A 57,671-nucleotide genomic window follows, 5' to 3' on the forward strand; every position below is an offset into this window, starting at 1 on the left:
GATTCCGCCGATCGCGGCCACGAGCATGTGGACGACGGGAGGCAGCGGCAGCGCGTAGCCGAGGAATCCGGCGATGGTCGCGCCGAGAATGACCTGGCCCTGTCCGCCGATGTTGAACAGGCCGCAGCGGAAGGCCAGAGCGATGCCGAGACCGGTGAGGATGAGCGGGGTGCCCGAGACCATCGATTCGGTCAGGGGGCGGATGGCGCGTTCGGTAGTGCGTGCGTCCCAATCGAAGACCGCTCCGCGGAACAGCGCCGAATAGGCGTTGCCGACGGTCTGGAAGAGCGTGGCGAAGAACTCGCCGGGAGCGGCGAAGAAGTTCTCGGCCGCCGCGACGACCTCCGCGTTCGACACGGCGATGAGGACACCGCCGAACAGAAGTGCGAGAACGATCGCCAGCAGCGAGACCAGCCAGGAACCCGACATGATCTGCTGCAGCAGAGTCTGATCCTTGCCGTCCTCGGTCTCGGATTCCGGCGGCGGTGCCGCCGAAGGAGCGGCCGGTGAGATATCAGTCGTCATTTGGTCTCCTCCGCCGAGGCGGTGGCTGAGTCGTCGGCAGTTGCTTCGAGGGCTTCGTCGGCGGGAACGCCTGCCATCATCAAGCCCAATGCTTCACGGGAGGTCTCGGGTCCCACGATGCCGACGATGCGTCCGGCGTACATCACGGCGATGCGATCGGCGAGGCCGTAGACCTCGTCGAGTTCGGTCGAGACGATGATGCAGGGGGTGCCGGAATCGCGTTCGGCGATGACGCGCTTGTGCACGAATTCGATCGATCCGACGTCGAGTCCGCGCGTGGGCTGGCTGGCGATGAACAGTCGCAGATCGCGCCCGAGTTCGCGGGAGAGCACCACTTTCTGCTGGTTTCCGCCGGAGAGAGTCGAGATCGGGTCGGAGACGCTGCCGAGGCGGATATCGAACTCCTCAACCTTCTTCTTCGCCTCTTCGCTGATGACCTTCGACCGCATGTTCAGGCCCTTGGCGTAGGGCTCGCGGTCGTAGACGTCGAGAATCATGTTTTCGCGGATCGCGAATTCCGCGATGATGCCGTCGGTCGACCGATCCTCGGGAACGAATCCGATTCCGGCACCGAGGCGGTCCTTGACCGAGCTGCCGACGAGCTTCTTCCCGTCGAGAGTGATCGTGCCCAGACGCGGTTCGGTGAGTCCGATGATCGTCTCGGCCAGTTCCGTCTGTCCGTTGCCCTGGACACCGGCGACGGCGAGAATCTCACCACGCCGGACGTCGAAGGACACATCATCGACGACGACGTTCTCGGCCTTGTCGACGACGGTGAGTCCCCGGACCTGGAAGGTCGCATCGCCCGGATCGGCGGCTTCCTTCTCGGTCGTCAGCGACACGGCGCGGCCGACCATCTGGCTGGCCAGTTCGGCCTCGGTCGACTCGGGCGAGGCCTCGCCGACGATCTTGCCGCGGCGGATGACCGTGATCGCGTCGGCGATCGCGCGGACCTCACGGAGTTTGTGGGTGATGAAGACGATCGACGTGCCCTGCTCCTTGAGCTGGCGCATGATCGAGATCAGCTCATCGGTCTCCTGCGGGGTCAGCACGGCCGTGGGCTCGTCGAGGATGAGGATCTCGGCATCGCGCGACAGGGCCTTGATGATCTCCACCCGCTGCTGGGCACCGACCGGCAGATCCTCGATGAGGGCGTCGGGGTCGATGTTGAAGTTGAAGCGCGAGGAGATCTCTCTGACCTTCTTGCGCGCCTCGTTGATGTCAAGGAGTCCGAGGCTCTTCGTCGGTTCGTAGCCCAGCGCCACGGATTCGGCGACGGTGAACACGGGCACGAGCATGAAGTGCTGGTGGACCATGCCGATGCCGGCGGCGACGGCATCGCCCGGGCCGGCGAACTTCACCGGCTCGTCGTCGATGAGGATTTCTCCCCCATCGGCGTCGTAGAGTCCGTAGAGGACGTTCATCATGGTGGATTTGCCGGCGCCGTTCTCACCGAGCAGAGCGTGGATCTCGCCCGGCTGGATGGTGAGATCGATGTGGTCATTGGCCACGAACGATCCGAACACCTTGGTCATCCCGCGAAGCTCGAGTTTCACTGCTTCCGGTTCTCCTCACAAACTTGAAAACTGCAGGGCCGAAAGAACTCGGCCCTGCAGTTTAACCGACGAGCTTACTTCGGTGTGCTCTCCGACTCGACGACGAGGCTGCCGTCGATGATCTGCTTCTTCAGATCCTCGACCTTCTTCTTCACGTCTTCGGGAACCTTGTCCTCGAAGTCGTGGTACGGGGCGAGACCCACACCTTCGTTCTCGAGCGTCCCGACGTAGGGCTCATTGGAGAAGTTGTCCTCGGTGCCTTCCTTGATGGTGTCTTCGACGGCCTGCGAGATCTGCTTGACCACCGAGGTGAGGATGATGTCTCCGTATTCGGTCGACTCGTAGCCGTCGGAGTCGACCCACACGAGGTTGACGTCGCCGGCTTCCTTCGCCGCCGCTGCGGCACCGAGGCCGACGGGTCCGGCCACGGGCATGATCACGTCGGCGCCCTGCGAGATGAGCTGCTTGGTCAGCTCCTGGCCCTGGCCCTGGTTCTCGAAGTCACCGGAGAACGATCCGTCCTGCTTCTCCTTGTTCCAGCCCAGCAGCTTGACGTCCTTCTTGTTGTCCTCGTTGAACTTCTTCACACCATCGGCGAAGCCGTCCATGAAGATCGTCACCGACGGAATCTGGATGCCGCCGAAGGTGCCGACCTTGCCCGACTCCGAGGTCGCGGCCGCAACATAGCCGGCCAGGTACGCGGCCTCGGCGGTGTTGAAGACGACTGCCTTGGCGTTGTCGATCGTCACTGGCTTGCCGTCGGCGTCGGAGAATGTGGAGTCGATGAGCGCGAAGTTGAGGTCGGGGTTGGCCTCGGCGGCTTCCTGGATCGTGTCCTCGAGGAGGAATCCGACGCCGAAGGTGAGGTTGCAGCCCTGCTGGACCATGTTGTCGACGTTCGGCCCGAAGTCCGCGTCGCCCTGCGATTCGGCGAGCTTCTCTTCGATTCCCAGGTTCTTCTTCGCGTTCTCCATGCCCTCCCGACCGGACTGGTTGAAGGACTGATCGTCCCAACCGCCGGAGTCGGAGACCATGCAGGCGAGGTAGTCCGAACCGGATTCGCCTCCTTCGCCTGAACCGCAGGCGGAGAGGACGAGGGCGGATGCGGCGATCATCGACACCGCTGAAGCGAGCTTCTTCACGTTTTCTCTTTTCTGATACAGACAGTGCACACGGATGAGGGCCCTGTCTGCCCCTACCGAAGATGTGAAACCACTGGACGAACTGTCATATTTTGATGAGTTTCGGTCAGTCTAATGCACTCAACTCGTTTCAGCGGGGCTGCCAGCACTTCAATCACGGACACCGATATGAAAAAGAAATATTCCGTCATGCATGACCCTTTTCGGTCCGCGATGCGAACGCGGAGGCCTCTGACTTTGAGACAGAAAGACGACGAACGAAGTAGGTGGACCGCCGGACCGACGGCGAAGAAGACGAACCGCGGTGAACTAGGCTAGAGACTGCTATGGCACATCTCCTCGGGGCAGAAGCCCTCCACCTCGAATACCCCACACGCGTCGTCTTCGACTCGGTAACTCTCGGCGTCGAGTCCGGCGACATGATCGGCATCGTCGGCCGCAACGGCGACGGCAAGTCGAGCCTGCTCGGCATGCTCGCCGGCACCATCGAACCCGATTCCGGACGCGTGACATATCGCGGCGGGCTGCGACTGGGCATGCTCGGCCAGCGCGATGACCTCGATGACGAGGCGACCGTGGGCTTCTCCGTCGTCGGTGATGCCGCCGATCACGAATGGGCAGCCGATCCGCAGGCCCGTGACATCATCTCCGGCCTCATCGCCGATCTCGATTGGGATGCGCAGATCTCTTCGCTCTCCGGCGGTCAGCGCCGCCGGGTGGCCCTGGCGGCTCTGCTCATCGGCGACTGGGACATGCTCATCCTCGACGAGCCGACGAACCACCTCGATGTCGACGGCATCGCGTGGCTGGCGAAGCATATGCGCACCCGGTGGCCGAAGAACTCCGGCGCCCTGCTGCTGGTCACCCACGACCGGTGGTTCCTCGACGAGGTGTGCACGAAGACCTGGGAGGTCCACGACCGCATCGTCGAGCCCTTCGAAGGCGGTTATGCCGCCTACGTCCTCCAACGCGTCGAACGCGACCGGATAGCTGCCGCCACCGAGGCGAAGCGACAGAACCTCATGCGCAAGGAACTCGCGTGGCTGCGACGCGGCGCTCCCGCCCGGACGTCGAAGCCGAAGTTCCGCATCGAGGCGGCCAACCAGCTCATCGCAGACGTGCCTGAGGTCCGTAATCCGATCGAGCTGAAGAAGATGGCCACGGCCCGCCTGGGCAAGGACGTCGTCGATCTGCTCGACGTGTCCAAGCACTTCGGTGAGACCACGATCCTCGACGATGTCACCTGGCGCATCGGTCCCGGCGAACGCACCGGAATCCTCGGCCCCAACGGCGCCGGGAAGTCGACCCTGCTGGGTCTGATCTCGGGAGAGCTCGACCCCGATGCCGGACGGGTCAAGCGCGGCAAGACCGTGCAGATCGGTGTACTCGATCAGCAGTTCAAGAATCTGGCCCGCATCGCCGACTCCCGTGTCCGCGAAGTCCTCGCCGAGTCGAAGACCTCGTTCACCATCGAAGGTAAGGACTTCACTCCGGCCCAGCTGCTCGAACGGCTCGGCTTCGCGAAGGAACATCTGTCCGCACGGGTCAAGGAGCTCTCCGGCGGACAGAAGCGCCGCCTCCAGCTTCTGCTGCTGCTCATGGCCGAACCCAATGTCATCATCCTCGATGAGCCGACCAACGACGTCGATTCGGACATGCTCGCGGCTATGGAGGATCTCCTCGATTCCTGGCCGGGCACCCTCATCGTCGTCTCCCACGACCGGTACCTGCTGGAGCGCGTGACCGATCAGCAGTACGCGATCCTCGATCACGGAATGCGCCATGTTCCCGGCGGCGTCGAAGAGTACCTGCGACTGCGCGCCGAACAGGAACGCCGGGGTGCCGCCGGTGCGAACAAGGCGTCCGGCGATTCGAACGGGGCCGCGACGCGATCCGGCGGGGACGGTTCCGGTGGGGCCGCCTCGGCGAGCGAGGGATCCTCGTCGGCTCCGAGACTGTCGGGTGCGGAAGCCCGGGCGGCGAAGAAGGAAGTGTCCGCGATCGAACGGCGGATGGACAAGCTGAACACTCAGATCGCGCAGAAGCACGAGGAGATGGCCGCCCACGACCAGACCGACTTCGAAGGACTGGCCAAGCTCACGGCAGCGATCCGCGAGTCCCAGGACGAACTCGACGAGCTCGAGATGCGCTGGCTCGAAGCGTCCGAGGCGCTGGAAGCCTGAGGGTTCGAGGCGACGAACGACGATAACGCAGGACGACGGACCAGTCGAAGCTGAGGAGACGACGATGATCGATGAAGCGACGATGCGGCAGCGGCTAGAGGATGAGCGGGCGGAGACGCAGGCGCTCATCAGCCGCCTGACTCAGGGAATCGATGAGGTCTCGGCCGCTCGCGAGGGCGACAACAGCGACGACGAACACGATCCGGAAGGGGCGACGCTCGCCTTCGAACGGTCGCAGGCCGCGACGCTGCTCGAACAGTCCGAGGACCGTCTCGAGGAGATCGCCGAGGCGGTTGACCGCCTGAACGCTGGCACGTTCGGGACCTGCATCGGCTGCGGCAGACCCATCGCCGAGGCGCGGCTGGAGGCCCGCCCCTACGCGGCGAAATGCGTGAATTGCGCCGCCCGCGACTAGTCGTTTCCATCCCTGGTCGCATACGCGAGGCCAGCGTCCCACATGACCGGGCGACCACCTCGGCGATGGTGTGATCTTTCCCCAAAGCCTGCCGGGTGCGGTAGTGTATCGGCGTGTCAACACGGGACTATCGCATCGACCGCGCCAAGGGAATACTGATCTTCCTGGTGGTTTTGGGCCACCTTCTCGCTCGAACCTCTCCGTGGGAGTCGCCGATCCTGGGCGCACCGATGTACTTCATCTACATGTTCCACATGCCGGCGTTCGTCTTCCTTGCCGGAATCACCGCGAAGTCGAACAAGCTGGCCGAGCGGGTGCTCACCTACTTCGTTCTCCTCGCCACAGTGCTGCCGCTCATGTGGGGGTGGATGTGGCTCTTCGGGCTCAATCCCGACTACGACTTCCTCAGACCGTTCTGGTACACGTGGTTCTTGCTGTCGATGGCGTGGTGGATGATCACGGTCCCCTTCATCGAGCGCTTCCCGCGCACGATGCTCGTCGCCTCGCTCGTCGTCGGTCTCTTCGGCGGACTGCTGCCGATCCTCGACACCGAACTCTCCGCGGCTCGGACGATGGCGTTCTGGCCGTTCTTCGTCATCGGCAAGCTCTACGGCAAGCAGATCATCGACTGGGCGGGCAGCCTCGCAATCTGGCAGAAACTCTGCCTCAGTGCCGCAGCCCTCGCGGCCGTCGGATATTTCTTCCTCGACCAAGTCGACTACAACTGGCTCTACGGCAGCCTCAACTTCGCCCACTTCGACGTCAGCGTTCCCGAAGGCGTGGGACTGCGACTCATCGTCGACATCGGAGCGGTGCTGCTGACACTGGCCCTGTTGTCGTGGCTGAGCAATACCAAGGACACGATCGCGACGATCGGCAAGAACAGCCTCGCTGTCTACATCCTCCACGGATTCGTCGTCCGCGGTCTTCAGCCGGTCCTCGACGACAGCCGCAACGTCCTCCACGACGCCGTCGTCCTCCTCATCTGTGTGGCCCTGGCCGTGGCGTGGACTGGTCTGCTGGCTTGGTCGCCCTTCGAACGCGCTCTGCGCTGGTGGTCCTCGACCGTCACGGGGCTGCTGCTCAAACCGTTCCCCTTCCTGTGGCGTGAAGAGTCCGACCGGCGCAGCGAGCGTGGCCGCGGCGAGCGAGGTCGCCGTGGAAATGCCGTCAATCCCGGCGACACCTATCACCCCGGGGACGCCTACAGCGAGGGCGACGGACCGGACCGGCAGGGACTCGGCCTGCAGCCCATGCCCGGAGTCGGCTACCAGCACTCCCCCGGCTACGAACAGCACCCGGGTCAGCAGCAGTCCTTCGCCTCCCCCGCGCCGGTTGCGGGCGAGCCGTACCCGCTGCCCGGTTCGCACGAGGTTCCGCAGAACAACGCCACCTACGAAACCACCCAGGAAGTTCCCGCCGGCGCCGCCCAGCGAGCAGTGCGCTACCGTCGGCTGCCGGTCTATCTCAGCGGCGACGAGGACCGCTGACGATCGGACCGCCTCGGCGGTCGCTTCTCCTACCGTGCCGCGGCGGAACCCAGCTATGCAGGCTTTCGGTCGGACCTCCTCGGCGTAGATCGTGTCCTTTCGTGGCGATCAGCGTCGATTTATGTCGATGTGACGGACCTCGTTGCGCCGCTTGATGGTGTGATACCCAGGTTCGGGCCGCTCGCCCGGGCTCGACTACATCATCGAATCGGAGAGCATCCATGACCGCGACCAACGCCCTGACCCAACGCCTCGACGCCGGCCCCGTGATCTGCGCGGAAGGCTTCCTGTTCGAGCTCGAGAAGCGCGGATATCTGTCCGCCGGCGAGTTCGTCCCCGAGGTGGCCCTCGAATTCCCCGACGCCCTGCGCTCCCTCCACGTCGACTTCCAGCGAGCCGGCTCCGACATCGTCGAGGCCTTCACCTACAACGGGCACCGCGAGAAGATGCGCGTGATCGGCAAGGAAGATCTGCTCGAACCGCTCAACCGCGCCGCCCTCCAGATCGCCCGGTCCGTCGCCGACGCCAAGCCCGGGAACTTCATGGCCGGCAACATCTCGAACTCGAACATCTGGGACCCCGCCGACGAGTCCAAGCAGGCCGAGGTGCGGGCGATGTTCGCCGAAACGGTCGCCTGGGCGGTCGAGGAAGGTGCCGACCTCATCATCGGCGAGACCTTCTACTTCGCCGGTGAGGCCATCGCGGCCGCCGAGATCGCCAGGGTCAGCGGCCTGCCCGTCGTCCTCACCCTCGCCCCGATGGCCTTCCAGGAGATGGCCGACGGGGTCGGGATCGTCGAGACCGCGCAGCGCCTCGAGCAGCTCGGCGTCGACGTCGTCGGCCTCAACTGCTTCCGCGGTCCCGCGACGATGCTGCCGTGGCTCAAGGAGATCCGCGCGTCCGTGTCCTGTCACGTCGGCGCCCTGCCGATCCCCTACCGCACCACGGAGGAGGAGCCGACGTTCTTCAACCTCTCCGACCCCCGCGCCGAGGTGGCCTCCCCGCACGGACGCACGTTCCCCACCGCTCTTGATCCCCTGCAGACCAACCGCTACGAGATCGGCGCGTTCGCCAAGGAAGCCTTTGACCTGGGCGTCAACTACATCGGAGTGTGCTGCGGAGCGACCCCGATGCACATCCGCGAGGTTGCCGAGGCGGTCGGACTGACCACCGATGCCAGCCGCTTCTCCGAGAACATGGCCAACCACTTCATGTACGGCAGCAACGAACGGCTCGCCGACAACGTCGTCGCCCTGGGAGACACTGCCTGAGGCGCGCCGAGGAGGCGTTGCACGCGGCTGTCCACGCATGCCGTGGGAAGGGCGCCGCGGGCCACAGAGCACCGGCCATCTGCATTGTTGGGTCGATCCGCGGTGTTCTGAAGTCGGAAACCACCGTGGATCGACCCGACACTTCAGGCACAAGAGCCGCGCGAGACCGTTCAGTACCCGCGGCGACTGCTTCCGAAATGTGACCTCAACCGATTTCCGTGTCCGGAGACGAGTGAGCATTGCTCACCGCTCGGCGGACGAGGGTTCTGAGCACCCCTCACCGTCAGGGCCACCACATACAGTCAGCGCCATAACCCCTCGCAGGAACGGGAGGTTATGGCGCTGATTGTATGTGTTGCGACTACCGGTAGGCAGTGGCACTGTCGGTGCGTGATGCTTCCCAGCGTTCTGCCTGTAGGCAGTGCCGGTTACGGTGCGTGATGCTCAGGCTTCGGCGGTCACGCCGATCGAGTCGAGAGCAGCCTCGAGGCGCGAGATCGTGCCGTCGATGTCGCCGAGCTTGTCGAGTCCGAACAGGCCGATGCGGAAGCTCGAGAAGTCCTCGGGTTCATCGCACTGCAGCGGCACGCCGGCAGCGATCTGCACGCCGACTTCCTTGAAGCCGGCGCCGGTGGCGAGCTTCGGGTTGTCGGTGTGGACGACGACCACGCTCGGCGAGGCGAACTCGTCCGAAGCCACCGAGGGCAGTCCGCGTTCGGCGAAGACCGCGCGCACGCGCTGTCCGAGTTCGGCCTGCGCAGCGGCGAGCTTGTCCAAGCCGCGCTCCTCACTCTCGGCCATGAGCTTGGCATTGTGCGCGAGAGCATCGGTGGGCATCGTCGCGTGGTACGGCGCACGGCCTTCTTCGTATTCGTCGGCGATGAACAGCCACTTCTTCAGGTCCATCGCGAAGCTCGTCGAGGTCGATGCCTCCACGGCGGCGCGGCCGGCCTTGCTGAGCATGACGTAGCCGGCGCACGGCGATCCGCTCCAGCCCTTCTGCGGAGCGGAGATGAGCACATCGACCCCGAGGTCGCTCATCGACGCCCACACCGCGCCCGAGGCGATGCAGTCGAGAACGAAGATTCCGCCGACCGCGTGCACGGCCTCGGAAACCTGGCGGACGTAGTCACCGGGCAGGATCATCCCCGAGGCGGTTTCGACGTGGGGAGCGAACACGACAGCGGGCTTCTCGCGCTCGATGGCGGCGACCACCTCGGCGATGGGGGCCGGTGACCACGGCGACTGGTGCTCGGCGCTGTCCGGGGAGGCCTTGAGCACGGTCGTCTCCGAGGCGATGGCTCCGGCGTCGAGGATCTGCGACCAGCGGAAGGAGAACAGACCGTTGCGCACGATCAGCGCCTTCTTGCCGGTGGCGACCTGACGGGCAACGGATTCCATGGCGTAGCTGCCGCCGCCGGGGACGATGGCAGCGGAATCGGCATCGTAGGCCGAGCGCAGGATCCGGTTGATCTCCTGCATCACGGACACGAACCGCTGCGACATGTGGTTGAGCGATCGGTCGGTGAAGACCACCGAGTATTCGAGCAGTCCGTCCGGGTCAACATCTTCGTGTGGCAAAGTCATGGCTCTAACATATCGACAGTCCGCCATCCGGGCCACCGGAGCCGATCAGTGAGACCGCAGTGACCCTCGCCGAGGCGGCCCATTCGGTCAGGTGCCCCGTCACCGAGGCGGCCCGACGATCAGACTTCGACTTCGATGCGATCCCCCGACCACAACGTATGGAAGGTCCCGGGACGCTCAGTGCGCACTCAGGTGTGCGAACCCAAGCGATCATGCTCGGCCAGGATGATACACCCGGCCCGCCAGATTCCTGCGAGCGCCCCGAGGTCGATGCCCCAACCGGGTTCGACCGCCCCCACCGCGATCGCATGGAAGCCCTGGACATAGGCCATCCCCTTGCCCGGCAGCAGAGCCTTGCCGCTCTCCTCGGTGATGAGCGGGTCGCGCAGCGTTTCATCGGGCCTGCCGCGATTCTCCGGGCCCGATTTGGACGGTCAGCGTTCGTCCACGATATGCGCTCCGGGGGCGGGCCCGGTGGTGCGCAGCGCTTCGTTGACGCCTCTCGTGGCCTGCAGGAGCACGGCGAGGTCGAGGGCGTGGTGGGCGTCACGGGCGAGGAATCCGATGGTCGGCCCCGATCCGCTGAGCAGGGGCAGGACGGCTCCGGCGTCCCGGCCGGCCTCCATCACCTCGGCGATTTCGGGCATGAAGGACACGGCCGCCTCGGTGAGGTCGTTCGCCGCGAATTCCGCCAGCGAGTCCGGTTCGCCGGCGGCGAGCGCCGTGAGCACCTGATCGGGGACCGTCGCGGGCGCCGGTTCGGGATTGAGTTCGTCGAAACGAGCATAGACATCCGGGGTGGGCAGGGGCGACGCCGAGGTGGCCATCACCCAGTGGAAGGTTCCGCGGGTGAGCACGGGGCTCAGCTTCTCCCCGCGACCGTGGCCGATGGCCGTGCCCCCGAGCAGGAGGAATGCGACATCGGCTCCGACGGCGACCGCGCATTCGTGGAGGATCGTCTCATCGACTCCGCCGACGAGGTGGGCTGCTCCGACGAGGGCGGCGGCCGCGTCGGACGATCCCCCGCCCATTCCGCCGGCCACGGGCACCTGCTTGTCGATGACGATGTCGAGGTCGCGCAGCACGCCGACGTCACGGTCGCCTTCGAGCGCGGTGATGAGGAGGTCGACGGCACGTCTGGCGAAGTTCGAGTCATCGCGTGGAACCGCGGCATCCGCGTAGCGGCCCTGGACGATGATCGTTCGTGTCCCGCCCGGAATGAGGGTGAGGGTCTCGCCGAGGTTGAGCGCTTGGAATACGGTCGCGAGCTCGTGATATCCGTCGTTCGCCGCCCCCACACCGAGGTGAATGTTGATCTTTCCCGGCGCCTGCACTTTCACTGGGGCCGGGATCGTCATGCGCGGATGCAGCGGGACGGTCATGGTGAGGGATCCTCGGCGGGCGCGGCCGGTGCGGAGGCGTCGCTGACGGAGGAGTCACCGGCTCCGTTTCCGTCGACGGCAACGGCGGCGAGTCGTTGGAAGTCGGCGACGGTGAGCGCCTCGCCGCGGGTCTTCGGGTCGATTCCGGCAGCTGTCAGCAGATCTTCGGACTGCTGGGGACTGCCGGCCCACCCGGACAGGGCTGCGCGCAGGGTCTTGCGGCGCTGGGCGAAGGCGGCGTCGATGAGGGTGAAGAGGCGGCTGCGCACGGCCGGGTCGCGGTCGGTGCGGGTGACGTCGATGCGGACTAGTCCGGAGTCGATGTTCGGTGCCGGCCAGAACACGTTCTTCCCGATCTTGCCCGCCAGCTGCACGTCCCCGTACCACTGGGCCTTGACGCTGGGGACGCCGTAGGTGCGGGAGCCGGGTGCGGCGGCGAGGCGTTCGGCGACTTCGAGCTGGACCATGACGAGGACAGTGGTCAGGCTCGGGAAGGTCTCGAGAAAGTGCAGCAGCACGGGCACGGCCACGTTGTAGGGCAGGTTCGCCACGAGGGCGTCGGGTCGATTCTCGCCGGCATCGGGCTTGTCGGTCGCGGGTTCGGTGGTGTGCTGCGGCGTGGTCAGCGTCGTGACGCGGAGTGCATCGGCGTTGACCAGCTGGAACGGGGCTTCACTGCCGGCGAACCTGTCGACGGTGCTCGGCAGCTTCTGCGCGAGCAGTTCGTCGATCTCGACCGCGGTGACCCTGTGACCTGCTTCGAGCAGGCCGAGGGTGAGCGAACCGAGTCCCGGACCGATTTCGACGACGTTCGAGTTCTCTTCGAGACCTGCGGCGGTGACGATCGAGCGCACGGTATTGGGGTCGATGACGAAGTTCTGGCCCTTCTGCTTCGTTGGGCGCAGATCGATGTCAGCGGCTAATTCGCGGATATCGCGGGCGGTCAATAACGTCACAGCCAACAACTTACCGCACCACCCAGCCGTCACAATCACCTCAGCGGCGCGGCGGTTCGGGTGGACCGCCTCGGCGAGGGGTATGCCTCACCGTGCAGACGATAGGGTGAAGCCTATGGATCCGCAGACACTGACCGAACTGCTCGACGTCGCCGTCCTCGAACGTCTCGACCGCATCGACGACCTCGCAGGCGATGAGCTCGCCCGATCCACGGCTCTGCGCAAGGAGGGCTACTCCGCCGAGGTGACCGCGGCCCTGCTCACTCAGGCTCGGCTGCGCCAGGAGGCGGCAGCGAAGCTCGGTCCCTTCGCCGAGGATATGCTCTTCACCCGTGACGGGCTGGCCCAGGCCACGCGGCTGCCGGTCGCCGCTCATCATGCGCGTCGCCTCATCGGCGACGTGGCCGAGGGCGAGTCGTTCCGCATCGCCGATCTCGGATGCGGGATCGGCGCGGATTCGGTCGCCTTCGCCGGAATGGGCGCGCAGGTCTCGGCCGTCGATGCCGACGAGGTCACCGCCGCCATCGCTGCCTTCAACCTCCGTCATCTGCCCGATGCCGCCGTCGAACACGCACGCGCCGAGGAGGTCGACCTCGGCGGATTCGATGCCCTCTGGTTCGATCCGGCCCGGCGGACCGTCGGCAAGGCCGACAAGCGCGGATCGACCGCCCGCATCACCGACCCCGAGGCGTTCTCCCCCTCTCTGTCATGGGTGATCGAGCAGGCGGGTGCGGCGAAGGCGGCCGGGGTGAAACTCGGCCCGGCGCTCGACCACGACCTCGTTCCCGACGATGCCGAAGCTCAGTGGGTCTCCCATAACGGCGAGGTCGTCGAGGTCTGCCTCTACTTCGGTACGGCCCGGCAGCGACCCGGCCGCGGGGCCCTCGTCATGGGCGAACGCGCCCTCCTCGTCCATGAGGACAACCTGCCGCACGAGGACGAGCCGGGCATCGGGGATCTCGGGAAATATCTGCTCGAACCCGACGGCGCGATCGTGCGTGCCGGACTCGTCGCGGCCCTGTGCGCGCCGCTGCAGGCCCGCCGACTCCACCCGAAGATCGCGTATCTGACCACCGATGTCGAACCGAACGGCCCGGCCGCCGCAGGTGTCACCGCCTACGAGGTCGTCGACGTTCTGCCCGCGAAGATCCCGAGCCTGCGCAAGGAGCTCATCTCTCGCGGAATCGGCTCGGTCGTGATCAAGAAACGCGGTGCCGACATCGTGCCCGACCAGGTCCGACGCCAACTCAAACTGCCCACGGGCGACAAAGCCACACTCGTATTCACCCGGCTCGGCGATAAGCACGTCGTGCTGCTCACCCAACCGATGTGAGGCTTTCAACCTGCCCGTGAAGATATCTGCCCCAAAGGAGATCGAATTGTCCCGCTCCGACGTTCTCATCAGTGCCGATGAACTGCTCACCCGAATGGCCGACTCCCCAGCGCCGAGGCTGCTCGACGTCCGCTGGACCCTGCCGAAACCCGATGGCCGCGACGACTTCGCCGCCGGACACATCCCCGGTGCCCTCTATGTCGATCTCGACACGGAGCTCGCCGACCACGGCACCACCGATCCGACCGCCGGTCGCCACCCGCTGCCGAGCCCCGACGCCTTCCGAGAGACGGTGCGTTCCTGGGGCATCGACGAAGGCACCGAGGTCGTGGTCTATGACGACAACTCCTCCCTCGGCGCGGCCCGGGCCTGGTGGCTGCTGCGCTGGGCCGGACTGAGCGCACGGGTCCTCGACGGCGGGCTCGCCGCGTTCCGTGACGCCGGCGGGACGCTCGAGACCGGCGACTCCCCCGAGGTCGCACCGAGTGCCGTGGAGATCAGCCCGGGACAGCTGCCAGTCATCGACGCCGAGGCGGCCGCTGGATTCGATGGAGTCCTGCTCGACGCCCGCGCCGGTGAGCGCTTCCGCGGAGAGACCGAACCGCTCGATCCGCAGGCCGGTCACATTCCCGGGGCGAAGAGCGCCCCGGCCACGGACAACGTCCCGCGGGGACGTTCCTGCCCGAGGCGCTGCTGCGCGAACGTTTCGACGACCTGGGTGCCCTCGATGGTCCCGTCGGCGTGTACTGCGGTTCGGGGGTGACCGCCTGCCACAACGCTCTGGCGCTGGCGACCCTGGGCGTCGAGGCCAGCCTCTACCCCGCGAGCTGGTCCGGTTGGTCATCCGATCCGGACGACCGGTCGAAACCGGGGCCTGACACACAGTCTCCACCAGGGCCTGACGTACAGTCACCACCGCAACCGCGCACACCACCGCATCCGTACGTGATCCCGCGCCGTCAGCATTATCCGGCATTCTTGGGTCGATCCACGGTGGTTCGAGCGTGGAAAACGCCGCGGATCGACCCAAGAATCACACTTCGCGAATGTCACGAAACGTTATTCAAGGCTGAGACTGCGCACTGAATCACAGTCGCAATCAGGCGGAGCTGTGGCCCTCCACCAGCCATTCCCGTCAGACCCAGCCCTCTGACCAGCAATTTTGCTCTCGAATCTGCTTGCGAATCCTTTTGTAACAAAAACGTGACAGAAGATCACGAATTCGTTACAGTGGAGGACATCGTCACACTCAGACAGGCAACGAGAGGAAATCGTGGCATCTAAGCAGCATGGCCGCCGCGCCGCGAACGCCAAGGCCAAGAAACCACTGACCGAACTGAGCGAACTGCTCGCAGCGAACTCCGGCGCATTCGGTCGCCGTGCCGCAGTCGTCGCCGCCAGCGGCGGACTGCTCACCGCAGCGGTTCTCCCCGCCGCCGGGCAGGGAGCCGACGACGAGGCGAAGGTCGCAGCCGAGTCAGAGAAGCAGGCACCGGTCGAATTCAAGAACCAGACACCGACCATCGATGCCGGCGGTGCCTCGAAGATGGGCGATCAGGAGGCTGAAGTCACCGTCGACACGGACGTCGTCACCGCCGAAGCCGCCCCCAAGCCGAAGCCCAAACCGAAGCCGAAGCCCGAGCCGAAGGAGGAGCCGGAGACGCCCGTCGCCGAGCCGGCCCCCGCTGAAGAGCCGGAAGAGGAGCCGAGCGAGAACTCCGACGATGACTCCGCCGGCACCGGCGATGAGGGCTCCGATTCGGGTGACGACAAGAGCAAGGACGACGGCGCGGACTCGGGATCCGGGGACGTCAAGGTCCCGGACGGATCGAAGGCCGAGCAGGTCATCGCCATCGCGAAACAGTACGTCGGCACGCCTTATGTGATGGGCGGAACTTCACCCAGCGGCTGGGACTGCTCCGGCTACACCTCATTCGTCTACGGCAAGGTGGGCGTGGACCTGCCGCGCACGTCTTCGGCGCAGAAGGGCGCCGGGCAGATCGTCTCGGCCTCCGAGGCGAAGGCCGGAGATATCATCTGGTCGCCGGGCCACGTCGGCATCTACGCCGGCGACGGCAAGATGTACGACGCCGGCAACACTTCGGTCGACACCAGCTACCGCAGCGTCGATTGGATGACCCAGCAGGGCGCGCAGTACATCCGCGTGCTCTGAGCCCCACCCCGGAACCGAACACACAGAGATCCCCTCGTCGGCACAGTGCTGGCGAGGGGATCTCTTATGTGCGCCGCTCGTTCACCACCATGAGCACAACCGTCTGATCACCCGCATTCGGGAGCATTGTCGCTGCCGTCGTATTCGGCAGGCAGCTGACCCGATGCCTCGAGGTCGCCTTTCAGCCACTTCGCCACGGCCCGCAGTGCGTACGGGTTCGAATCGTATGCGGTCACCGCAGACTTCGCCGCGGTGCTGCGCATCGTCCACGGAGCAGCGGTGCCTACGGCCACCTCGGCGGAGGTCGACGGGCTCAGACTCACGGAGGTTCCACCGGATCCGACGGTGAGGTCCTCGGCCTCGGCTGCTTCCTTCAGCGCCGACTTCTCCTTATCGCTGCCGCCGACGATCGAGATCGAATCGGTCCCGGTGAAGGAGCATTCGCCCTTGAGCACGGTCAGCGACTTGTCAGCCACCTCGGTGAGGACCTTCTTCGGATCCTTCGCATCCGAGTCCCCGGCCTGCACGCTCTTCTGAGCCTCGACGGTGGCCAGCTGTGCGGCGACGACGCGTTCGGACTTCTCGACGAGGTCTTTCTTCTCCAGTGTCCCGTCCCCCATCGCCTGGACGATCGCCTTCTGTGCCGCACCGGAGTCCGGGGGCATGAGAGCGATATCGGCTCCAGCGGCGAGCGCCTTGACCGTCTCTCCGCCGTTGAGGTTCTGCGGCACGGCCTTCATGTTCAGCGCGTCCGTGGTGATGACACCGTCATAGTCGAGAGTCTCCCGCAGCGCCGAGTACGCCTTCTTGTTCAGGGTCGCGGGCGTCGTCTTCGCATCGGGCAGCCCGATATGCCCCATCATCACCATCGGCACCCCTGCCTTGACCGCGGACTTGAACGGCAGGAGATCCGTGTCCTCCATCTCCTCGATCGACTTCTCCGACACCGGCAGGCTCTCGTGCGAATCCACGCCGAGGCGGCCGTGACCCGGGAAATGCTTCGCCGAACTCGACACCCCACCTGACCGGTATCCCTCGACGGCGTCGGCGACGACCTCGGCGACATCCTCGTGGTCGGTGCCGCCCGAGCGGACGTTGATCGCTTTGTCCTTCGGCCCGACCGTGACGTCGGAGTCCGGAGCGAAGTCGATGGTGAAGCCCAGATCGGTGAGGTTCTGCCCCTGCACGGTCGTGGCGTCGGTGATGAGATCGGAATCATCGGTCGCGGCCAGGCCCATGAGCGGCGGGAACGGCAGCGCTGCGGTGCCGAGGCGTGACACCGGTCCGCCTTCCTGATCCACGCCGATCGATACGGGCTGACCCTTCGACCGTGCCGCGGAGATCTGACCAGTCAGTTCCGTGACCTGGTCCTTCGTCGGGTTCTCCTGCAGGTTGTAGCCCATGACGATGACCCCGCCGAGGTGGTTCTGCTTGATCATGTCCACCGGGGTCTGCGTGTCGGTGCCTTCCCAGGTGCCGATGATGAGGGACCCGGCCAGTTCCTCGTCGGTGAAGTCGCCGACGATGTCCGCGGCCTCGTCCTTGAAGTCGGCCGGATCGGCATCGGCGGGGTTGTCCAGGGAAGATTCGGTCTGGGCTTCGGACTGCGCTTGGGTCTGAGAACCGGAATCGGCAGAGGACTTCTGTCCGGCCGTGGAGGATTCGGGCGCTGACGCTCCGCCGGAACAGCCGACGAGCGCGAGAGTCGTGGTCAGGGCCAGGAGGCTCAGGCGAGAACGCAACATGTCTCCATGCTAGACGTTCCCGCCAGCTTGCCGCCTGTTCAGAGTTCTTCGTGAGCGGCCAGGCGGCGGGCGGTCTCCTTCGCTCCTCGTTCGTGCAGCGATGTCAGTGCCTTGAGATACGGTTCGGTGAACCTCGGCTCCTCGGCCAGCGGACCGAAGAACTGTTCCTGCCGGACGAAGGCCAGCGGGTCCTCTCCCTGTGTCGCGGCAACCGCCTGCAGTTCGTCGGCATAGCGGTCGACGATGGTGAACCGACCGCCGGATTCGTCATGCCCTTCGGCATACCGAGCCCACGAGGCGCAGATCGCCGCGGCCACCTCGATCGGGCGGCCCGAGGCGAGGTTGTCCTTGACGACCGGCAGCAGCCATTTGGGGATCCGGTCGGACGACTCTGCGCCGAGGCGGGCGAGGGTGTCGCGGATCTCCGGGTTGCTGAACCGTTCGATGAGCGAGTCCTTGTAGGCGTCCAGGTCGATTCCGGGCAGCGGCGCCAGGCTCGGTGTGCCTTCCTCGTCCATGTATCGGCGCAGGTAGACGGGGATGTCCGAGTTCGCCATCGCCTCATGGGCGAAGGTGTACCCGCCGAGGAGACCGAAGTACGCGAGCCCCTGATGCCCGGAGTTGAGCAGCCGCAGCTTCATGTGCTCATAGGGCTGCACATCGTCGACGACCTGCACCCCGGCCTCTTCATAGGGAGGACGGCCAGAGGTGAAATCGTCCTCGAGCACCCATTGGAAGAAGGGCTCGGCGACGACCGGCCAGGCATCGGTGACGCCCGTGTCGGCGAGCAGGTCGGCCCGGTCGCCGTCGGTGGTGGCTGGGGTGATGCGATCGACCATCGAGTTCGGGAACGCCACTGACTCGGCGATCCATTCGGCAAGTTCGGCATCGACGAGGCGAGCGAAGGCAGAGAACATCTTCGCCGCCACATCGCCGTTCTCCGAGATGTTGTCGCACGACTGCACGGTGAACGGTGCGACTCCGGCCTCCCGCCGTGCGCGCAGAGCGGAGACGACATAGCCGAAGACGGTGGCCGGCAGCTCCCCTGCCCTCACGGCTTCGACATCGGCGACGATCGTCGGCTCATCGGTGATGAACTCTCCGGTGATGGGGTTGACGTTGTATCCGCCCTCGGTGACGGTCAGGGAGACGATCCGGATCGCCTTATCGGTGAGCAGGTCGAGCAGTCCCTGCGGATCATCGGGCCCGAACCGGTAGTCGATGATCGACCCGATCACCCGACGCTCCTTGGTTCCATCGGCGTGTTTGAGCGTCAGCGTGTACAGGTGGTCCTGGTCGGCGAGAGCATCGCGCATGGCCACGTCGTGGGGCAGCACCCCGGCTCCGACGATCCCCCAGTCGCTGGCGAGCCCAGCCCCAAGCAGGTCGTCGAGGACCATCGCCATGTGCGCGCGGTGGAATCCGCCCACTCCGAAGTGGACGATGCCGGGGCTCACGGCCGACCGATCATAGGAGGGGACGGCGATGCCGTGGTCGGCCACCTCGGCGAGGTTCTGGGCATTGAGTGTCAGCGCGGTGGTCGATGCGGTCATTTGACGGCTCCCATGGACAGGCCCTGGACGAGTTTGTCCTGGGCGGCGATTCCGGCCACGAGCACGGGCACGGAGATGATGAGCGACGCCGCGCACACCTGCGCCAGGAACAGTCCCTGGGAGGTGACGAAGCTGGTGAGGAACACGGGGGCCGTCGACGCCGCCGTGGAGGTGAGCACGGTGGCGAAGAGGAGTTCGTTCCACGAGAAGATGAAGCAGATCAGGGCGGTCGCGGCCAGTCCGGGCGCGGTCAGCGGCAGCAGGATCTGCATGAATACACGCGGCAGGCGGGCGCCGTCGAGTTCGGCGGCTTCGAGGACTTCGACGGGCACCTCGGCGAGGAAGGAGCGCATCATCCACACCGCGATCGGCATGTTCATCGCCGAGTAGATGATGATGAGCAGCAGCCAGGTGTCGAGGATGCCGAAGGATTTCGCGACGAGGTAGACGGGCAGGAGGCCCGCGACCATCGGCAGCATCTTCGTCGACAGGAGGAAGAACAGCACGTCCGACCAGCGTTCGATGCGGCGGATCGCCAGTGAGTATGCAGCCATCGTGGAGAGGACGAGGACGATGAGGGTCGAGACGATCGCGGCGACCGCTGAGTTGATGAGGAACGGCCACGGGCTCGCGCCGTTGCCGCCGCCGAAGAAGTTGACGAAGGACTCCAGCGTCAGCGGAGCGAAGTAGCTCGGCGGATTCGTCGAGGCGTCGGTCTCCGCGTGCAGGCTGGTCAGCAGCATCCACAGCAGGGGTGAGACGAACAGGAGTCCGACGAACCAGGCCAACAGGCCGAGCAGGATCTTGCCCGCCCGCCCTTGGCCGGGCCGCCTCGGTGCGTTCGCCTTTCGCCGAGGCGGCTGTGCGGATCCGGGTCCGCCCGGTTCGGTCGGGGTGGGGGTCACCCCGGGTGCGGGGTGGGCGTCGACGGTGAGGTCGGGGGTGCTCATGAGTTCTCCTCCTTGAGCAGGGTCGATGCGGTGCGCAGGGCGAAGGTCGCGGTGATGAGGGAGGCGATGACGACGATGACGCCGACGGCGGAGGCGACTCCGTAGTCCTGAGCGACGAAGAACTCCTGGTAGATGACGTACGGCAGGGTGGCGGTGCCGAGTCCTCCGGAAGTCATGGTGAAGACCATGTCGAAGTTCTGGACGATGTAGATGGTGCCCAGCAGTGCGGCGAGTTCGATGTATCGGCGCAGGTGGGGCAGGGTGATGAAGCGGAAGGTCTGCCAGGGTCCGGCGCCGTCGACGAGGGCCGCCTCGTAGACGTCCATGGGTCGTGACTGCAGTCCGGCGAGCATGATGAGCATCATGAACGGCGTCCACTGCCAGACGAGGACGATCCCGATGCCCAGCAGCGGGTTCGAGGTCATGAGGTCCGGCTGCGGGGCGTTCTCCCCGAACACGGTGGTCAGCAGTCCGTTGATGAGGCCGTACGAGGGGTTGAAGATCGCGTGCTTGAACAGCAGCGCGGCGGCGACGGGGACGACGAGGAACGGGGTGATCATCAGGGTGCGGACGAGACCGCGGCCGATGAACTTCCGATCGAGCAGCAGGGCGATGCCCAGGCCCAGCAGAGCCGAGGCCAGCACGACGCCGACCGTGAGCCCGACGGTGACGATGACGGCCTTGAGCAGGTTCGCATCGGTGAAGACGGTGACATAGTTCTGCAGCGTCCCGAAGCTGATGTCATCGGGGTAGGCGGCGTTCCAGTTCATGAACGAGATGATGATCGTGATCGCGAACGGGATCTGAGTGACGAGGATGACGAAGATCAGCGCCGGCAGCATGGGCGCGCGTTTGAGCCATCGGTCCTTGGCACGGGGTTTCGGCGGCGAGATCGGCTGCGATGCACGCTCGGCGGCTGGAGCTGACACTTCGAACATCCTTCGTCAGGCGGGTGGTTGCGGTCAGGCGGTGGTGCGGTCAGGAGGCGGTGCGGACGGGCCGGGGCCGCCTCGGGGAGGGCGATCGCCACCCGCCCCGAGGCGCTCGGTCATTTCTTGTACTTGTCTCCGACCTTCTCGGCTTCCTTCTGACCTTTCTCCAGGGCCGCATCGGCCGTGGTGCGACCGGCGATAGCGGAGCTGACGTCTTCGGAGATGCCCGTGGCGAGGTCCGCGAATTCGGGGATCGTCACGAACTGGACTCCCAGCGTCGGCCGCGGCTGGACTCCGGGGCTGACCGGATCAGCCGAGTTGATGGCGTCCTCGGTCTGCTGGTAGAAGGGCTTCGCGGCCTTCTGGTACTCGGGGTTCTCGTAGGTCGAGGTCCGCTTGCCGGCCGGCACGTGCTGCCAGCCGAGCTCCTCGGCGACGGTCTCCTCGTAGTCCTTCGACGAGGCCCAGGCGACGAACTGCTTCGCCGCGTCCTGGTTCTTGCCTGCGGCCTGGATGCCCCATGCCCAGGTGTAGAGCCAGGAGCTCGACTCCGTCTCCTTCACCGGCGCCGCGACGTAGCCGATCTTGCCCTTGACGGGAGAGTCGTCGGCCTCGAGGGTTCCGGTGGCGGCCGTCGAGTCGTACCACATGGCGACCTTGCCCTGCTGCAGGTTGGTCAGGCACTCGGTGTAGCCGGCCTGCGGGGCACCGGATTCGCCGTGGTCCTTGATGAGGTCGACGTAGAAGTTCGTGGCTTCCTTGAATTCCTTGGAATCGACCTGTGCGTTCCAGTCTTCGTCGAACCAGGTTCCGCCGAAGGTGTTGACCACTGTCGTCAGCGGAGCGAACATCTCACCCCAACCGGGCAGTCCGCGCAGGCAGATGCCCTTCGTGCCCTTCTCGGCACCGTCGACCTTCGCCGCGAGCTTCGCGACTTCGTCCCAGGTCGGCTTCTCCGGCATCTCCACGCCTGCCTTGTCGAAGATGTCCGTGCGGTACATGAGGAACGAGCCCTCACCGTAGAACGGCTCACCATAGACCTGGTCGTCGACCGTCATCGACTCGGCCATCGGCGCGAGGATGTCGTCCTGGTCGAAGCCCTCGGCATCGACGACGCCTTCGTCCATGGGCGTCAGCCACTTGTTCTTCGCGTAGGTCGGGATCTCGTAGTTCGACATCGAGGCGACGTCGTAGTTGCCGGCCTGAGCGGCGAACTCCTGGCCGATCTTCGCCCGCACTTCGTTCTCCGGCAGCACGGTGTAGTTGACCTTGATGCCCGTTTCCTTGGTGAAGTGGTCGGCCGTGAGCTTCTGCAGGTCCTGCATCTGCGGGTTGTTGACCATGAGGACGTTGACTTCGTCGCCGCCGCCCCCGGCCGAGCTGCCGCCGGCACCACCGCAGCCGGACAATGCCAGTGCTCCCACCATGCCGATGGCCGCCCAGGTGGCTCTCCGGCCCGTGATCAGGTGTTTCATCGTTGTGCCTTCCCTCGTCCTTGCGGGATCGCAGCCCGCCGTCGGTTCGCTGCGAGAAAATCATATGAGCATCTGTGCTCATATGTGCAATACTGTGTCACGAACCAATCAGATGTGCAACACTTCACATATGAGCGAACACAAAGTCGTCGACGCCGAAGGGAGGCCCATGTCCACGGTGCCCACCGCCCGCCACCGCCGCTTCCTCGCACAGCTGGCCCGCGATCACTACCTCGAGGGGCGGTCCAAGGTCGAGATCGGCAAGGCGAACGGGCTCAGCCGGTTCCAGGTCGCCCGCCTCCTCCAAGAGGCCGTCGACACCGGAGTCGTGACCATCACCATCGAAGCCGATGCCGGTGAAGCCGATGGCCTGGCCGAGCAGGCTGCCGCAGCGCTCGGCCTCGACTCGGTCATCATCGTCGACATCCCCGACGAGACCCAGGCCTCCCAGCAGATGGGTCGAGCCGCGCTGTCGCTGGTCGGCCGCCACGCCCATGCGGGGATGCGCATCGGCCTGTCCTGGTCGCGCACCTTGGATTCCGCGGCCGCGTTCACCCCGGCCCTGCCCCGCTGCACGATCGTCCAGCTCGCCGGGGCGCTGCAGCTGGAATCGCACCGTCCCAGCTCGGAGATCTTCACCCGGCTGGGTCAGGATCCAGCCGTGAGCATGGTCCGCCTGCCTGCCCCGCTGCTTGTCACAGAGGCCGGAACCGCCGCTGACCTGCGGGCCCTGCCCGAGATCTCCGGGACCTTGGCCGCCGCCGATGACCTCGACCTCGCCGTGGTCTCCGTGGCCTCCTGGGCCGAAGGTCTGTCCTCGGTGTGGGAGAAGTGCTCCCCCGCCCAGCGTCAGGCCGGCATCGCCGACGGTGCCATCGCCGAGGTGTCCGGACGTCTCTTCGCCGCCGACGGAACCGATGTCACCACGATCGACGATCGCGTCATCGCCGTCACCCTCGATCAGCTCCGCCGCGCTTCGACGACCGTGGGAGTCGCCCGTGGAGCCGAGCGCGCCCGCGCGGTCCGTGCCGCCTGTGCCGCCGGGATCCTCGATATCGCGGTCATCGACCGTGCGTTGGCCGATGAGATCCTCGCCGAGGCGGCCGACCCCGGTGCCGCGCCAGCTGAGGAGGAGTTCCGATGAGCACGGCTCGCAGGTTCGTCGCCGGTGTCGACTCTTCGACCCAGAGCTGCAAGGTCGTCATCGCCGATCCGGACTCCGGTGACATCATCCGCACCGGTTCGGCTCCGCACCCTCCCGGCACCGAGGTCGATCCCGAAGCTTGGTGGACGGCCCTGCAGGAGGCGATCGCGGCTGCCGGCGGACTCGACGATGTCGCGGGGCTGAGCATCAGCGGTCAGCAGCATGGACTCGTCGCCCTCGACGCCGAGGGCCGCGTCATCCGCGATGCCCTGCTGTGGAACGATCTGCGCAGCAAGGTCGCTGCCAGAGACCTCATCGCCGAGGTCGGAGCCGCCGACTATGTCGCACGCACCGGGGTCCTGCCCGTCGCCTCCTTCACCGCCGCCAAACTGCGGTGGCTGCGCGATGCCGAACCGGACAATGCCGCCCGGGTCGCCGCCGTCGCCCTGCCGCATGACTGGCTGAGCTGGCGCTTTCTCGGCTACGGCCCTGCCGACGTCTCCGTCCGCGGTCCTGTGCTCGAGGCTCTGGTCACCGACGCATCCGACGCCAGCGGCACTGCCTACTTCGACCCTTCCGCTCCTGGCTACGATCTCGATCTCTTCCGCATCGCCTTCGGTGCGCCCGCCCGTGAGGCTGCGGGCCTGCCGTGCGCCGCGGATACGGACGTGGAGGCGGAATCACCGGACGTGGACGGGGACGGGGACGGGCAAGCCGCCTCGGCGATCATCCTTCCCCGCGTCCTCGCCCCCAACGAGGCGGCCGGGCACAGCCCGGACGAAATCCTCGTGGGCCCCGGGGCCGGCGACAATGCGGCCGCGGCGCTGGGACTCGGGGTCACCTCGGGGGATCTCGTCATCTCGATCGGAACGTCCGGCACGGTCTTCGGCACCACCGACCTGCCCATCGCCGATTCGTCCGGCGCGGTCGCCGGTTTCGCCTCGGCCGACGGCGGGCGCCTGCCGCTGGTCGCCACGCTCAACGCCGCCCGCGTCCTCGATTCGGCGGCGAAGCTGCTGCGGGTCAGCCACGACGAACTCGCGGCCCTCGCGCTGGCATCTCGGCCGGGAGCGGACGGGCTCACGCTCGTGCCGTACTTCGAGGGCGAGCGCACCCCGAACCTGCCCGATGCCACGGCCCGCCTCGAGGGGATGACCTTGGCGAACTCCGCGGCGGAGAACGTCGCCCGTGCCTTCGTCGAGGGAATGCTGTGCGGTCTGGCCGACGGGCTCGATGCGGTGCAGGCGCAGGGGCTGGAGGCCGGACGGCTGCTCCTCATCGGCGGGGCGGCACGCAATCCTGCCGTCCGTGAGGTCGCCCGCGATATCTTCACCGTGCCCATCGACGTTCCCGAGCAAGCCGAATACGTTGCCATCGGTGCGGCCCGGCAGGCGGCGTGGACGCTGTCGGGGAGCCTGCCGGACTGGAGCGTCGAGCTCGTCGCCACTCTGCATCCGCGGCCATCGCGGGTGCGTCAGCAGTACCGGTTCTTTGCGGCGCAGACGGCTGCACAGCAGACGGCAAACACCGTCTCGCCGGGCCACACGACGTCCGAAACAACTTCGTCAGAACCCTCTATGACCGAACGCTCATCGTCCGAGCTCTCTTCCTCCCAACGCTCATCGTCCGATCAATCACTGACCGATCACCGTGGATCTTCGGGTGCGCACGCATCCGTGAAAGGTTGAGAACAATGGCCACAGTCACCTTCGACAAAGCACTTCGTCAATACCCCGAGGCACTCAAGCCCTCCGTCGACGAGGTCAGCCTCGACATCGCCGACGGGGAGTTCCTCGTCCTCGTCGGCCCCTCGGGCTGCGGGAAGTCGACGACCCTGCGCATGCTCGCCGGGCTCGAACCCGTCGATTCCGGGCACATCCGCATCGGCGACCACGATGTCACGGACCTCTCCCCCAGGGAACGCGATATTGCGATGGTGTTCCAGAACTATGCGCTCTACCCGCATATGAGCGTGCGCGAGAACATGGCCTTTGCCCTGAAGATCGCGGGAGTCGCCAAGCAGGAACGCGATCAGCGCGTCGAGGAGGCAGCCCGCCTGCTCGACCTGGAGCCGTACCTCGACCGCAAACCGAAGGCGCTGTCCGGCGGGCAGCGACAGCGAGTGGCGATGGGGCGTGCCATCGTCCGGTCCCCGCAGGTCTTCCTCATGGACGAGCCGCTGTCGAACCTCGATGCGAAGCTGCGGGTGCAGACCCGCGCGCAGATCGCCTCCCTGACCCGCCGCCTCGGCGTCACCACCGTCTACGTCACCCACGATCAGGTCGAGGCGATGACGATGGGCGACCGGGTCGCGGTCCTCGCCGACGGCCGCCTGCAGCAGGTGGACACTCCGGCGAACCTCTACGACCGACCGGCGAACCTCTTCGTCGCGGGCTTCATGGGCTCGCCGGCGATGAACCTCGTCGACGTGCCGGTCGAGGGCACGTCGCTGCGCCTCGGCGATGTCGAGCTGTCCCTGACTGCGCAGCAGCGGGACCAGGTCACCGGTGAGACGGTCACCGTCGGCATCCGCCCGGAGGATCTGCAGGTCACCGAGACGCAAGGCCTCGAGGTCACCGTCGATCTCGTCGAGGAGCTCGGCGCCGATGCCTACGTCCACGGTCGAGCAGTCCTGGCCTCGGGCGAGAAGACGGTCGTGGCGCGTGTCGCCGGTCGGTCGACGATCCGTCGCGGGGACACCGTGCGCGTCGCTCCCGATGCGGCGCGCCTGCACCTCTTCGACACCGATTCGGGCAGCCGATTGGCCGAGGACGCACGCCGCGCCGCGTGATCGGTGCGCCGCGTGACCGGCGGGGCGACGAAGGCGAGCGCACCCCGGGAGGGTGGGGCCGCCTCGGCGGGGATGCGGGGCATCACACAGCTCGAAAGTCGCCGCTGAGTCAGGGGAATCGGGCGTGCGCGATTATGATCGGATCATGGTCGATTTCGCACGCTCTCCCCGCTCCACCCTCGGTGTCGAGTGGGAACTGGCTCTGCTGGATTCTCGCAGCCTGGATCTGACCCCGGCCGCCGAGACTCTGTTGGCGGATGTGGCCGAGCATGCGCCCGAATACGAGAAGCACATCGTCGGAGAGATGCTGACGAACACCATCGAGCTCGTCACCGGCGTGCACAGCCAGGTGTCGACCGTCGCTGAGGATCTGGCCACCTCGATCGGGGCGCTGCGGAAGCTGACCGAGGCACGCGGTGTCGAACTCATGTCGGCGGGCACCCACCCGTTCGCGCAGTGGCAGTCGCAGGAGGTCCGGGCGAAGGACCGTTATCTCGAACTCGTCGATCGCACCCAGTGGTGGGGCCGGAACATGCTGATCTTCGGTGTCCACGTCCACGTCGGCATCGACTCGCGCGACAAGGTGCTGCCGATCGTCAACGCACTGCTCGCCTATGTCCCGCACCTGCAGGCACTGTCCGCGTCGTCTCCGTTCTGGGGAGGCACGGACACCGGCTATGCCTCGAACCGGGCGATGATGTTCCAACAGCTGCCGACGGCCGGTCTGCCGTTCCAGTTCGATGCGTGGGCGGACTACGAGAAGTACGTCGACGATATGCTCACCACCGGCATCATCGACAACATCAACGAGATCCGCTGGGACATCCGCCCCGCACCGCACTGGGGCACCGTCGAGGTCCGTGTCTGCGACGGACTGCCGACGCTTGAGGAGATCCTCGCGGTCACTGCGTTCATCCAGTGCCTCGTCGATGACATGTCCGAGCGCCTCGACGCCGGTGAGACCCTGCCGACGATGCCCGATTGGTTCCACAACGAGAACAAATGGCGCGCCGCCCGCTACGGCATGGACGCGATCATCATCGAGAACGCCGCGGCCGACGAGCGTCTCGTCACCGAATGCCTCGCCGATGAGATCGAGCGGCTCTCGCCCGTCGCCGAACGCCTCGGCTGTGTCGACGAGCTGCACTCGATCACCTCGATCATCGAACGCGGCGTGCCTTACCAGCGCCTGCAGAAGGTCTTCGGCACCACGGGTTCACTCACCGAGGTGACCCGCTCGCTCATCGGCGACCTCCGCAACTCCTACAGCTGACACCTCTTTCCTCGATTTGTTGGGTCGATCCGCGGCGGTTCCCGCGCCGAAAGTATCTATTGCTGACCAGATTGTGAGTCCTGCTTCATCGAGACACGGGTGGAGTGTCGAGAAACGCACGTGCGCACCCGTTTTTCGACACTCCACCCGTTTCTCGGCAGCAGGCAGGCGGGCGCCCACTCACAAGTGAGGTCGGAGCAGCTCCAGCAGCGCCGGCAGCGCGGAGGCGACTCCCGGATGCAGTTCGTAGTCGTTGAGGTCGTCCAGCGGCACCCACGCCAGCTGGATGCTCTCGGGGTCGTTGATGACCGCGTCGAAGCGGCGCAGGGTCTTCGCGATCACCGTCGTGTACGACCAAGTGTCCAGGTCGAGGACGTGCGTCTCGAGGATCTCGATGCCCGATCCGTCCTGGTCAGGCACCCCGGCCTCTTCCCAAGACTCACGGACAGCGGCCTCGACCGCCGACTCGCCCATATCGCGGGCGCCGCCGGGGAATCCCCAGGTCCCGCCCTCGACCGACCACAGCGCCCGGTGCTGCATGAGCACTCCGCGCTCGGGATCGACGAGCATGAGCCCCGCTGCCCCGTTGAGGCCCCAATGCTTCTTCCCATCGGCCCCGTACGTCCACCCGTCACCTGATCGCCGAGGCGGCCGACCGTCGGGCAGGCGCGTGGAGTTCGCCGCCTGTGCATTCTGCTCGGCGGCGCTGTCGGAAGTTGCGCTTTCGGAGGCAGCACCTGCGGCAACATTCGGATCGTTTTCAGACGAGGACATGATCGACATCCAAAGAGGAGACGGCGGCGAAGGACAGGTCGCTCGGTCCGATTCCGCGGGAGACGAGCTCCGCACCGAGTGCTGCGACCATGGCTCCGTTATCCGTGCACAGTTTCAGCGGCGGCACCCGCAGCGTCACGCCCGCCTCGGCGCAGCGGTCTGCGAGCACTTCACGCAGGTGCGAGTTCGCGGCCACTCCACCGCCGAGGACGACGTGGTTGATACCTGTGTCGGCCGCAGCGAGCAGAGTCTTGGTCACGAGCACGTCGACGACGGCGTCTTCGAACCCGGCGGCGATATCGGCCACCCGCAGGTCCGCACCGCGAGTCTCGGCTTTCGTCACCTCACGCAGGGCTGCGGTCTTCAGCCCGGAGAACGAGAAATTATACCGACGCTCGGGGTCGCGCAGGTCCTGCTTCTTCGCGAGTCCGCGCGGGAACTTCACTGCCTTCCGGTCGCCGGGGATCCCGGTGCCGTCGAGCAGGCCGAGAGCAGCCTTCGAGATATTCGGTCCGCCGGGATAGTTGAGCCCCAGCAGGCGCGCCGTCTTGTCGAAGGCCTCACCTGCGGCATCGTCGATGGTGGCTCCGAGGAGTTCGATGTCCTCGACGACGTCGCCGATGCGCAGAATCTCGGTGTGCCCACCGGAGACGAGCAGAGCGATGGTCGGAGTGGTCAAACCGTCGACATCCTCGGCGACGAGGTCGACGGCCACATGCGCGGCCAGATGGTTCACCCCGTACAGCGGTTTGCCCAGCGCCGCGGCCAGCCCTTTGGCCGCGCCGACCCCGACCATGAGTGCACCGGAGAGACCAGGTCCGGCGGTCACGGCGACGGCGTCGATGTCGGACAGCTCCACCTCGGCGGTCTCACAGGCAGAGGCGATGGCCGGGCCGATGGCCTGCACATGCGCGCGGGAGGCGACTTCCGGCACGACTCCGCCGAAGCGGACGTGCTCGTCCATCGACGAGGACACGGTGTTCGTCAGCAGTGTGCGTCCGCGGACGATGCCGACCCCGGTTTCGTCGCACGAGGATTCGATGCCCAGGACGAGCGGTTCGCTCATGCCTCGCCCTCCGTGCCGTCCGCAGTCTCTGCGCTTTCGAGGTCGAGGTCGGAATAGGTGGCGACGAGTTCGGGTTCGGTCACCTCGGCGATGTCGATGCCGAGGGTGCGGGCGAACAGGCGCAGATGCGTGTCCCACATCGGCCCCACCTCGGCGGCCTGACCGCGGGCGGTCTCGGCATCAGGCGCGGTATGAGTGAACACGAGCAGGGTCTCCTGACCGGTCTCCCCCTCGATCGGCAGCAGGCGGAGACCGAGCACTCCGAAGTCGTCGAGTTCGAGCAGCACGTGATCGAAGTCCTCGCAGCTGAGGACAGATCCATTCAGATCGATGTCCTCGAGCGCGAACGTGATCGTGCGCGTCTCTCCGTCCTCGCCGAGGCGGAACGGCGCGAACCATGTCCGCACACCATCGGAATCGGTCAGTGCGTTCCACACGGTTTCGACGTCACGTTCGAGGAGCAGCTCGATGACGAGATCGGTGCCGTTCTCCCAGGTGACCAGGCGCGGGCTGGTCCCACTCATGCTTCCACCCAGGCGCCGTCGAGGGCAGCCTTCTCATCAGGACTCAGCTGCATCTCGGTTCCGGCCAGCAGCTCGGTGAGCTGTTCGGGCACGCGCGCCGAGGCGATCGTCGAGGGGATGAAATCGTGAGTGAGCTGCCAGGCGATGGCCGTGGCCGTCATCGTCGCCCCGTGATCGGCGGCGACATCGTGGAGGACTTCGAGCGCACCGAGGGCCTTCTGGTCGTCGACGAAATCGGCCACCCGGTCACCGCGGACGCTGCCTGTGGCGTCGCCCCCGGTGTGCTTGCCGGTGAGGAACCCGGAGGCCAGTGAGTGGAAGGGCAGTTCGGCGATGCCCTCAGAGCGCAGGTACGCCTGCTTCTGCGGATCGACCGCGGCGCGGGAAACGAGGTTGAACCGGTCTTGGACGACTCGGTAGCAGGCCAAAGAGAACTTCGTCGAGATCTTCCGGGCCTTCTGCAGTCGTTCGAGGCTGAAGTTCGATGCCCCGAGGTAGCTGACTTTGCCGGAGCGGACGAGCGCGTCGAAGGTCTCGGCGACGGCAACCTGGTCGACGTCGTCATCGTCTCTGTGGGCGTAGTAGACGTCGATGTGGTCGGTGCCGAGCCGGCGCAGGGAGTCGTCGACGGCGATGCGGATATTCGCCGGGTCAAGGCCCATGCGCTTGGGATGCATGCCGACCTTGGTGGCGATGACCATCTCGTCGCGGTTGCCGCGAGCCTTCATCCATTCCCCGATGATCGTCTCGGATTCCCCGCCCGAGTTCCCCTCGACCCAGGCCGAGTACGCATCGGCGGTGTCGATGAAGTTTCCGCCGGCCTCGGCGTAAGCATCGAGAACAGCGAAGCTCTGATCCCGATCCGCACCCCAGCCGAAGGGATTGCCGCCCAGCTGAAGAGGGTGGACGAAGAGATCGGTATCTGCCAATTGCACACGTGTCATGCCCTCCAGACTACCCGTTTGACCTCCACGGCTTCGGGGCAGGACCACCTCTCGGAACTCAGGTTAGGCTAAGCTATAGATACGCAATGATGCCGATCACACCGCCTCGGCGGCGAACCAGCATTCGGTTGGCCGCACTCCCCCAAGGAAACATCATGTATGAACAGTTCTCCGCTCGCCTCAAGGCAAGCACTGCCACCATCCACGACGAGGTCGAGCACACCACGTTCATGGTCGACCTCATGGAAGGACGCCTCGACGCAAGGGCCTACGCTCTCCTGCTCAAGCAGTACGACGTCATCTACAGCGTGCTCGAGTCCAAGTCACGGGAGTTCGCCGATGATCCGATCTTCACGCCGTTCTTCGACGCTCATCTGTTCCGAGCCGACCGCATCGCCGCTGACCTGGCCGCGCTCGACGGCACCGGGCTGCCGGTCATGCCCAGTGCCACCGCCTATGCCGCGCACCTGGCGGGGCTCGAACGGGCAGAACAGGTCATCGCCCACCACTACACGCGCTACCTCGGCGACCTCTCCGGCGGTCAGGCGATCGGCACCCTTATGGGCCGACACTACAGTCTGCCGGCGACCTCGCTGACGATGTGGGACTTCGCCGAGCTCGGCAAGACGAAGCCGTACAAGGACGCCTACCGCCGACTCCTCGACCAGGTTGCAGCGACCGGCGGTGACGAGCAGATCGTCGTCAACGAGACGATGGAGGCATTCCGACTCAACGGAGCGCTGCTCGTCGACCTCACCGAGGCGACCGAGAGTCGCGCGGTTCCGGTGCCCTAGGGCGCGACTTGAGAAGGATCAGCCGCCGATCCGCAGACGCATGAGGATTCCCGCGGCACCTGGATAGTAGTCCGGACGCCGCCCCCATTCCTCGAACCCGAAGGATGCGTACATCGCCAGCGCCGCAGCATTGCGTTCGTCGACCTCGAGGTGGACGACCTCGGAGCCGCGTTCCCTCGCCCAATCGATTCCCGCCTGCAGCAGGGCGCGACCGATGCCTGTACCACGTGCCGCCTCGGTGGTGGCGATCGTCATCACGTCGGCTTCCGCACCGGCCCCTGACATGACGATCCACCCGGTCAGCTCCCCCGCCGACGCGGTCCTGGCGGCGAGCATGACCGTGCCGTTCTGCGCCTTGACCGACCAGTAGTAACCGAGCGTCCAGGCTGTGGGTCCGAAGATCGCCGCATCGTGGTCGGCCACCTCGGCGAGGTCCCACCAGGGAAGCTCGGCGATGGTCAGGGAGGTCATTTCAATGAGCTCTCGCGTACCGGGGTCGCTTTCGCATCGGGTTCGCGCAGGTACTCGGGGATCGGGTCGGCAAGGTCTCGACCGGCGGCGAGTTCCCGTGCCGCCGCGAAGGCAAGATATTCGGCACGAGGATCCGTGATGGACTCGGTGCTCGAGGCTCCGAGGACGTCCGGATAGAGGAGGAATCCGCGGCCGAGCTTCTGATCGATCGTATCGAGCCGGTAGCCGTTGTCGGCGAGAACTGAAGCAACCTCGGCCGGTTTGGCCACGAACGGTCCGGCGTTCAGCGTCGCGTCGGCGGAGTCGTAGACGCTGAAGTAGACCTCTTTGCGGCGGGCGTCCGAGGCGATGAGGACGGGGCTGCCGAATGCGTGCGCGGCGGGCGACGCGACCTCCGACGCAGGTGCTGGGGTGCCTTCGGCACTGCGGGCGAACTCTTCGGCGATCGCGGCTTGGGACAGCAGTCCCCTGACAGGAATCCCGCGGGCCTGACCGACGGCGATTCCGGCGGCGATGCCCACTCGCAATCCGGTGAAGGGTCCGGGTCCGATGCCGACGACGACGAGTTCGGGCTGGGCATCCTCGGCGAGCACGCTGGCGAGCGCAGGACCGATGAACTCAACGTGTCGACGCTGGTCATCGGCCTGTTCGGCGGCGATGACCGCACCGGTGTCCGTATCCACGAGGGCCACGGAGGCCGACTGCGAGGTGTCGATGGCCAGAATGATCATGATTCGTCTCCCTCATTCGCCGAGTCCTCGGCAGACAGATCCGCAGGGGCCGGGTCGTCGACTCGCACGCCTGCCAGTGCCGAGACAGCAGCCTCAACCGCCGGCATGCGTTCGATCCAGGCATCCCCGCGACCGACGAGGTCGACGGTGCGCCGTTCGTCCTCCACCTCGTCCTCGTCGTCCACACCGACCGACTCATCGTCCCCCGCGTCTTCGTCCCACACCGGGGTGATGGTGATGTCGAGGTGATCGCTGCTGAGCTGCTCGGCCAAGCCGGCTCCCCACTCGACGACCGTGATCGACTCGTCCAGTTCGGAGTCGAGGTCGAGATCTTCGAGCTCCTCCCCGTCGGCCAACCGATACGCATCCACGTGGACGAGGGCAGGCCCGCCCGAGCGCGACGGGTGTTCGCGGGCGATGACGAACGTCGGCGACGTGATCCGCCCGGCCACGTCGAGGGCTTTGCCCAGCGACTGTGTGAACGTCGTCTTCCCCGCTCCGAGGTTGCCCGTGAGGATGAGCAGGTCACCGGCGCGCAGATGCTCGGCCAGGGCTGCAGCGAACGTGCGCATCTGTTCCAAGGATTCGAGATGGACCCTCATCGGCCGTCTCCCTTCCGGGCGACCCGGTCGACGCGGGCGCTGAGCTGGGTGACGATCTCGTAGTTGATCGTGTTCGCCCAGGTCCCCCACTCGGCCGCGCTCGGCCCACCTGGGCCGAAGATGACGACCTCGTCGCCGATGGCCACCTCATCGTTGCCCGCCCCGATGTCGATGATCATCTGATCCATGGCGATGCGCCCGACGACGGGGTACCGACGATCCCGGATGGCCACCTCGGCGCGGTTCGAGGCCGCCCGCGGCAGTCCGTCCCCGTACCCACCGGGCACGAGCGCGAACCGGGTATCGGTCGCGGCGGTGAATGTCAGCCCGTAGGAAGCGCCGTGACCTGCTGGGATGTCCTTGAGATTGATGACGCTGGAGGTCAGCCGCATGACCGGCCGGAGCCCGAGGGCCGCCGGATCTCCGTCTTCCAGCGGGGACAGACCGTAGAGGGCGAGCCCCACCCTCGCCGAGGTGCCCGGGCACGGTCCCAGGGTGAGCGCTCCCGGCGAGTTCGCGATGTGCACATCCAGGTCATCCGATTCGCCGAGGCGGCCGTCCGCGGCGTCGAGCACCGCCCGAAGCTGCCCGTGGGCGGAGGAGAAGACCGCGCTCTGCGCTGCGGTCTCCGGGCGTTCGGGCTCGTCGGCAACCGCGAAGTGGCTCATGATCCCGACGATGCGGATATCGGCGCCGGCCTCGGGATTCCCGGAGTCGTCGGTGCGGCTGTCTCCGGCGTGGCGGCGCAGCCAGTCGAAGGCACGGACGAGCGCTTCCGGGGACAGACCGTTGCGGCCGAGACCGGTGTCGATCTTCAGATGGGCTCGGGCGGTGATGCCGGTGCGCCAGGCCGCCGCTGCGAGTCGGTCGAGGGCCCCGACCGTCGAAATGCCCAGTTCGATGTCGGCGCGCACCGCCTCGTCGAGGTCGGTGGTCGGTCCGTAGAGCCAGGCGAGGATCTGCGCTTCGGGGCCGAGCAGGCTGCGCAGACGAAGGGCTTCGGGGATCGTGGCCACACAGAACTCGCGCCATCCGGCGGAGAAGAGAGCAGGTGCGACGAGGTCGATGCCGTGCCCGTAGGCGTTCGCCTTGACGACGCATTTGAGGCGGGCGGGTGAGAGGCGATCGGCAAGGACGGCGGCGTTGTCGCGCAGGGCCGCCTCGTCGATCTCGGCCCGCACGAGAGCCTCGGGGATGTCGAAAGATGTCACTGGATAAGACTACCGCCGACCTCCGCCGACCAGCACCTTCGCTACGCTGATCCCCCGCGGCATTCGGCTCCGGTGCCGGTGTCGCAGGTGCAGCCGACGTCGTGTTCGGCGAAGACCGGCTCGACGAGCCATTCGATGAAGAAGGAGACATCATGCACACCACACCAGCCCGCATCCTCGCGATGGTGGTCGCGGCCGTCCTGTTTGCGACAGGCCTCACCGTGATCGGACAGACCGGTTCCGCCGAGGCAGCCGCGAAGTACTGCACCGGCGTCGAGTCGAACAGCTCGGTGACGGCTGCGAAGGCCATCGAGGTCAAGCAGCGGTCGACGACCACCGCCGATATCTACCTGTGCAAGAAGTCCGGCGACCGGTACGTCCGCGACAGCGGCCCGTTCAAGGCCCGCCTCGGCTACAACGGCACCACGTCGAGCAAACGGGAAGGTGACGGCAAGACCCCGAAGGGTGTGTTCTGGATGCGCAATGGATTCGGCACCTCGGCGAATCCCGGGTTGGGCAAGCCGTGGACGAAGGTCACCCGCGATCATGTCTGGGTCGACGGTGACGCGACGAAGGCCGAGGGATACAACACGATGCAGCGGAAGTCCGAAGGGTACGAGGGTGAATCCCTCTACCAGCCGAAGCCGTACAAGTATGCCCAGGTCATCGGCTACAACGAGGCTCGCACACCGGGGAAGGGATCGGCGATCTTCCTGCATGCGAACACAGAGTCGATGAAGACCGCCGGCTGTGTGTCGATGTACGAGTCCAGCCTCGTCAAGGCGATGAAGTGGGAGGGCACGACGAAGACGCAGATCCTCATCCACTGAGGCGGGTGAGCCGATTCAGTCGGTGCCGTGGATGAGTTCGCCGACCACCTCGGCGATGGCATCGGCGAACCCGGACGCGGTCACCGCGCATCGGCCGGCCTCGTTGTGCAGCAGCACTCCGAGTCCGGCCAGGCGAGCCCACTCGCGAGGTGGACGCGTCCGGTCGTCGCTGTCGTAGCGGCCGTGGGCGGCGGTGATTGCGGCGAGCGTGCCGAGGATCCCGGCGAGCACGTCGCCGGAGCCCGCCGTGGCGAGGGTGCCTGGCCCCGGGGCAGGCAGAACGACGTGCCCGTCGGGGGCGGCGATGACCGTGTGATGGCCCTTGAGCAGGACGATCGCGCCGGTCAGCTCCGCGGCCCGCCGAGCCCACCGCATCGGGTTCGTCCCGATCCGACCGGCGGTGATGATCTCGCCGAGGAGGCGGCTGAGCAGCCGTGCCAGTTCGGCGGCGTGCGGGGTGATGATGAGCGGGCGGTCGGCCAGCCAGGTGCCTGCCATCGTTTCGGCGCGGGCGATCATGTCGAGGCCGCCTGCGTCGACGACGACCGGTGTGCGGTTGCCGGCCAGCGCCTCGGCGACGCCTTGCACGAATTCGGATTCGGGGTCGCCCGGGCCGAGGACGACGGAGTCGATGCGGCCAGAGGCGTTGACGACCTCGGGGTGGAGACCGAGGACGTATTCGGCGACGAGCGGTGAGCCGAGGTAACGGACCATGCCCGCTCCGGTGTTCACCGCCGAGGTGGTGGTGAGCACGCCCGCGCCGGGGTAGTCCTCGGAGCCGGCGAGGACCCCGGTGACACCGCGGGAATATTTGTGCCCGGCCTCATCGGGGCGGGGGAATCCGGAGACGAGATCATCGCGATCGAGCAGCTCCGCGGCGGCCGAGCTGGGGTCGAGGCCGAGGCCGATATCGATGACGTCGATGGTTCCGGTGAACTCGTCCGCGCGCGTATCGATGAGTTCGGTCTTGAGTCCGCCGAAGGTCACAGTGCGGTCGGCGTGGAGTCGTTTCTCGGCTCCGGTGTGGTTCGGGTCGAGGTCGGAGGGGATGTCGACGGCGATGAGGCGGCCGGTGCGGTGCGGGACCCAGTCGGCGATGAGTGAGCTGATGTGGTCGGGCAGACCGCGTCGACCGCCGGTGCCGAGGATGCCGTCGAGGACGAGATGGGCGCGGGAGAGTTCCCGCAGAGCATCGGCGCGGGCGGCGTCGGCCTCGGAGGATGTGAACGCGATGACCTGTGCCCCGGCACGGCGCGCGGCAGTGAGCCCCTCGCCGTGAGTACGGTCGAAGAGAGTGATGATGGTGACGGCGGCACCGCGCCTGCCCAGTGTCGCCGCGGCGAAGAGCGCGTCCCCGGCGTTGTTGCCCGGCCCGGCCAGCACGCAAACCCTGGCCCCGGTGACCTGTCCGTGGTCGGCGGTGAGGGTGTCGATGCTGATGTTCGCCAGCGCCCGGGCGGCTCGGGCCATCAGCGGGACACCGGCCTCGAGGAGAGGCGCCTCGGCCTCCCTGATGGTCTCGCTCGGGTAGGCGAACACACTCATCGACTGCTCCTCTTCACGACGCGGGTCCTGGTTCGTTGTCGCCCTGTACAGGGCTCATCCCTGCACCGTATGCCTTCTCACGCACACGTGCCAGGGTCGGGCGGATCAGCCCTCGGCCAATTGCGCCAGCCGGCGCCCGGCCAGATGGGCGAGGAACAGAGCTTGGTCGGCGAGACCGTCGTCGCTGTGGCGGGCGCGAGGGGAATGATTGGCTTCGCGTTCTTCGACCGGCAGATTCGGCAGGGAGACCCCGAAGTGTCCATAGGCTCCGGGCACGGCGTCGAGCACCCGGGAGAAGTCCTCGGAACCGGGCAGCGGATTCGCCTTGCGCACGGTCCGCTCCTCGCCGAAGAGGTCGGTGAAGGTGGAGAGGAAGAACTCGGCTTCGGCGTCGTCGTTGATCGTCGGCGGCAGGATCTGTTCGTATTCGACCTCGGCGCTCAGACCGTGGGCGGCTACGAGGTCACGAACGAGCTGAGGCAGCTCCGCCTCGGCGCGGGACGTCACCGCTTCAGAGAACGTGCGCACACTGACGACCAAGGTCGCGAAGTCGGGGACGACGTTGGGCGCGGTGCCGCCGTTGAACTGACCGACGGTGATCACGAGCGGGTCGAAGATGTCGAACCGGCGGGTGACGTATTCCTGCAGCTGGCCCACGAGCATCGCGCCGACCTGGATGGGGTCCTTACCGGTGGCCGGGCGGGAGGCGTGCGTGCCTTTGCCGTTCACGGTGATCGTCATCTTCGAAAACGCCGCCATGTACGACCCGGGGCGGGAGCTGGCGACGCCGAGGTCGGCGTCGGCGGAGACGTGGATGCCGAAGGCGGCCTTGACGCGGGGACCGGCGGCGTCGAGGACGCCTTCGTCGATCATCTTCCCGGCCCCGTCATAGCCTTCTTCACCGGGTTGGAACATGAACACGACGTCGCCGGGCAGGGAGTCGCGGTCGCGGTGGAGGAGTTTGAGTGCGCCGACGAGCCCGGCGGTGTGAAGGTCGTGGCCGCAGGCGTGCATCCTCCCCGAGGTGGCCGCGAAGTCGAATCCGGTCGCCTCGGTGACGGGCAGTCCGTCCATATCCCCGCGCAGGAGGACGGCAGGCACGACCCCGGTCGAGTCCTCCTTGCGGGCACCGCCGCGCAGGACGACGACGATCGAGGACAGCCCCTCCCCTGTTGTGACTTCGACGTCGAGGCCTTCGATGGCGTCGAGGACGAGTTTCTGCGTCACCAGCAGGTCGAGTCCGACCTCGACGTTCTCGTGCAGGGCACGGCGCAGGGTGACCAGGCCGGGGGCGATGTCGTTAGCGTCATCGGCGGTGGGCAGGTGCACTGCGCGTGCTGCTGCAGCGGCTGTGGGAGTGTTGGTGTCGTTTACGGTGGGAGTGACGTCGGCATCGTTGGGAAGTGAGCTCATGCCCTGAGTCTATTACCACCGGACACCGCAGCAGGAGGGACGTCGATCCTGCTCACCGGCCTGCGCCCCGGAACAACTACTGCTCCGGCATCTCGCCCAGACGCGCGCCCTTACCGTACATCGAGTGGGTGAAGTGCTCGGCGGCACCTTCGATGCCGGGGCTCAGCGACGGCCCGTCGCCCTCGGCGATGACGAAGGTCATCGTCAGGTGCGCATCATGGGTGATCGACAGGTGGATGTTCGTCCCGCCGATGGCACGGAAGTGCTCGAGCACGAGCCCGCGCAGACGGAAACTCGGCGCACCGGATAAAGCGGGGACCACCTCGGCGGACTGCCACGGCAGCCATCCGGGGAAGCCGATCGCCTTCTTCAGCGCCTCCTTCGCGGAGAATCGTGCCGCCAAGGAGGCATCCGTCCGGCGTTTGCCGTTGCGTTTGAGCTGCTCACCGGGAGTGAGCAGACGATCGAGGAGTTCGGGCACGCGTTCGATGTGCTCCGCGAAGCGCGGCACGTCGGCTATGTCGGTGCCGATTCCCAAGATCGCCATACTCGCGTCCTTATTCGACCGTGACCGACTTCGCGAGGTTGCGCGGCTGGTCGACGTCGAGGCCCTTGGCCGTGGCCAGCTCCATCGCGAAGATCTGCAGCGGAACCGTCGTCAGCAGCGGCGCCATGAGCGTCGTCGTCTCGGGCACGTAGATGACCTCGGAGGCGAACTGATCGACCTCTTCGTCGCCTTCCTCGGCGATGACGACGGTGTTCGCACCGCGGGCACGGACTTCCTGGATGTTCGAGATGACCTTCGCATGCAGCGAATCCCGGCCGCGCTTGGACGGCACGACGATGATGACGAGCTGACCGTCGTCGATGAGCGCGATCGGTCCGTGCTTGAGCTCACCGGCGGCGAAGCCCTCGGCGTGGATGTACGCGAGCTCCTTGAGCTTGAGCGCACCCTCCATCGCCACCGGGTAGCCGACGTGACGGCCGAGGAACAGCACCGAACCGACATCCTGGTTGCGGTCGGCCAGCGCAAGGACCTGCGACTTCGTCTCGTCGAGGATGTGCTGGATCTTCGCAGGGATCGACTGCAGCTCGTTAAGGATCGTGCCGATCTCGTCGCGGAACTTGTTGCCCCGCAGCTGGGCGAGGTAGAGGCCGAGCAGGTAGCAGGCGACGACCTGCGACAGGAAGGCCTTCGTCGAGGCCACGGCGATCTCCGGGCCGGCGTGGGTGTACAGCGCGGCATCGGATTCGCGTGGGATCGTCGAACCGAAGGTGTTGCAGATCGCGATGACCTTCGCACCCTGCTGACGTGCGTGGCGGACGGCCATGATCGTGTCCATAGTCTCCCCGGACTGCGAGATCGCCACGACGAGCGTCTTCTCGGTGACCACCGGATCCCGGTAGCGGAATTCGTGGGCCAGCTCCACCTCGGTGGGGATGCGGCACCAGTGCTCGATCGCGTACTTCGCAACCTGACCGGCATACGCTGCGGTGCCGCAGGCGATGACGACGATCTTGTCCACGGACTTGAGCACGTTCTCATCGATGTGCATCTCGTCCAGCGTCAGGCGACCCTCGGTGTCGAGGCGGCCGAGCAGCGTATCCGCCACGGCCTGCGGCTGATCGTGGATCTCCTTGTCCATGAAGGACGCGAAGCCGCCCTTCTCCGCCGAGGCGGTGTCCCAGTCGACCTCGAACTGCTCGCCCTCGACGGGGTTGCCTGCGGTGTCAGTGATCGTGACTTCGTCCGGGGTGATGGTGACGACTTCGTCCTGGCCGATCTCGACGGCCGTCCGGGTGTAGTCGATGAACGCGGCGACGTCGGAGCCGAGGAAGTTCTCGCCCTCGCCGAGGCCGATGACCAGCGGCGAGTTGCGGCGTGCGGCGACGACCTGGCCGGGAGCATCGGCATGGACGGCGAGCAGGGTGAAGGCACCTTCGAGTTCGGTGGCGGTCCTACGCATCGCGGCGGTGAGGTCACCGGTCGCCTGATAGTTCTTGGCCAGCTGGGCGGCGGCCACCTCGGTGTCGGTCTCGGAGAGGAACTCGACGCCCTCGGCGACGAGGTCCTTCTTCAGGTGGGCGAAGTTCTCGATGATCCCGTTGTGGATGAGCGCGAGCTTCCCACCGTCGGCCAGGTGCGGGTGGGCGTTGACGTCGGTGGGCCCACCGTGCGTGGCCCAACGAGTGTGGCCGATTCCGGTCTGCGCAGCGGGCAGCGGGTTGGCCTCGATCTCCTCGGTCAGGGCGGAGAACTTTCCGGCCTTCTTCGCCGAGGCGAGCTGACCGTCGGGCGTCACGAGCGCGACGCCGGCCGAGTCGTAGCCGCGGTATTCGAGCCTCTTCAGGCCGCCGAGCACGACATCGAGCGCCGAGTGGTCGGCATTGTCAACGGGGGCCTTGGATACATAGCCAACGATTCCACACATGAGGGAGATTTTACGCACTGATAGCCGATCTCGGGTATTCCGGCGAGTCACGATCGGGTCAACGTGACGAACTGCACGCGCACGCGGGCGCGGGAGTACCCGGTTGGGGCCGGCAGACCCGACGGAGCCCGAGACGGAACGGCCTCCTCGGTGAGGGTGGGGCGCCTCGGTTGGGGTGGGGGCTTTCGCCGACCTGGGGCGGGCGGCGAAGACCTGACGCGGGCGGCGAACATGACGCATGACACAATGGGAGAATGAGCCATGTCGACCCTCAATTGGACCGTGCGCGCAAGCTCGCCGGACTCAATACCGCCCGGCGCAGCGAACCGGACACGACGTCCCCGTTCTGGGAATTCGACCGGGAGGTGTGGGGCACGCTCGCCCAGGCCACGCCGCTGCCGCTGAAGCAACGCGACATCGAACGGCTGCGCGGTCTCGGGGATCGGATCAACCTCGACGAGGTGGCCCAGGTCTATCTGCCCCTGTCACGACTGCTCAACCTCTACGTCTCCGCACGGCGGGCGAAGCACGACCTGACCAGGGAATTCTTCTCTCCGCTGCACGAACGCGGGTTGGAACCGCAGGATGCCAAGCGCACGCCCTTCGTCATCGGCGTCGCCGGATCGGTGGCCGTGGGCAAGTCGACGACGGCACGTGTGCTGCGCGAACTGCTCGCCCGCTGGCCCGACACTCCGCGCGTCGAGCTCATCACCACCGACGGATTCCTCTACCCCAATGCCGAACTCGACCGTCGCCGCCTCAACGGGCGGAAGGGATTCCCCGAATCCTACGACCGGCGCAAGCTGCTCAAGTTCATCTCCGCCGTGAAGTCCGGGGCCCCCGAGGTCCGTGCGCCTGTGTACTCGCACCACACCTATGACATCGTTCCCGGCGCCGAGGTGGTCGTGCGCTCCCCCGATGTCCTCATCGTCGAGGGCCTCAACGTCCTCCAGCCCGCCCGCCCCCGTCAGGACGGGACCGTGGGCTTGGCCATCAGCGACTACTTCGACTTCTCCGTCTACGTCGATGCGCGCTCCCGCGATATCCGCCAGTGGTACATCTCGCGGTTCCTCAAGCTCAAGCACGGCGCGTTCCAGGACGAGGACTCCTACTTCCACCGGTACTCGCAGCTCGACGATGACGAAGCGATCACCTTGGCCACGGAGATCTGGGACTCCATCAACTTCCCGAACCTGCGCGAAAACGTCCAGCCCAGCCGCGGCCGAGCCGATCTCGTGCTCCACAAATCCTCCGACCATACGATCCGGAAGGTGCAGCTGCGGAAGCTGTGACGGGGGTCGCCGGGTCGGAGCATCAGGACTTGGCGGCCGCCTCGGCGAGCTTGTAAGCGGACCTGTGACGGGAGTCGCCGGGCGGTGGTGAAATAGTTTCACCGCTCTGGCGGTTGCACAGTATGCACTGAACTACTCACCGCCGGCAGGCCACCCGCCCACGGCGGCGACCGGATGCGAGCGATCCTCGCACCGTCACGGGATCCCCCGTGCATGCTCGGTCGTTTCGGCAGCAGAAAGGGACCCAGTATGAGCGTGCCATCCGCACATCACCTCATGTACTCCTCGGTCAAGAGCAAGAAGACCCCCGAGACGCGCATCCAACCGGGCATCTACAAGCGAATCGCCGGGTATGCGACCCGGCACAAGCGCAAACTCATCATCTTCCTGCTGCTGTCCGTGCTCACCGCGGGCATCGGCGTCCTCAACCCGGTGCTCGCCGGCGACGTCGTCAACGCGATCACCGGAGGCGGCCCTGTCTCCACGGTCGTGTGGCTGGCCGTGGCCATCGGCGGGTTGGCCATCGCCGATGCGGCCATCTCGATCACGAACCGGTACCTGTCCTCACGGATCGGTGAGGGACTCATCTTCGATCTGCGCACGGCCGTCTACGATCACGTCCAGTCGATGCCGATCGCATTCTTCAGCCGCACCCGCACCGGCGCCCTGGTCTCCCGGCTGAATACGGACGTCATCGGTGCGCAGCGAGCGTTCTCGAACACCCTGTCCGGCATCGTGTCGAACTTCGTCTCCCTGGCCCTGACCGTCGGCGTCATGGTCACGATCTCCTGGCAGGTGACCGTGCTGTCGATCCTGCTGCTGCCGCTGTTCATCATCCCCACCCGAATGCTCAGCGGGAAGCTCGCATCCCTGCAGTTCGAAGCGGCCAACAACTCCGCAGACATGTCGACCCGCATGACCGAGCGCTTCTCCGCCGCCGGTGCCACCCTGGTCAAACTCTTCGGCAATCCCCGCCAGGAGAACGAGGAGTTCGCAGACCGTGCCGGTCAGGTCCGCGATATCGGCGTCAAGGTCGCGATGCTGCAGTCGACGTTCGTGTCCTCGCTGACTCTGGTCTCCGCCCTGGCGCTGGCTCTCGTCTACGGCGTCGGCGGTGCACAGGCCGTCGTCGGCAACCTCAACGCCGGTCAGGTTGTGACCCTGGCACTGCTGCTGACCCGGCTCTACACGCCGCTGACGATGCTCGCCAACGCGCGCCTGGACATCCAGAGCGCAGTGGTGTCATTCCAGCGGGTATTCGAGATCCTCGACCTCGTGCCCTACTTCAAGGAACCGTCGCAGCCGAAGGCTCTGCCAGCCGGTGGGTTGGATGTGCAGTTCGATCACGTCGACTTCGCCTACCCCAGCGCCTCGCAGGTCAGCCTGGCCAGCCTCGAAGACGTCTCCGTGCTCGACACCCGCGGCGGCGATCAGGTTCTCCACGATCTGAGCTTCACGATCCCCGCCGGGCACACCGTTGCCCTCGTCGGATCCTCGGGTGCGGGAAAGTCGACGATCGCGTCACTGCTGCCGCGGCTCTACGACGTCACCGGCGGCACGATCACCATCGGCGGAGTCGATGTTCGCGATCTGTCGTTCGCCGATCTGCGCGAGGCCGTCGGCGTCGTCACCCAGGACGGTCATGTCTTCCACGAGTCGATCCGCGCCAACCTGGCGCTGGTCAATCCCGATGCCACCGAGGAGCAGATGCTCGATGCCATCGAACGGGCACAGTTGAGGAGCGTCATCGATGCGCTTCCCGATGGACTGGACACCGTCGTCGGCGAACGCGGGTACCGACTCTCCGGAGGCGAACGTCAGCGCCTGACCATCGCCCGGATGCTGCTGGCGTCTCCGGAGATCGTCGTGCTCGATGAGGCCACCTCGGCGCTGGATTCGACGAATGAGGCCGCGATCCAGCGTGCCCTGGCCCAGGCGATGCACGGGCGGACGGCTATGGTCATCGCCCACCGTCTGTCGACGATCCGGCAGGCCGACACGATCCTCGTCGTCGAGGCCGGTCGCATCATCGAGAAGGGCACTCACGACGAGCTCGTCGGTCGCGGTGGCCGCTACGCCGAGCTCTACGCCACCCAGTTCGCCTCGAGCTGAGGGTGCGGCGCTGCGCCGCTTTCGGCGCGAGCCCTGCACCGGCGCCGCATGGTCGGAGACTTCCTCCAGTTAAGTGTGCGCAGATTGCCGGTTTCGAGCCGAAAATGTGCAATCTGCGCACAGTTAACTGGCCAATGCCGCGGCACGAGGCCATTCAACGCGCGGCCGCCACGGCAGGAACCCTCTCAAGTGGCGATCTTCGCGGCGCTGCGCACTCGGCACACCTTGCGCCTCTCAACGTCGATAAAGGGCCCGCCCGAATATGCTGCGGAATACCGCGGCATATCTGAGCGAGCCCTTGATCGATCAATCCGCCGGAAACCTCTACAGCGCGAGGTGCTCCTTGACCGACGCGGCCAGGCGCTCGGCCTGGGCGGAGGCGGCATCCTCGGTGGCGGCTTCGACCATGACGCGGATCAGCGGCTCGGTGCCCGAGGCACGCAGCAGCACGCGACCGGTGTCGGCGAGTTCGGCCTCGACTGCAGCCACCTCGGCAGCGACCTGCGGGTGATCGACGTGGTTCTTGTCCACGCCCTTGACGTTGACGAGTGCCTGCGGCAGCTGCGGGATCTCCGCGGCGAGGTCGGCCAGAGTCCGCTTGGCGTCGGCCATCCGCTTCATCAGGTGCAGGGCGGTCTGCACTCCGTCGCCGGTGGTGCCGTGATCGAGCATGAGCACGTGTCCGGACTGCTCCCCGCCGAGCGCATACCCGTCGGCGAGCATCCGCTCGAGCACATACCGGTCGCCGACAGCGGTCTGCACGGTCTCGATGCCGTATTTGTCCATCGCCTGCTTCAGACCCAGGTTCGACATGACGGTCGTGACCAGGGTGTTGCCGCGCAGTTCACCGAGCTCCTTGAGCCCGATCGCCAGTATGCCCATGACCTGGTCACCATTGACGACCCGCCCCAGCGAATCCACGGCCAGGCAGCGGTCAGCGTCACCGTCGAAGGCCACACCCAGATCGGACTGGGTCTCGACGACGAGGCGCTGCAGCGGTCCGAGGTGAGTCGAGCCCACACCGTCGTTGATGTTGAAGCCGTCGGGTTCGGCGGCGGAGACGATGACCTCGGCGCCGGCCTGACGCAGGGCGGCGGGTCCGACGATGGACGCGGCACCGTGGGCGCAGTCGACGACGACCTTGAGCCCGGACAGCGGACGAACGTTGTCGGCGTCGACACAGCGCACCAGATGCTCGGTGTACTCGTCGGCAGCGGCCGGGTAGCGCGAGATGCGGCCGACGTCCGCGCCGGTCGGACGGTCCCAGTCCTGGTCGAAGATCGCGAGGATCTCGTCTTCGACCGCGTCGTCGAGCTTCGTGCCTCCCGCTGCGAAGAACTTGATGCCGTTGTCGGGCATGGGGTTGTGGGAGGCGGAGATGACGACGCCGAAAGCGGCGCCGGTGTCCTTGACGACCTGGGCGATGCCCGGGGTCGGCAGCATTCCCGCGTCGAGGACGTCGACTCCGGTCGAGGCGATGCCTGCGCTCAGTGCGGCGGAGAGGAACTCGCCGGACACGCGCGTGTCACGTCCGACCACGGCGAATGGGCGTTTCTCACCCGTCCAGCCGCGGCTGAGCACGCGTGAACCTGCGACCGAGAGCTGGAGCGCGAGTTTGGCCGAGATATCGCGATTGGCCAGTCCGCGTACTCCGTCGGTGCCGAAGAGTCGAGACATAGTGGGGATCCTTTCGTCAATGTCGGAGTCGATCTTAGTCGATCCGCCGTGTGTCGCTCGTGATGTCGGCACCCTCGCCGAGGCGGCCGACCGCAGCCGTGGCTCCTGTGATCGCGGCGTCGCGAGTGTCCGTTCAAGGCCGAGCGCACTTATCGCGCGGTGCCCAGCTCGAAAGATGTGCGTCGCCTTGAACGACGGGAACGAGCGGAAGGTGATCAGCTCGTTCAAGGCGGAGCGCGCTTATCGTGCTGTGCACCATGCGATATTCGCGCTCAGGCTTGAACGACGGATTATGCGTCGAGGCGGCACACCCGACCGCGTGGCCACGTCAGTGACAGTGTGAGATGAGTCCGGATATGAGAAATGCGGTCCCGAACCTGGTTCGGGACCGCGTTCTCATGTTCATGATGCTGAACTGTCGATGACTGCGACTCAGTGGCAGACCAGCCGCAGTCGGTTCGCCAGCGAGATCAGCGCTTCGAGAACTGAGGTGCCTTGCGGGCCTTCTTGAGACCGGCCTTCTTGCGCTCAGGAACGCGAGCATCGCGGCTGAGGTAACCGGCCTTCTTCAGCTCGGCGCGGTTGGACTCCGCGTCGATCTGGTTGAGCGAACGAGCCACGCCAAGGCGGACGGCGCCGGCCTGGCCGGAGGGTCCACCGCCGGAGATCCGGACGATGACGTCGAAACGTCCGCCCAGGTCCAGCAGGGTGAAGGGCTCGTTGACGAGCTGCTGGTGCAGCTTGTTCGGGAAGTACTCTTCGAGAGTACGCCCGTTGATGGTCCACTCACCGGTGCCGGGGACGAGGCGCACACGAGCAATTGCCTGCTTGCGGCGGCCGACTCCGTTGCCGGGAGCGGTCAGGGACTGTCCACGTCCACCAGCGGTGCTTTCGCCCAGGCCAGCGGATGCGGGAGTCTCGGAAGTGTATTCGGTGATCTCTTCTTCGACAGTTTCTGTCGCGTTGGTGGTATCAGCCACGGTTCTCCTCGGTATGTCTAGGGCTCAGGCGCTTACTGCGCGACCTGGCTGAGTTCGTACGGCTGCGGATTCTGAGCGGCGTGCGGGTGCTCGGCACCTGCATAGACCTTCAGCTTCTGCATCTGGGCACGTCCGAGACGAGTCTTCGGGACCATACCGGCGACAGCCTTTTCGACTGCACGCTCGGGGTGGGTGGCGAGGAGCTCGGCGTAGTTCACGCTCTTGAGGCCGCCGGGGTATCCGGAGTGGCGGTAAGCGCGCTTCTTCTCGAGCTTCGCACCTGTCAGCGCGACCTTGTCGGCGTTGATGATGATGACGAAGTCACCGGTGTCGGTGTTCGGGGTGAACGTGGTCTTGTGCTTGCCGCGCAGGAGGCGTGCAACCTGCGAAGCAAGGCGACCGAGCACCTGGTCAGTGGCGTCGATGACGTGCCACTGGTGCTCAACGTCACCGGACTTAGCTGTATACGTACGCAAAAGTAGCCTTCTTTTCGTATCTGTGTTCAGTGCAGCGCCGGTTCCTCATCGGGTCGTGAGTCCAATGGGTCTCAAGCGCTGGTTGTCTTCAATCGGGTGAACCTATCGACGCATTCCCCTCACCTACGGGCCTGCAACGCATGAGGCTATGTAAGGGAGTGCGACAAGCACACACAACGACAATCAAATATACATGCCCGCAGGCCCGGGGAGCAAACGCCCAGAGCGGTCTCAGGGCCAGCTGAAACCCGAGCCGATAGTATTGATCTGTGCCGACTCACTCCAGCCTGCCCTTCCGACTTCCCGCATTGAGAATCCTGATGCTGGGTCTCCTGGTCGGGCTCCTGACGGCAGGCCTCGGACTCGGCCCCTCCTCCGCGTCGGCACCAACCGACGATCCGGCATCACCGGACAGTATGGCGTCGGACGACGGTTCGGCTGCGAACGCGAATGCGTCCTCCGGGCAATCCACTGACACCAGCAGGCCCCCGGCCGGGCAGACGGTCGTATTCGGCATTCCGGGTCTGACCATCGATGATATCGATCCTGAGCGCACTCCGAACCTCTTTCATCTGCTCTCCGAGGGCGCGGCCGCGAACCTCAACGTGCGCACGATCGGCTCGGCCACCTGCCCCGCTTCCGGTTGGCTGTCCTTCGGCGCGGGCGCCCGCGCACAGGCCGGACCCTCCCCCATCGCCGAGGATGCCGACCCCGATGACTCGGCCCGCTGCCCGACGATGATCGCCCCCGCCACGGACGGATCCGTGGACACCGAGGACGGGGCAGCCTCGGCGAAGGAGCCGGCGAACAGTGATGAAGCTCATGGCGGCGAATCCGCGGCCGGAACGACGACGGCTCGGATCGAGGGCTTCGATGCAGTCAAGGAGCCCAATATCGGCTCCGGCTACTCCGTCGACTACGGGATGCTCGCGCGCACTGTGACCGAAGCCGGCAAGGCGGTGCCCGCCGGCACCGACGCAACCGATGCGGACTCCCTGCTCGAACCCTGCGTCGCAGCCGAGGGGCCCGGCGCAGCTTATGCCGCCGCGGACGAAGACGGGGTGGTGACGAACTTCACGGACGATGCGACGGCCACGGACTGCCGCCTCGGCGTCGTCGATCTCGGCGCGATCGGCATCCGCTCCTGGCTGTTCGACCCGATCCCGAAGTACTCCTATACCGTTCCGCCGAACTACGACCGGGAGACCCGCGTCGCCGAAGCCGACCGCCGCCTCGGCGTGCGTCTGCAGGAAGTGCGGGAGAACGCGAAGGACGGGGCAGCGGATCCGACGATCATCGTCGCCGGCCTCGGTGACAGTTCCGGACTGCCGCAGCTGCGCGCGTTCATCGCTTCCGGGCCCGGCTTCGAACCCGGGTCCCTGTCCTCGGCGACGACCCGCACCCCGGGGCTGCTGCAGATCACCGATCTGGCACCGGGCATCCTCGATGTCCTCGACATCGATTCCCCGCGCGCCGTCGGCCTCGACTCCGCCCCGACCGATGATGATCCGCAGCAGCGCATCGACGATCTCGTCGCCGAGGCGCAGAAATCGACGACGATCCATCAGAATCTCTCGACGTTCTCCATCACCCTCGACGTCATCTTCTACGTCCTCTTCATCGCGTGCGCGGTCCTGCTCAACCGCTCAATCCTCGGTCGCCGAGGCGGCGCCACCCTAGCGCCCCACGTCCACCGATTCCTCGGCTGGGCGTCCTTGGGCGTCGCGGCCCTGCCGATGGGAGCGTTCCTCGCAGGGCTCTTTCCCTGGTCGAGAATGGCCGACCCCGGGCTCGGTCTGTTCCTCTCGGTCATCGGCACGGCCTCCGTTCTGTTCGCCTTCGCCCTCATCCCGCCATGGGGTCGGACCTGGCGAGGACGGGTCGGCGCCCTGACCGGGGCGAACCTGCTCATCCTCGCGATCGACCTGGCCACCGGGTCGCATCTGCAGGCGAACTCGCTGCTCGGCTACAACCCGATCGTCGGCGGTCGCTACTACGGACTCGGCAATCAGGGCGCGGCGATCTTCATCGTCAGCCTCTTCATCTTCCTTGGGCTGATGGTCTCGTGGCTGCGGGCGCGCGGGCACCGAAAGGCAGTGATCATCGTGCCGGTCGTCGTCGGACTGGCCGCCGTGTTCGTCTCCGGCAATCCCTCCTGGGGAGCGAAGTTCGGCGGTACGATCGCCATCCTCGCCGGCCTCATGGTCCTGCTGGCGCTGCTGTCGAAGATCCGACTGACTCTGGTGCGCCTCGCCCTCATCGGTCTGTCTTCGCTGGCCGTGCTCATCGGCATCGCCTTCCTCGACTGGCTGCGCCCTGCCGGAGCACGCTCTCATTTCGGCACCTTCTTCGACCAGATCGTCACCGGTGAGGCCCTGCAGGTCGTCGGTCGCAAGCTCGGCGCGAACCTCCACATCATCCAGGTCAATCCGGCTCTGGCCATCGTCACTCCGCTTGCGGCCATCGCGATCCTCATCTTCCTCCGCTACCTCCTCCACTTCCCCCACGTCCACGCCGGCAGCCGGACCGGACGTCTGGTCAACAGATGGCGCGGACGGCTCCCCCAGCTCTTCACCGATTCCGACCTGCACTATGGATTCCTGGCCGCTGCCACCGGGCTCGGCGTCGGGCTCGTGCTCACCGATTCCGGGGTCGCCGTGCCCTCGACCGGAGCCATGGTTCTGCTGCCCTTCCTGCTGGCGCTCAGTGCTGAACACGCCGAGGAGGCTCACCGATGAGAGCCCCCGTGACCTCCTCCGCCGCCCGGGTTCTGCTCGGGATCCTGGCCATCGCCCTGTTCGTCCTCGGCCTGCCCCAAGCCGGGCAGGCGGCGCCAAGCGCGGGTCCGGGCGTGGTCCCGAGCGCAGGCCCGGCTGCGGCTGCGGGGGCGGTCACTGGCCCGGATACGAGCGCGTCGGCTCGGGCCTTCTCCCAGGCGGCAGGCGGGAACGGGGGCACGGCTCCGGCCACGGAAGACGCCGACGGTGGGGCCGCCTCGGCGAATCCTGGGGTCGTGTCGATCAACGTCTCCGGGTTCAGCTTCGAGGATCTCGATCCGCGCACCACACCGAATCTGTGGGTGATGATGAAGGGCGGGCAGATCGGGACGATCACGCCTCGCAGCGTGCGCGCGACGAGCTGCCCGGTCGACGGCTGGTTGGGACTCGGATCCGGGCGGCGCGCCGCCGACGAACCCCGCGATCAGTGCCGCGAACCGGCATCTCCCCTCGACGGCTGGGTCGCCGATTGGGACGTGTACGCGCAGGTGGCCCGCGGCGACAACTACGATGCCTCCCTCGGGGCGCTGGCCGAGGCAGTGCCCGATATCCGCGCCTTCGGCAACGGTGCCGCCATCGCCGCGGCCACCCCAACCGGCCGCGTCGAGACCTGGTCGCCCGTCGGACCCGGCCTTGGAGCGGACGTCGCGAAATCGACCGCAGACGGCGAGCTTACGCTCGTCGATCTCGGCAATACCGCCGCCGACGGCTACTCGCTGAAGAATCTCGACGCTCAGGTCGGGGACATCCTCGAATCGACGGGATGGATGAGCGCGGATCAGCCGAACCGCCTCGGCGAAGGACGCGTTCCCGTGGTGTTCTCCTCGATCGCCGACGGTACGCATGAAGGTTCGTCGATGCAGGCGACGATGATGGTCGCCCCGGGCGAGCAGGCGGGACTGCTCACCTCCTCGTCGACGCGTCAGCCGGGACTGGTGCAGGTGCCCGACCTGGCACCGACGCTCGTGGCACTGTCCGGTGCCGAGGAGATGGACAATGCGGCCGGGGCGCCGATGACCTCGGGGGCGCATGGGTCCGATTGGCATTCGCGCTATCAGGCAGTCCTCGATCGTCAGGTGGCGGTGAAGACGCAGAACGATCTGTCGACGTGGTTCTTCCCCGTGGTCGCCGTGCTCATGATCGGACTGTTGGCCTTGGCGTGGTTCATGCGGAAGAACCACCGGGAGCTCGTCCATTCCGGGGCGTACCGCCTCGGTGTCGTATTCGCGGCGATGCCGATCTCGACGTATCTGGTCAATACCGTGCCGTGGGAGCGGGGGACGAATCCGGACATCGCGATGCTCGGAGCCTTGGCCGGGTGGGCGCTGCTGCTCGGGGTGCTGGCGCTCCTCGGCCCCTGGCGGCGGCACAAGTTCGGGCCGGTGCTCTTCGTGTCCACCGTGACCGTCGCCGTGCTCGCCTACGACGTCGTCACCGGATCCCAGCTGCAGATGTCGACGCTCTTGGGTGAGCCCCTGCTCATCGCCTCCCGGTTCTACGGGATCGGGAACTCGGCACTGGCGCTGTACTGCTGTGCGCTGCTATTGGCGGTCGCAGGGTTCGCGTCTCTGGTGACCAAGCCGCTGCATCGGGTCCTCATCGTCACCGTTCCCGTGCTCGCCTCCTGCGTCATCCTCGCAGCACCAGGTCTGGGCACGAAGTTCGGGTCCGTACCGACCCTCATCATCGGAGTCGCCTACCTCGTTCTGTCCGCGGCGAGCATCCGGTTCTCGCTCAAACGGCTGGGGCTGACGGTGGGCATCGCCGGATTCGTCATGCTCACCGTGCTGTTCCTCGACTGGCTGCGCCCGGCCGATCAGCGCACGCACTTCGGACGGTTCTTCGACTCGATCATCAGCGGTCAGGCGCTCAGCGTTCTAGCCCGCAAGATCGGTATGAACATCGACATCCTCACCCAGTCGTGGATGACTCTGGTGCTGCCGCTGGTCATCATCGGTGTGTTCTGGATGGCCCTCGATCCAGCGCGCTTCAGACTGCACGGGCTTCAGGACACTTATCGGCGGATCCCGCTGTTGAGGGCGGCGATGATCAGCCTCGCGATCCTGCTGGGGGTCGGCACTCTCATCAACGACTCGGGCATCGTCGTGCCGGCCGTCGGCATCCTCTTCCTCGTCCCGGTGCTCACTCACCTCGAGACTTTCCGCGCCAGTCTCCCGCCGGTCCCGTCGAAGTCACCCACCTATGACGACGCCAGCGCCGATGCAGATGCGCCCCCTGCCGACTCCGATGCCGAGGCCGACGGTTCGGAGACAGTCACCGGCTCCGACCCCGAGGCGACCGACGACTCCGGTGCATCGTCACGCCCCTGACGCTGCCGGCATCACGCACCGGTAGCGTCAGCACCCACCTTTCCTCGCAAACCGCCCCCGCAGCGACACAACGCCCCGGTACACCGGTGCGACGTGCGACTACCGGGTGGAGACGACGCTCAGGGCGCGGGATGACTCCGCGAGAGATGTGCCTGTATACGACAGCGGGCCGGAGAGAAGAACTCTCCGGCCCGCCGGTCTGACTCCAGCCTGACTCAGCTCTGCAGGCTGAGCTTGCGGCGGCGGACGATCGTGACCGCAGTGGTGCCGGCGACGATGAGCGCCAGAGCCGCGGCGACGATATTGAAGGTCTCGAAGCCGGTGCGCGGCAGGTCACCGCCGTCCTTCGAACCGTTCGCGTCACTTCCGGAGCCATCGGCCGAACCGCCGTCGGCCGATGCATCTGCACCGTCCGCATTGCCCCCGGCTGCGCTGTCGCCGCCATCGGCATTGCCACCGGCCGCACTGTCTCCGCCGTCAGCAGCCCCGCCATCGGCATTGCCGCCGTCGGCGGAACCGTCATCGCCGGCCGAGGCGTTCGCATCGTCACCGACTGCAGCGGTGGCTTCGAACTCATGCGCCAGCGGCAGCGGGTTGTCATCCCACCATGGACCATCGACATTCGCCTGCACGTCAGCTTTGACGGTCACCTCACCGGACGCGTCCTTCGGTGCCGTCACTGTCACAGCAGTCTGGGACTCCCCCGCCGGGATCGAATCGAGGGTGATCGTCTTGGCCGCCTCGGCGCTGACCTCAGGGGCCTTGCCCTTGGTGGCGCTGCTGGAAGCAGACTGGGACTCGGACTGCGCGGCTGCCTCGGCGGTATAGCCCTCCGGCAGGTCGACGGTGACGTCGATGGGACCCGCGACCTCGGACTTCGCGTTCGTCTTGAGCGCGAACTCAGCGCTCTCACCGGGCTTGATGGCCGTCGGCCCGGTCAGCTCGGCGCTCAGATCACCGCTGTCGATGACGTCCTTGGCCGCGTCTGCCTGGCGTTCGTTCTGGTCCGGGGTGACTTCCTCGCCTTCGGCCTGGTGCTTGTTGAAGTAGTTCTCCCAGGTCTCGAAGTCGGTGAGTCCCGACTGCTCGAAATCGCCCTTGGCGAAGGAGGAGAAGTTGTCACCACCGGTGGCGAGGAAGCTCAGCGTCGCGACCCGGTAGTCCTGGTTCGGGTCGATGTCCTTGCCGTCGACCTTGACGGACTTCACGTGCTCGCCCTTGTCGGCATCCGTGTCGTAGACGACGTCGAGATCATCGGAGATGCCCAGGTGGAGGAACGACCGGGAGGCGCCGTCGGGCTGCCACTGCTCTTCGAAGAGGCCGATGACGTCCGACCCCTTCATCGTCACGACACCGTGGTCGTTGGCGAAGGGAAGCACGCTGTTGAGCTCGGCAACGGTGACTTCGCACTTCTCCTCGGTGTTGTAGATGTCATCACAGAGCAGGTCGGTGCGCAGTCCGCCCGGGTTCGTGATGCCGAAATCGGCTTCTTCCAGCTGGGTCTCTTCGACACCTTCCTTGAGCGCATCGGCGACGAGGTTGCCGAGCGTGGACTCGGCACCGCGGTCCTCCTCGCCGTCCTTCTTCGCTCGGGTGATGTCCTCGCTGATCGTGCCGGTGACCTCGGAGCCGAGCTCCTTGGCCTTCTCCTCTGCGTCGCTGACGATGCCGGCGACCTTGTCGACGACCTCGGAGTCATAGCTCTTGTCCTTGGTCTTGATGAGATCGATGCCGCTGGCCTGCCAGTCGCTGTTGCCGTCGACTCTCATGGTCACCTGCCCGACGTATTCGCCGTAGCTGCCGGCCTCGATGACGGGGCGGGTGCGGTCGGGCTCCCCTGGTACCGGTGCTTCGAAGGCGTACGGCATGTGGGTGTGGCCGGTGAACATGGCGTCGACCGAGGCGTCGGCCTCGGTGACGAGCTTCTTGAACTCCGCGTTCGACGCTTTCGCGTCCTCGAGGCTCTCGGTCGACGACGCGCCGAGGTGGGCCTCGACGACCGTCATATCCGGTCGTTCGTCCTCGGGCAGGTTCTCGAGATCGTCGGCGACGCGGTTGACTGCGTCCGTAGGGTCGCCGAAGTCGAGCTCGGCGATGCCGTCCGGTGAGACGAGTGAGGCGGTGTCCTTGGTGACGACGCCGATGACGGCGATCCTGACACCCGACACGTCGACGATGGAGTACTCGTCGAGGCCGTCGACGACGTTCTGAGTTCCCTTGTCGTAGACATTGGCCGCCGAGTACGGGAAGTCGGCTTCGTCGCTCACGCGCCCGGTGAGATCATCGATGCCTTTGTCGAATTCGTGGTTGCCGACCGCAGAGGCATCGACACCCATGGCGTTCAGCACGTCAAGGGTGGGGGTGTCGTTCTGCGATGACGAGGTGTAGGTCGAAGCTCCGATGTTGTCACCGGTCGAGAGCAGGGCAGTGCCCCTGTTGTCGCCGCCGATGCCGAACTTCGCTCGTTCCTCCTCGACGACCGAGGCGACCTGAGTGCCCGCCTCGGAGACGCGTCCGTGGAAGTCGGTGATGTTGAGCAGCTGGACCTTGGTGCCTTCGGGTGCCGACTGCGCATCGCGGCCGGAATCCTGCTCTTCACCGGCGTCGTCCGACGGCCCTGACTTGCTGTCAGCAGACGAGTCGTTCGACGACTCGTCGGGGTCCGCGGGAGCCGCTTCACTCGGCGCCGTGGCGCTGTCTTCAGCGGAGTTTCCGTTGCCCAGAGAGGGTGCCCCGATGGCAGGCGCGAGGCCGGGCAGAGTCAGCAATGACACTGCGGCGCCCGTGGCCAGCACTTTGGTCACAAGTTTCGACATGTATTCGGTTCCTTCGATCGTTCAGTGAGGCGCACATCAACCGTGCCGGTGGGGATGAAGACGGATTCCATCCTGCAGTGCCAATGCGAACTGAAAGTTACTTAAGTGTGAATCTACACAGGATTCTCACAACTGGAAAGAGGAATTCTCACATGATCGCGACTTGCGCGATAAAAGGCGACTTGAAGCTTCGGCTTGATGCTTCTGCCGGCGACCTGCCGAACCGTCGACCTATTCCTGGTCGCGCCGGGCCATCGTCTGGGCGTTGCGAGCCGCGTAGTCCTCGGGTGCCGGATAGCCGACCTCGGTGAGGACGAGTCCTTCGGCAGGCGTGACGAACATGGGCACATCCGGGGTCAGCCCGGCGTCCGCCTCGGCGATGAGTTCGGCCGGGCGGGTCACCGCCCAATTGCCGGATCCGACCTTGATCAGTCCGCCGACGAGTGCACGGACCATGTGATGGCAGAAGGCGTCGGCGCGCAGATCGATGGTGATCACAGCATCCTGATCGCGTGAGACTCGCAGTTCATGGAGGGTGCGGACCGTCGTCGCGCCTTCCCGGGGTTTGCAGAACGGCAGGAAGTCGTGGAGCCCTTGGACCTCGCGCGCGGCCTCGGCCATGGCTTCGGCATCGAGTTCGCCCTTGTGCCGCGGCGTCACCTGGGTCAGCAACGGGTCGATGAAGGACCGATGATCGGCCAACCTGTACTGATACGACCGCCACAGCGCGGAGAACCGAGCGTCGAAGTCCTCGGGCACCTCGACCACCGCGTGGACGACGATGTCGTGGAACTCACCGGCGATGAGGACTCCGCGCAGACGTGACAGGAGGGCCGCCTCGGCGGATCGATTCGACTGGCCGATGAGCTTGCCGATCGCCTCATCGCCGAGATCGATGTGCACGACCTGACGGCGGGCGTGGACGCCGGAGTCGGTGCGGCCGGCGACGACGGTGGCCACCTCGGTGCCGGTGATCCGTTCGAGCCCGGCTTCGACGGCGGCCTGGACCGTGCGCAGCCCCGGCTGCTTGGCCCAGCCGTGGAAATCCGTGCCGCGATAGCCCAGGTCCAGACGGAAGCGGGTCATGGGGTCATCCTCGCCGAGGCGGGGCTCGCCGTTCCGGGACCGCCATCGTCATCGATCGCCTCGGTGAATGGGGCGCGGGGCTTGAAGACCCCGCCGAAGAGGCGGGAGACCAGTCGCGCCCGCTGACGGTGATAGCGTTCGACGTTCGTGTTGTAGAAGCGGGCACCGGCGAGGATCCGTTCGGTGAGCACCTGCAGCTGCCCGTGCAGAAGCTGGATCGTCGTGTCGATCTCTTCGTTGACCGCAGCCCGCTGGGAACGGGCAGAGTCCGAGGTGACGGACCTCTCCGTCAGCGCCGCGGGGATGAGTGCGGCGTCATCGACGGCGTCAGTCAGGGCGTTTTCGGCTGCGGCGCCGCGGTGGTCGAAGGAGGCGCGTTCGGCAGAGGCGAGCGCGAGTTCGAGCCGGGACAGGTCCTGTCCGGCGATCTGCTGGAGGGTGCCGATATAAGCGGGCACGAGAGCGTGGCGGGCGCGGATCTCGCCGATGAGCTGGCGTTTGGCCTCGTCGCACAGCGACCGGGCCATGGACAGCTGGTTGAAGCGCAGGACGGTGAGGATGACGAAGAGGACGATGAGAGCGGCGAGCACGCAACCGCCGACGATGAACCAGACCACGGCCATTCCCCTCGTTCCATGTGCTGCGCGAGCATTTCCGACACCTCAGTTTACGCGGGGTTCAGACTCGTCGCGAACAGGTCATCATCCGGACACCCAGACGACCATGCGCGGTCACGGAGACGGTCCAAGATCAGTCACCGACACCGGCATAGAGCGGTCACTGGGGCCACGATGGGCCGATTTCGGCCAGATGTCGCCGACCTGTCGCCTTCGGGTCATGCGCTCGTCACCCGGCGGGCCTTAGCTGGGGCTCGTGAGAGTAGCGATCATTGCAGAATCCTTCCTCCCCAAT

The 57,671-nt window shown here is 66.2% G+C and carries 48 protein-coding genes (2 of these 48 cut by a window edge); 18 read left to right on the forward strand and 30 right to left on the reverse strand.

What is annotated here, in order from left to right; all coding sequences use genetic code 11:
- The 3 genes from LJ362_RS12330 to LJ362_RS12340 form a co-directional block, all read right to left on the reverse strand.
- A protein-coding gene (locus LJ362_RS12330) for an ABC transporter permease (protein WP_264799330.1) crosses the window boundary here: on the reverse strand, nt 1–525 show its 5' end (the start). Its footprint begins 708 nt before the window's first position; only the first 525 of its 1,233 coding nucleotides appear in the window; it begins with the start codon at nt 523–525; its stop codon lies beyond the left edge, outside the window.
- On the reverse strand, nt 522–2,081 hold the full coding sequence (locus tag LJ362_RS12335) for an ABC transporter ATP-binding protein (protein WP_264799331.1): 1,560 nt from the start codon (nt 2,079–2,081) through the stop codon (nt 522–524). The genes LJ362_RS12330 and LJ362_RS12335 overlap by 4 nt, the downstream gene beginning before the upstream one ends.
- A gap of 74 nt (nt 2,082–2,155) precedes the next feature.
- Nucleotides 2,156–3,223, reverse strand: a complete 1,068-nt coding sequence (locus LJ362_RS12340; protein ID WP_264799333.1) for a BMP family lipoprotein — start codon at nt 3,221–3,223, stop codon at nt 2,156–2,158.
- Nucleotides 3,224–3,549: 326 nt separating this feature from the next.
- Between LJ362_RS12340 and LJ362_RS12345 the strand changes: the two genes are divergently transcribed.
- From LJ362_RS12345 to LJ362_RS12360, 4 genes are all read left to right on the forward strand, one after another.
- Nucleotides 3,550–5,406, forward strand: a complete 1,857-nt coding sequence (locus LJ362_RS12345; RefSeq protein WP_264799334.1) for an ABC-F family ATP-binding cassette domain-containing protein — start codon at nt 3,550–3,552, stop codon at nt 5,404–5,406.
- 64 nt (nt 5,407–5,470) lie between these two features.
- Nucleotides 5,471–5,821, forward strand: a complete 351-nt coding sequence (locus LJ362_RS12350; RefSeq protein ID WP_264799339.1) for a TraR/DksA family transcriptional regulator — start codon at nt 5,471–5,473, stop codon at nt 5,819–5,821.
- 113 nt (nt 5,822–5,934) lie between these two features.
- Nucleotides 5,935–7,311, forward strand: a complete 1,377-nt coding sequence (locus LJ362_RS12355; protein ID WP_101543263.1) for an acyltransferase family protein — start codon at nt 5,935–5,937, stop codon at nt 7,309–7,311.
- 221 nt (nt 7,312–7,532) lie between these two features.
- The gene (locus tag LJ362_RS12360; protein WP_264799340.1) at nt 7,533–8,582 is read left to right on the forward strand and encodes a homocysteine S-methyltransferase family protein; all 1,050 of its coding nucleotides are present in this window, start codon (nt 7,533–7,535) and stop codon (nt 8,580–8,582) included.
- Nucleotides 8,583–9,026: 444 nt separating this feature from the next.
- On the opposite strand, the gene LJ362_RS12365 is transcribed toward LJ362_RS12360, so the two are convergent.
- The 4 genes from LJ362_RS12365 to rsmA all read right to left on the reverse strand — a co-directional run bounded on the left by LJ362_RS12365 (nt 9,027) and on the right by rsmA (nt 12,507).
- Nucleotides 9,027–10,169: an aminotransferase class V-fold PLP-dependent enzyme gene (locus LJ362_RS12365; RefSeq protein ID WP_264799341.1), complete on the reverse strand. Its 1,143-nt coding sequence runs from the start codon at nt 10,167–10,169 to the stop codon at nt 9,027–9,029.
- A 188-nt stretch (nt 10,170–10,357) separates the two neighbouring features.
- Nucleotides 10,358–10,558 carry a hypothetical protein gene (locus LJ362_RS12370; RefSeq protein WP_320109175.1) on the reverse strand — a complete coding sequence of 67 codons (201 nt, stop codon included), beginning with the start codon at nt 10,556–10,558 and terminating at the stop codon, nt 10,358–10,360.
- Nucleotides 10,559–10,603: 45 nt separating this feature from the next.
- Complete coding sequence (locus LJ362_RS12375) at nt 10,604–11,551, reverse strand: 4-(cytidine 5'-diphospho)-2-C-methyl-D-erythritol kinase (RefSeq protein ID WP_264799343.1); 948 nt, start codon at nt 11,549–11,551, stop codon at nt 10,604–10,606.
- Nucleotides 11,548–12,507, reverse strand: a complete 960-nt coding sequence (gene rsmA, locus LJ362_RS12380; RefSeq protein WP_264799344.1) for a 16S rRNA (adenine(1518)-N(6)/adenine(1519)-N(6))-dimethyltransferase RsmA — start codon at nt 12,505–12,507, stop codon at nt 11,548–11,550. Before rsmA ends, LJ362_RS12375 begins: the two co-directional genes overlap by 4 nt.
- Before the next feature lie 115 nt (nt 12,508–12,622).
- Between rsmA and LJ362_RS12385 the strand changes: the two genes are divergently transcribed.
- The 3 genes from LJ362_RS12385 to LJ362_RS12395 all read left to right on the forward strand — a co-directional run bounded on the left by LJ362_RS12385 (nt 12,623) and on the right by LJ362_RS12395 (nt 16,013).
- The gene (locus LJ362_RS12385; protein WP_264799345.1) at nt 12,623–13,840 is read left to right on the forward strand and encodes a class I SAM-dependent methyltransferase; all 1,218 of its coding nucleotides are present in this window, start codon (nt 12,623–12,625) and stop codon (nt 13,838–13,840) included.
- A gap of 46 nt (nt 13,841–13,886) precedes the next feature.
- Nucleotides 13,887–14,603 (forward strand): sulfurtransferase, encoded by a 717-nt coding sequence (locus LJ362_RS12390; protein WP_320109123.1) that lies wholly within the window; start codon nt 13,887–13,889, stop codon nt 14,601–14,603.
- A 510-nt stretch (nt 14,604–15,113) separates the two neighbouring features.
- Nucleotides 15,114–16,013, forward strand: coding sequence for a C40 family peptidase (locus LJ362_RS12395; protein WP_264799346.1), 900 nt, complete (start codon nt 15,114–15,116; stop codon nt 16,011–16,013).
- Nucleotides 16,014–16,120: 107 nt separating this feature from the next.
- Here LJ362_RS12395 and LJ362_RS12400 read toward each other — a convergent pair whose 3' ends face one another.
- The 5 genes from LJ362_RS12400 to LJ362_RS12420 form a co-directional block, all read right to left on the reverse strand.
- The gene (locus LJ362_RS12400) at nt 16,121–17,758 is read right to left on the reverse strand and encodes a glycoside hydrolase family 3 N-terminal domain-containing protein (RefSeq protein ID WP_264799347.1); all 1,638 of its coding nucleotides are present in this window, start codon (nt 17,756–17,758) and stop codon (nt 16,121–16,123) included.
- A gap of 38 nt (nt 17,759–17,796) precedes the next feature.
- Nucleotides 17,797–19,311 (reverse strand): mannitol dehydrogenase family protein, encoded by a 1,515-nt coding sequence (locus tag LJ362_RS12405; RefSeq protein ID WP_264799348.1) that lies wholly within the window; start codon nt 19,309–19,311, stop codon nt 17,797–17,799.
- Nucleotides 19,308–20,261, reverse strand: a complete 954-nt coding sequence (locus LJ362_RS12410; RefSeq protein ID WP_264799349.1) for a carbohydrate ABC transporter permease — start codon at nt 20,259–20,261, stop codon at nt 19,308–19,310. Before LJ362_RS12410 ends, LJ362_RS12405 begins: the two co-directional genes overlap by 4 nt.
- A complete protein-coding gene (locus LJ362_RS12415; protein WP_264799350.1) occupies nt 20,258–21,199 on the reverse strand; it encodes a carbohydrate ABC transporter permease in 942 nt (313 codons plus the stop codon). Before LJ362_RS12415 ends, LJ362_RS12410 begins: the two co-directional genes overlap by 4 nt.
- Before the next feature lie 110 nt (nt 21,200–21,309).
- Nucleotides 21,310–22,668 carry an ABC transporter substrate-binding protein gene (locus tag LJ362_RS12420; protein ID WP_264799351.1) on the reverse strand — a complete coding sequence of 453 codons (1,359 nt, stop codon included), beginning with the start codon at nt 22,666–22,668 and terminating at the stop codon, nt 21,310–21,312.
- A 130-nt stretch (nt 22,669–22,798) separates the two neighbouring features.
- Here LJ362_RS12420 and LJ362_RS12425 point away from each other — a divergent pair, with 130 nt between their 5' ends.
- From LJ362_RS12425 to LJ362_RS12440, 4 genes are all read left to right on the forward strand, one after another.
- The gene (locus LJ362_RS12425) at nt 22,799–23,812 is read left to right on the forward strand and encodes a sugar-binding domain-containing protein (protein WP_264799352.1); all 1,014 of its coding nucleotides are present in this window, start codon (nt 22,799–22,801) and stop codon (nt 23,810–23,812) included.
- Nucleotides 23,809–25,500 (forward strand): xylulokinase, encoded by a 1,692-nt coding sequence (locus LJ362_RS12430; RefSeq protein ID WP_264799353.1) that lies wholly within the window; start codon nt 23,809–23,811, stop codon nt 25,498–25,500. Before LJ362_RS12425 ends, LJ362_RS12430 begins: the two co-directional genes overlap by 4 nt.
- A 5-nt stretch (nt 25,501–25,505) precedes the next feature.
- Nucleotides 25,506–26,603, forward strand: coding sequence for an ABC transporter ATP-binding protein (locus LJ362_RS12435; protein WP_264799354.1), 1,098 nt, complete (start codon nt 25,506–25,508; stop codon nt 26,601–26,603).
- Between the two features lie 145 nt (nt 26,604–26,748).
- On the forward strand, nt 26,749–27,876 hold the full coding sequence (locus LJ362_RS12440; RefSeq protein WP_264799356.1) for a glutamate--cysteine ligase: 1,128 nt from the start codon (nt 26,749–26,751) through the stop codon (nt 27,874–27,876).
- A 180-nt stretch (nt 27,877–28,056) separates the two neighbouring features.
- Here the strand turns inward: LJ362_RS12440 and LJ362_RS12445 are convergent, their stop codons facing one another.
- Genes LJ362_RS12445 through LJ362_RS12460 form a run of 4 tightly spaced genes read right to left on the reverse strand, consistent with a single transcriptional unit; the run spans nt 28,057 to nt 31,184 of the window.
- Nucleotides 28,057–28,650 carry an NUDIX domain-containing protein gene (locus LJ362_RS12445; RefSeq protein ID WP_264799358.1) on the reverse strand — a complete coding sequence of 198 codons (594 nt, stop codon included), beginning with the start codon at nt 28,648–28,650 and terminating at the stop codon, nt 28,057–28,059.
- Nucleotides 28,637–29,716 (reverse strand): tRNA (adenosine(37)-N6)-threonylcarbamoyltransferase complex transferase subunit TsaD, encoded by a 1,080-nt coding sequence (tsaD, locus tag LJ362_RS12450; RefSeq protein ID WP_264799359.1) that lies wholly within the window; start codon nt 29,714–29,716, stop codon nt 28,637–28,639. Before tsaD ends, LJ362_RS12445 begins: the two co-directional genes overlap by 14 nt.
- Nucleotides 29,713–30,240: a hypothetical protein gene (locus tag LJ362_RS12455; protein ID WP_264799361.1), complete on the reverse strand. Its 528-nt coding sequence runs from the start codon at nt 30,238–30,240 to the stop codon at nt 29,713–29,715. Before LJ362_RS12455 ends, tsaD begins: the two co-directional genes overlap by 4 nt.
- On the reverse strand, nt 30,237–31,184 hold the full coding sequence (locus LJ362_RS12460) for an aldo/keto reductase (RefSeq protein ID WP_264799362.1): 948 nt from the start codon (nt 31,182–31,184) through the stop codon (nt 30,237–30,239). The genes LJ362_RS12455 and LJ362_RS12460 overlap by 4 nt, the downstream gene beginning before the upstream one ends.
- Nucleotides 31,185–31,339: 155 nt before the next feature.
- On the opposite strand from LJ362_RS12460, the gene LJ362_RS12465 reads away from it, so the two are divergent.
- Nucleotides 31,340–31,978, forward strand: coding sequence for a heme oxygenase (biliverdin-producing) (locus LJ362_RS12465; RefSeq protein WP_264799363.1), 639 nt, complete (start codon nt 31,340–31,342; stop codon nt 31,976–31,978).
- Nucleotides 31,979–31,996: 18 nt separating this feature from the next.
- Here LJ362_RS12465 and LJ362_RS12470 read toward each other — a convergent pair whose 3' ends face one another.
- The 4 genes from LJ362_RS12470 to alr are packed head-to-tail and all read right to left on the reverse strand — an operon-like array spanning nt 31,997 to nt 34,993.
- Nucleotides 31,997–32,449 (reverse strand): GNAT family N-acetyltransferase, encoded by a 453-nt coding sequence (locus tag LJ362_RS12470; protein WP_264799364.1) that lies wholly within the window; start codon nt 32,447–32,449, stop codon nt 31,997–31,999.
- Nucleotides 32,446–33,180 (reverse strand): tRNA (adenosine(37)-N6)-threonylcarbamoyltransferase complex dimerization subunit type 1 TsaB, encoded by a 735-nt coding sequence (gene tsaB / locus LJ362_RS12475; RefSeq protein ID WP_264799365.1) that lies wholly within the window; start codon nt 33,178–33,180, stop codon nt 32,446–32,448. Before tsaB ends, LJ362_RS12470 begins: the two co-directional genes overlap by 4 nt.
- Nucleotides 33,177–33,782, reverse strand: a complete 606-nt coding sequence (gene tsaE, locus LJ362_RS12480) for a tRNA (adenosine(37)-N6)-threonylcarbamoyltransferase complex ATPase subunit type 1 TsaE (RefSeq protein ID WP_264799366.1) — start codon at nt 33,780–33,782, stop codon at nt 33,177–33,179. The genes tsaB and tsaE overlap by 4 nt, the downstream gene beginning before the upstream one ends.
- Nucleotides 33,779–34,993 (reverse strand): alanine racemase, encoded by a 1,215-nt coding sequence (gene alr, locus LJ362_RS12485; RefSeq protein WP_264799367.1) that lies wholly within the window; start codon nt 34,991–34,993, stop codon nt 33,779–33,781. Before alr ends, tsaE begins: the two co-directional genes overlap by 4 nt.
- Nucleotides 34,994–35,145: 152 nt before the next feature.
- On the opposite strand from alr, the gene LJ362_RS12490 reads away from it, so the two are divergent.
- Nucleotides 35,146–35,823, forward strand: coding sequence for a hypothetical protein (locus tag LJ362_RS12490; RefSeq protein ID WP_264799369.1), 678 nt, complete (start codon nt 35,146–35,148; stop codon nt 35,821–35,823).
- 15 nt (nt 35,824–35,838) lie between these two features.
- Here LJ362_RS12490 and LJ362_RS12495 read toward each other — a convergent pair whose 3' ends face one another.
- The 4 genes from LJ362_RS12495 to glmS form a co-directional block, all read right to left on the reverse strand.
- Nucleotides 35,839–37,368, reverse strand: coding sequence for a bifunctional ADP-dependent NAD(P)H-hydrate dehydratase/NAD(P)H-hydrate epimerase (locus tag LJ362_RS12495; protein ID WP_264799371.1), 1,530 nt, complete (start codon nt 37,366–37,368; stop codon nt 35,839–35,841).
- 105 nt (nt 37,369–37,473) lie between these two features.
- Complete coding sequence (locus LJ362_RS12500) at nt 37,474–38,781, reverse strand: M20 metallopeptidase family protein (RefSeq protein WP_264799373.1); 1,308 nt, start codon at nt 38,779–38,781, stop codon at nt 37,474–37,476.
- Nucleotides 38,782–38,857: 76 nt separating this feature from the next.
- A complete protein-coding gene (locus LJ362_RS12505; RefSeq protein ID WP_264799375.1) occupies nt 38,858–39,328 on the reverse strand; it encodes a holo-ACP synthase in 471 nt (156 codons plus the stop codon).
- 10 nt (nt 39,329–39,338) lie between these two features.
- Nucleotides 39,339–41,213 (reverse strand): glutamine--fructose-6-phosphate transaminase (isomerizing), encoded by a 1,875-nt coding sequence (gene glmS, locus LJ362_RS12510; RefSeq protein ID WP_264799376.1) that lies wholly within the window; start codon nt 41,211–41,213, stop codon nt 39,339–39,341.
- A 254-nt stretch (nt 41,214–41,467) separates the two neighbouring features.
- Here glmS and coaA point away from each other — a divergent pair, with 254 nt between their 5' ends.
- The gene (gene coaA / locus LJ362_RS12515; RefSeq protein ID WP_025779539.1) at nt 41,468–42,505 is read left to right on the forward strand and encodes a type I pantothenate kinase; all 1,038 of its coding nucleotides are present in this window, start codon (nt 41,468–41,470) and stop codon (nt 42,503–42,505) included.
- Between the two features lie 249 nt (nt 42,506–42,754).
- Nucleotides 42,755–44,617 carry an ABC transporter ATP-binding protein gene (locus LJ362_RS12520; RefSeq protein WP_264799377.1) on the forward strand — a complete coding sequence of 621 codons (1,863 nt, stop codon included), beginning with the start codon at nt 42,755–42,757 and terminating at the stop codon, nt 44,615–44,617.
- 324 nt (nt 44,618–44,941) lie between these two features.
- Here LJ362_RS12520 and glmM read toward each other — a convergent pair whose 3' ends face one another.
- The 3 genes from glmM to rplM all read right to left on the reverse strand — a co-directional run bounded on the left by glmM (nt 44,942) and on the right by rplM (nt 47,750).
- Nucleotides 44,942–46,294, reverse strand: coding sequence for a phosphoglucosamine mutase (glmM, locus tag LJ362_RS12525; RefSeq protein WP_264799378.1), 1,353 nt, complete (start codon nt 46,292–46,294; stop codon nt 44,942–44,944).
- Nucleotides 46,295–46,764: 470 nt separating this feature from the next.
- Nucleotides 46,765–47,274, reverse strand: coding sequence for a 30S ribosomal protein S9 (gene rpsI / locus LJ362_RS12530; RefSeq protein ID WP_025779545.1), 510 nt, complete (start codon nt 47,272–47,274; stop codon nt 46,765–46,767).
- Between the two features lie 32 nt (nt 47,275–47,306).
- Entirely contained in the window at nt 47,307–47,750 is a 444-nt protein-coding gene (gene rplM, locus LJ362_RS12535; RefSeq protein WP_101543309.1) for a 50S ribosomal protein L13, read from the reverse strand.
- A 320-nt stretch (nt 47,751–48,070) separates the two neighbouring features.
- Here rplM and LJ362_RS12540 point away from each other — a divergent pair, with 320 nt between their 5' ends.
- Together LJ362_RS12540 and LJ362_RS12545 are read left to right on the forward strand one after the other, a co-directional pair.
- A complete protein-coding gene (locus tag LJ362_RS12540; protein WP_264799381.1) occupies nt 48,071–50,488 on the forward strand; it encodes a hypothetical protein in 2,418 nt (805 codons plus the stop codon).
- Nucleotides 50,485–52,857 carry a hypothetical protein gene (locus LJ362_RS12545; protein WP_264799382.1) on the forward strand — a complete coding sequence of 791 codons (2,373 nt, stop codon included), beginning with the start codon at nt 50,485–50,487 and terminating at the stop codon, nt 52,855–52,857. The genes LJ362_RS12540 and LJ362_RS12545 overlap by 4 nt, the downstream gene beginning before the upstream one ends.
- Before the next feature lie 215 nt (nt 52,858–53,072).
- Here LJ362_RS12545 and LJ362_RS12550 read toward each other — a convergent pair whose 3' ends face one another.
- From LJ362_RS12550 to LJ362_RS12560, 3 genes are all read right to left on the reverse strand, one after another.
- Nucleotides 53,073–55,673 (reverse strand): bifunctional metallophosphatase/5'-nucleotidase, encoded by a 2,601-nt coding sequence (locus tag LJ362_RS12550; protein ID WP_264799383.1) that lies wholly within the window; start codon nt 55,671–55,673, stop codon nt 53,073–53,075.
- A 231-nt stretch (nt 55,674–55,904) separates the two neighbouring features.
- Entirely contained in the window at nt 55,905–56,759 is an 855-nt protein-coding gene (truA, locus tag LJ362_RS12555) for a tRNA pseudouridine(38-40) synthase TruA (RefSeq protein ID WP_264799384.1), read from the reverse strand.
- Nucleotides 56,756–57,382, reverse strand: coding sequence for a LemA family protein (locus LJ362_RS12560; protein ID WP_264799385.1), 627 nt, complete (start codon nt 57,380–57,382; stop codon nt 56,756–56,758). The genes truA and LJ362_RS12560 overlap by 4 nt, the downstream gene beginning before the upstream one ends.
- Nucleotides 57,383–57,632: 250 nt before the next feature.
- Here LJ362_RS12560 and LJ362_RS12565 point away from each other — a divergent pair, with 250 nt between their 5' ends.
- Nucleotides 57,633–57,671, forward strand: partial view of a glycosyltransferase family 4 protein gene (locus tag LJ362_RS12565; protein ID WP_264799387.1) — the start only. 1,143 nt of this gene lie beyond the right edge of the window; the window shows 39 of its 1,182 coding nt (coding positions 1–39); its start codon is at nt 57,633–57,635; its stop codon lies off the right edge, out of view.

It is taken from the genome of Brevibacterium sp. JSBI002 (assembly GCF_026013965.1).
In the GTDB taxonomy this organism is placed as follows: domain Bacteria; phylum Actinomycetota; class Actinomycetes; order Actinomycetales; family Brevibacteriaceae; genus Brevibacterium.

Coding starts and splice junctions, on each gene's coding strand:
- LJ362_RS12345 (WP_264799334.1), top strand. CDS start 3,550: ATGGCACATCTCCTCGGGGCAGAAGCCCTCCACCTCGAATACCCCACA.
- LJ362_RS12350 (WP_264799339.1), top strand. CDS start 5,471: ATGATCGATGAAGCGACGATGCGGCAGCGGCTAGAGGATGAGCGGGCG.
- LJ362_RS12360 (WP_264799340.1), top strand. CDS start 7,533: ATGACCGCGACCAACGCCCTGACCCAACGCCTCGACGCCGGCCCCGTG.
- LJ362_RS12365 (WP_264799341.1), bottom strand. CDS start 10,169: ATGACTTTGCCACACGAAGATGTTGACCCGGACGGACTGCTCGAATAC.
- LJ362_RS12375 (WP_264799343.1), bottom strand. CDS start 11,551: ATGACCGTCCCGCTGCATCCGCGCATGACGATCCCGGCCCCAGTGAAA.
- LJ362_RS12385 (WP_264799345.1), top strand. CDS start 12,623: ATGGATCCGCAGACACTGACCGAACTGCTCGACGTCGCCGTCCTCGAA.
- LJ362_RS12400 (WP_264799347.1), bottom strand. CDS start 17,758: ATGTTGCGTTCTCGCCTGAGCCTCCTGGCCCTGACCACGACTCTCGCG.
- LJ362_RS12405 (WP_264799348.1), bottom strand. CDS start 19,311: ATGACCGCATCGACCACCGCGCTGACACTCAATGCCCAGAACCTCGCC.
- LJ362_RS12410 (WP_264799349.1), bottom strand. CDS start 20,261: ATGAGCACCCCCGACCTCACCGTCGACGCCCACCCCGCACCCGGGGTG.
- LJ362_RS12415 (WP_264799350.1), bottom strand. CDS start 21,199: ATGTTCGAAGTGTCAGCTCCAGCCGCCGAGCGTGCATCGCAGCCGATC.
- LJ362_RS12420 (WP_264799351.1), bottom strand. CDS start 22,668: ATGAAACACCTGATCACGGGCCGGAGAGCCACCTGGGCGGCCATCGGC.
- LJ362_RS12425 (WP_264799352.1), top strand. CDS start 22,799: ATGAGCGAACACAAAGTCGTCGACGCCGAAGGGAGGCCCATGTCCACG.
- LJ362_RS12430 (WP_264799353.1), top strand. CDS start 23,809: ATGAGCACGGCTCGCAGGTTCGTCGCCGGTGTCGACTCTTCGACCCAG.
- LJ362_RS12435 (WP_264799354.1), top strand. CDS start 25,506: ATGGCCACAGTCACCTTCGACAAAGCACTTCGTCAATACCCCGAGGCA.
- LJ362_RS12440 (WP_264799356.1), top strand. CDS start 26,749: ATGGTCGATTTCGCACGCTCTCCCCGCTCCACCCTCGGTGTCGAGTGG.
- LJ362_RS12445 (WP_264799358.1), bottom strand. CDS start 28,650: ATGTCCTCGTCTGAAAACGATCCGAATGTTGCCGCAGGTGCTGCCTCC.
- tsaD (WP_264799359.1), bottom strand. CDS start 29,716: ATGAGCGAACCGCTCGTCCTGGGCATCGAATCCTCGTGCGACGAAACC.
- LJ362_RS12455 (WP_264799361.1), bottom strand. CDS start 30,240: ATGAGTGGGACCAGCCCGCGCCTGGTCACCTGGGAGAACGGCACCGAT.
- LJ362_RS12460 (WP_264799362.1), bottom strand. CDS start 31,184: ATGACACGTGTGCAATTGGCAGATACCGATCTCTTCGTCCACCCTCTT.
- LJ362_RS12465 (WP_264799363.1), top strand. CDS start 31,340: ATGTATGAACAGTTCTCCGCTCGCCTCAAGGCAAGCACTGCCACCATC.
- LJ362_RS12470 (WP_264799364.1), bottom strand. CDS start 32,449: ATGACCTCCCTGACCATCGCCGAGCTTCCCTGGTGGGACCTCGCCGAG.
- tsaB (WP_264799365.1), bottom strand. CDS start 33,180: ATGATCATTCTGGCCATCGACACCTCGCAGTCGGCCTCCGTGGCCCTC.
- tsaE (WP_264799366.1), bottom strand. CDS start 33,782: ATGAGGGTCCATCTCGAATCCTTGGAACAGATGCGCACGTTCGCTGCA.
- LJ362_RS12490 (WP_264799369.1), top strand. CDS start 35,146: ATGCACACCACACCAGCCCGCATCCTCGCGATGGTGGTCGCGGCCGTC.
- LJ362_RS12495 (WP_264799371.1), bottom strand. CDS start 37,368: ATGAGTGTGTTCGCCTACCCGAGCGAGACCATCAGGGAGGCCGAGGCG.
- LJ362_RS12500 (WP_264799373.1), bottom strand. CDS start 38,781: ATGAGCTCACTTCCCAACGATGCCGACGTCACTCCCACCGTAAACGAC.
- LJ362_RS12505 (WP_264799375.1), bottom strand. CDS start 39,328: ATGGCGATCTTGGGAATCGGCACCGACATAGCCGACGTGCCGCGCTTC.
- glmS (WP_264799376.1), bottom strand. CDS start 41,213: ATGTGTGGAATCGTTGGCTATGTATCCAAGGCCCCCGTTGACAATGCC.
- coaA (WP_025779539.1), top strand. CDS start 41,468: ATGAGCCATGTCGACCCTCAATTGGACCGTGCGCGCAAGCTCGCCGGA.
- LJ362_RS12520 (WP_264799377.1), top strand. CDS start 42,755: ATGAGCGTGCCATCCGCACATCACCTCATGTACTCCTCGGTCAAGAGC.
- glmM (WP_264799378.1), bottom strand. CDS start 46,294: ATGTCTCGACTCTTCGGCACCGACGGAGTACGCGGACTGGCCAATCGC.
- LJ362_RS12540 (WP_264799381.1), top strand. CDS start 48,071: ATGCTGGGTCTCCTGGTCGGGCTCCTGACGGCAGGCCTCGGACTCGGC.
- LJ362_RS12545 (WP_264799382.1), top strand. CDS start 50,485: ATGAGAGCCCCCGTGACCTCCTCCGCCGCCCGGGTTCTGCTCGGGATC.
- LJ362_RS12550 (WP_264799383.1), bottom strand. CDS start 55,673: ATGTCGAAACTTGTGACCAAAGTGCTGGCCACGGGCGCCGCAGTGTCA.
- truA (WP_264799384.1), bottom strand. CDS start 56,759: ATGACCCGCTTCCGTCTGGACCTGGGCTATCGCGGCACGGATTTCCAC.
- LJ362_RS12560 (WP_264799385.1), bottom strand. CDS start 57,382: ATGGCCGTGGTCTGGTTCATCGTCGGCGGTTGCGTGCTCGCCGCTCTC.